The 56,791-nt window shown below is 66.9% G+C and carries 47 protein-coding genes and 1 riboswitch (1 of these 48 cut by a window edge); of the genes, 28 read left to right on the top strand and 19 right to left on the bottom strand.

The genetic code is table 11. The features are described from left to right. Positions 1–811: the 5' portion of a hypothetical protein gene (locus AC5P5R_RS16870; protein ID WP_060380704.1), read on the bottom strand. Its footprint begins 17 nt before the window's first position; the window shows 811 of its 828 coding nt (coding positions 1–811); the start codon lies at positions 809–811; the stop codon falls past the left edge of the window. Positions 812–851: 40 nt separating this feature from the next. On the opposite strand from AC5P5R_RS16870, the gene pdxH reads away from it, so the two are divergent. Beyond that, positions 852–1,451 carry a pyridoxamine 5'-phosphate oxidase gene (pdxH, locus tag AC5P5R_RS16865; RefSeq protein ID WP_076739160.1) on the top strand — a complete coding sequence of 200 codons (600 nt, stop codon included), beginning with the start codon at positions 852–854 and terminating at the stop codon, positions 1,449–1,451. A gap of 9 nt (positions 1,452–1,460) precedes the next feature. Next, the gene (locus AC5P5R_RS16860) at positions 1,461–1,820 is read left to right on the top strand and encodes a YqfO family protein (RefSeq protein WP_060380702.1); all 360 of its coding nucleotides are present in this window, start codon (positions 1,461–1,463) and stop codon (positions 1,818–1,820) included. Between the two features lie 55 nt (positions 1,821–1,875). Here AC5P5R_RS16860 and prpR read toward each other — a convergent pair whose 3' ends face one another. Continuing rightward, positions 1,876–3,459, bottom strand: a complete 1,584-nt coding sequence (prpR, locus tag AC5P5R_RS16855) for a propionate catabolism operon regulatory protein PrpR (protein ID WP_076739161.1) — start codon at positions 3,457–3,459, stop codon at positions 1,876–1,878. A 154-nt stretch (positions 3,460–3,613) separates the two neighbouring features. Here prpR and prpB point away from each other — a divergent pair, with 154 nt between their 5' ends. The 9 genes from prpB to pbpC all read left to right on the top strand — a co-directional run bounded on the left by prpB (position 3,614) and on the right by pbpC (position 19,403). Next, positions 3,614–4,507 (top strand): methylisocitrate lyase, encoded by an 894-nt coding sequence (gene prpB, locus AC5P5R_RS16850; protein WP_010482769.1) that lies wholly within the window; start codon positions 3,614–3,616, stop codon positions 4,505–4,507. A gap of 36 nt (positions 4,508–4,543) precedes the next feature. Next, positions 4,544–5,701: a bifunctional 2-methylcitrate synthase/citrate synthase gene (prpC, locus tag AC5P5R_RS16845; protein WP_005410655.1), complete on the top strand. Its 1,158-nt coding sequence runs from the start codon at positions 4,544–4,546 to the stop codon at positions 5,699–5,701. Positions 5,702–5,798: 97 nt separating this feature from the next. Beyond that, complete coding sequence (gene acnD, locus AC5P5R_RS16840) at positions 5,799–8,417, top strand: Fe/S-dependent 2-methylisocitrate dehydratase AcnD (protein ID WP_076739162.1); 2,619 nt, start codon at positions 5,799–5,801, stop codon at positions 8,415–8,417. A 100-nt stretch (positions 8,418–8,517) separates the two neighbouring features. Continuing rightward, on the top strand, positions 8,518–8,760 hold the full coding sequence (locus AC5P5R_RS16835) for a type II toxin-antitoxin system ParD family antitoxin (protein WP_005410653.1): 243 nt from the start codon (positions 8,518–8,520) through the stop codon (positions 8,758–8,760). After that, the gene (locus AC5P5R_RS16830) at positions 8,757–9,119 is read left to right on the top strand and encodes a type II toxin-antitoxin system RelE/ParE family toxin (protein WP_100438337.1); all 363 of its coding nucleotides are present in this window, start codon (positions 8,757–8,759) and stop codon (positions 9,117–9,119) included. The genes AC5P5R_RS16835 and AC5P5R_RS16830 overlap by 4 nt, the downstream gene beginning before the upstream one ends. A gap of 3 nt (positions 9,120–9,122) precedes the next feature. Beyond that, the gene (gene prpF, locus AC5P5R_RS16825; protein WP_076739164.1) at positions 9,123–10,301 is read left to right on the top strand and encodes a 2-methylaconitate cis-trans isomerase PrpF; all 1,179 of its coding nucleotides are present in this window, start codon (positions 9,123–9,125) and stop codon (positions 10,299–10,301) included. Positions 10,302–10,425: 124 nt separating this feature from the next. Beyond that, a complete protein-coding gene (locus tag AC5P5R_RS16820) occupies positions 10,426–11,886 on the top strand; it encodes a bifunctional 2-methylcitrate dehydratase/aconitate hydratase (protein WP_076739165.1) in 1,461 nt (486 codons plus the stop codon). A 163-nt stretch (positions 11,887–12,049) separates the two neighbouring features. Continuing rightward, positions 12,050–16,957: an alpha-2-macroglobulin family protein gene (locus tag AC5P5R_RS16815; protein ID WP_164281632.1), complete on the top strand. Its 4,908-nt coding sequence runs from the start codon at positions 12,050–12,052 to the stop codon at positions 16,955–16,957. 64 nt (positions 16,958–17,021) lie between these two features. Continuing rightward, positions 17,022–19,403, top strand: coding sequence for a penicillin-binding protein 1C (gene pbpC / locus AC5P5R_RS16810; protein WP_111723024.1), 2,382 nt, complete (start codon positions 17,022–17,024; stop codon positions 19,401–19,403). A gap of 72 nt (positions 19,404–19,475) precedes the next feature. On the opposite strand, the gene AC5P5R_RS16805 is transcribed toward pbpC, so the two are convergent. Further along, positions 19,476–20,051 (bottom strand): ferritin-like domain-containing protein, encoded by a 576-nt coding sequence (locus AC5P5R_RS16805; RefSeq protein WP_005410647.1) that lies wholly within the window; start codon positions 20,049–20,051, stop codon positions 19,476–19,478. Positions 20,052–20,080: 29 nt separating this feature from the next. Further along, positions 20,081–20,563, bottom strand: a complete 483-nt coding sequence (locus tag AC5P5R_RS16800; protein WP_005410646.1) for a peroxiredoxin — start codon at positions 20,561–20,563, stop codon at positions 20,081–20,083. 260 nt (positions 20,564–20,823) lie between these two features. Between AC5P5R_RS16800 and AC5P5R_RS16795 the strand changes: the two genes are divergently transcribed. Continuing rightward, positions 20,824–21,717, top strand: a complete 894-nt coding sequence (locus AC5P5R_RS16795) for a DnaJ C-terminal domain-containing protein (protein ID WP_005410645.1) — start codon at positions 20,824–20,826, stop codon at positions 21,715–21,717. Positions 21,718–21,805: 88 nt separating this feature from the next. On the opposite strand, the gene pilH is transcribed toward AC5P5R_RS16795, so the two are convergent. Both pilH and AC5P5R_RS16785 read right to left on the bottom strand, forming a co-directional pair. Next, complete coding sequence (pilH, locus tag AC5P5R_RS16790; protein WP_005410644.1) at positions 21,806–22,177, bottom strand: twitching motility response regulator PilH; 372 nt, start codon at positions 22,175–22,177, stop codon at positions 21,806–21,808. Positions 22,178–22,265: 88 nt separating this feature from the next. After that, positions 22,266–23,261 (bottom strand): YhdH/YhfP family quinone oxidoreductase, encoded by a 996-nt coding sequence (locus AC5P5R_RS16785; RefSeq protein WP_100438335.1) that lies wholly within the window; start codon positions 23,259–23,261, stop codon positions 22,266–22,268. 153 nt (positions 23,262–23,414) lie between these two features. On the opposite strand from AC5P5R_RS16785, the gene hflK reads away from it, so the two are divergent. From hflK to AC5P5R_RS16760, 5 genes are all read left to right on the top strand, one after another. Next, a complete protein-coding gene (hflK, locus tag AC5P5R_RS16780; RefSeq protein WP_005414168.1) occupies positions 23,415–24,548 on the top strand; it encodes an FtsH protease activity modulator HflK in 1,134 nt (377 codons plus the stop codon). Beyond that, positions 24,545–25,408, top strand: a complete 864-nt coding sequence (hflC, locus tag AC5P5R_RS16775; RefSeq protein ID WP_005414169.1) for a protease modulator HflC — start codon at positions 24,545–24,547, stop codon at positions 25,406–25,408. The genes hflK and hflC overlap by 4 nt, the downstream gene beginning before the upstream one ends. 67 nt (positions 25,409–25,475) lie before the next feature. Continuing rightward, positions 25,476–25,661 (top strand): DUF2065 domain-containing protein, encoded by a 186-nt coding sequence (locus AC5P5R_RS16770; RefSeq protein WP_005414170.1) that lies wholly within the window; start codon positions 25,476–25,478, stop codon positions 25,659–25,661. A gap of 321 nt (positions 25,662–25,982) precedes the next feature. Beyond that, the gene (locus AC5P5R_RS16765; protein ID WP_005410639.1) at positions 25,983–27,275 is read left to right on the top strand and encodes an adenylosuccinate synthase; all 1,293 of its coding nucleotides are present in this window, start codon (positions 25,983–25,985) and stop codon (positions 27,273–27,275) included. A gap of 117 nt (positions 27,276–27,392) precedes the next feature. After that, the gene (locus AC5P5R_RS16760) at positions 27,393–28,055 is read left to right on the top strand and encodes a hypothetical protein (protein ID WP_100438334.1); all 663 of its coding nucleotides are present in this window, start codon (positions 27,393–27,395) and stop codon (positions 28,053–28,055) included. On the opposite strand, the gene AC5P5R_RS16755 is transcribed toward AC5P5R_RS16760, so the two are convergent. Both AC5P5R_RS16755 and AC5P5R_RS16750 read right to left on the bottom strand, forming a co-directional pair. Further along, positions 27,991–28,668 carry a M23 family metallopeptidase gene (locus tag AC5P5R_RS16755; protein WP_099527727.1) on the bottom strand — a complete coding sequence of 226 codons (678 nt, stop codon included), beginning with the start codon at positions 28,666–28,668 and terminating at the stop codon, positions 27,991–27,993. The two genes, AC5P5R_RS16760 and AC5P5R_RS16755, sit on opposite strands and share 65 nt — an antisense overlap. Before the next feature lie 4 nt (positions 28,669–28,672). After that, positions 28,673–29,635, bottom strand: a complete 963-nt coding sequence (locus AC5P5R_RS16750; RefSeq protein ID WP_099527728.1) for a L,D-transpeptidase family protein — start codon at positions 29,633–29,635, stop codon at positions 28,673–28,675. Between the two features lie 232 nt (positions 29,636–29,867). Between AC5P5R_RS16750 and AC5P5R_RS16745 the strand changes: the two genes are divergently transcribed. Then, positions 29,868–31,994, top strand: a complete 2,127-nt coding sequence (locus tag AC5P5R_RS16745; RefSeq protein ID WP_005414173.1) for a methyl-accepting chemotaxis protein — start codon at positions 29,868–29,870, stop codon at positions 31,992–31,994. A gap of 89 nt (positions 31,995–32,083) precedes the next feature. Here AC5P5R_RS16745 and AC5P5R_RS16740 read toward each other — a convergent pair whose 3' ends face one another. Beyond that, positions 32,084–32,374 (bottom strand): hypothetical protein, encoded by a 291-nt coding sequence (locus tag AC5P5R_RS16740; protein WP_100438333.1) that lies wholly within the window; start codon positions 32,372–32,374, stop codon positions 32,084–32,086. A 14-nt stretch (positions 32,375–32,388) separates the two neighbouring features. Beyond that, the gene (locus AC5P5R_RS16735; RefSeq protein ID WP_100438332.1) at positions 32,389–32,928 is read right to left on the bottom strand and encodes a hypothetical protein; all 540 of its coding nucleotides are present in this window, start codon (positions 32,926–32,928) and stop codon (positions 32,389–32,391) included. A gap of 140 nt (positions 32,929–33,068) precedes the next feature. Here AC5P5R_RS16735 and AC5P5R_RS16730 point away from each other — a divergent pair, with 140 nt between their 5' ends. Then, complete coding sequence (locus AC5P5R_RS16730) at positions 33,069–33,809, top strand: alpha/beta fold hydrolase (protein WP_060380133.1); 741 nt, start codon at positions 33,069–33,071, stop codon at positions 33,807–33,809. A gap of 9 nt (positions 33,810–33,818) precedes the next feature. On the opposite strand, the gene AC5P5R_RS16725 is transcribed toward AC5P5R_RS16730, so the two are convergent. Next, positions 33,819–34,310, bottom strand: a complete 492-nt coding sequence (locus AC5P5R_RS16725) for a hypothetical protein (protein ID WP_012480990.1) — start codon at positions 34,308–34,310, stop codon at positions 33,819–33,821. Between the two features lie 22 nt (positions 34,311–34,332). After that, positions 34,333–36,423: a catalase gene (locus tag AC5P5R_RS16720; protein ID WP_005414177.1), complete on the bottom strand. Its 2,091-nt coding sequence runs from the start codon at positions 36,421–36,423 to the stop codon at positions 34,333–34,335. 114 nt (positions 36,424–36,537) lie between these two features. Here AC5P5R_RS16720 and AC5P5R_RS16715 point away from each other — a divergent pair, with 114 nt between their 5' ends. The 3 genes from AC5P5R_RS16715 (at position 36,538) to AC5P5R_RS16705 (ending at position 39,224) form a co-directional block, all read left to right on the top strand. After that, the gene (locus AC5P5R_RS16715; RefSeq protein WP_005410629.1) at positions 36,538–37,260 is read left to right on the top strand and encodes a helix-turn-helix transcriptional regulator; all 723 of its coding nucleotides are present in this window, start codon (positions 36,538–36,540) and stop codon (positions 37,258–37,260) included. An 82-nt stretch (positions 37,261–37,342) separates the two neighbouring features. Beyond that, a complete protein-coding gene (locus tag AC5P5R_RS16710) occupies positions 37,343–38,710 on the top strand; it encodes an amino acid permease (protein ID WP_005410628.1) in 1,368 nt (455 codons plus the stop codon). A 103-nt stretch (positions 38,711–38,813) separates the two neighbouring features. Continuing rightward, a complete protein-coding gene (locus tag AC5P5R_RS16705) occupies positions 38,814–39,224 on the top strand; it encodes a VOC family protein (protein WP_005410627.1) in 411 nt (136 codons plus the stop codon). Positions 39,225–39,317: 93 nt separating this feature from the next. Here AC5P5R_RS16705 and gcvP read toward each other — a convergent pair whose 3' ends face one another. After that, a complete protein-coding gene (gene gcvP / locus AC5P5R_RS16700; protein WP_024956945.1) occupies positions 39,318–42,185 on the bottom strand; it encodes an aminomethyl-transferring glycine dehydrogenase in 2,868 nt (955 codons plus the stop codon). Positions 42,186–42,247: 62 nt separating this feature from the next. Continuing rightward, positions 42,248–42,350, bottom strand: a riboswitch (glycine riboswitch). Between the two features lie 299 nt (positions 42,351–42,649). On the opposite strand from gcvP, the gene AC5P5R_RS16695 reads away from it, so the two are divergent. From AC5P5R_RS16695 to AC5P5R_RS16685, 3 genes are all read left to right on the top strand, one after another. Further along, complete coding sequence (locus tag AC5P5R_RS16695) at positions 42,650–43,876, top strand: multidrug effflux MFS transporter (protein WP_032966071.1); 1,227 nt, start codon at positions 42,650–42,652, stop codon at positions 43,874–43,876. Between the two features lie 140 nt (positions 43,877–44,016). Then, positions 44,017–44,913, top strand: a complete 897-nt coding sequence (locus AC5P5R_RS16690; RefSeq protein WP_099497724.1) for a siderophore-interacting protein — start codon at positions 44,017–44,019, stop codon at positions 44,911–44,913. Between the two features lie 68 nt (positions 44,914–44,981). After that, positions 44,982–45,374, top strand: a complete 393-nt coding sequence (locus AC5P5R_RS16685) for a hypothetical protein (RefSeq protein WP_005410623.1) — start codon at positions 44,982–44,984, stop codon at positions 45,372–45,374. A gap of 291 nt (positions 45,375–45,665) precedes the next feature. Here AC5P5R_RS16685 and AC5P5R_RS16680 read toward each other — a convergent pair whose 3' ends face one another. The 4 genes from AC5P5R_RS16680 to AC5P5R_RS16665 form a co-directional block, all read right to left on the bottom strand. After that, complete coding sequence (locus AC5P5R_RS16680) at positions 45,666–47,630, bottom strand: M2 family metallopeptidase (protein ID WP_005410621.1); 1,965 nt, start codon at positions 47,628–47,630, stop codon at positions 45,666–45,668. Between the two features lie 636 nt (positions 47,631–48,266). Continuing rightward, positions 48,267–49,916, bottom strand: coding sequence for a phosphoethanolamine transferase (locus tag AC5P5R_RS16675; RefSeq protein ID WP_049397846.1), 1,650 nt, complete (start codon positions 49,914–49,916; stop codon positions 48,267–48,269). Next, a complete protein-coding gene (locus AC5P5R_RS16670; protein WP_005410619.1) occupies positions 49,913–50,665 on the bottom strand; it encodes a phosphatase PAP2 family protein in 753 nt (250 codons plus the stop codon). The genes AC5P5R_RS16675 and AC5P5R_RS16670 overlap by 4 nt, the downstream gene beginning before the upstream one ends. 111 nt (positions 50,666–50,776) lie before the next feature. Continuing rightward, complete coding sequence (locus AC5P5R_RS16665; protein ID WP_164281779.1) at positions 50,777–52,480, bottom strand: ArnT family glycosyltransferase; 1,704 nt, start codon at positions 52,478–52,480, stop codon at positions 50,777–50,779. 131 nt (positions 52,481–52,611) lie between these two features. On the opposite strand from AC5P5R_RS16665, the gene AC5P5R_RS16660 reads away from it, so the two are divergent. Together AC5P5R_RS16660 and AC5P5R_RS16655 are read left to right on the top strand one after the other, a co-directional pair. Continuing rightward, positions 52,612–53,325, top strand: coding sequence for a response regulator transcription factor (locus tag AC5P5R_RS16660; protein WP_005410617.1), 714 nt, complete (start codon positions 52,612–52,614; stop codon positions 53,323–53,325). Beyond that, on the top strand, positions 53,312–54,598 hold the full coding sequence (locus tag AC5P5R_RS16655; RefSeq protein WP_012480983.1) for a sensor histidine kinase: 1,287 nt from the start codon (positions 53,312–53,314) through the stop codon (positions 54,596–54,598). The genes AC5P5R_RS16660 and AC5P5R_RS16655 overlap by 14 nt, the downstream gene beginning before the upstream one ends. 89 nt (positions 54,599–54,687) lie before the next feature. On the opposite strand, the gene AC5P5R_RS16650 is transcribed toward AC5P5R_RS16655, so the two are convergent. Beyond that, positions 54,688–55,074, bottom strand: coding sequence for a VOC family protein (locus tag AC5P5R_RS16650; RefSeq protein ID WP_099527806.1), 387 nt, complete (start codon positions 55,072–55,074; stop codon positions 54,688–54,690). A gap of 127 nt (positions 55,075–55,201) precedes the next feature. On the opposite strand from AC5P5R_RS16650, the gene AC5P5R_RS16645 reads away from it, so the two are divergent. Beyond that, positions 55,202–56,452, top strand: a complete 1,251-nt coding sequence (locus AC5P5R_RS16645; protein ID WP_012480981.1) for a DUF819 family protein — start codon at positions 55,202–55,204, stop codon at positions 56,450–56,452. 228 nt (positions 56,453–56,680) lie between these two features. Here AC5P5R_RS16645 and AC5P5R_RS16640 read toward each other — a convergent pair. Beyond that, a partial coding sequence (locus AC5P5R_RS16640; RefSeq protein WP_495201421.1) for an IS3 family transposase occupies positions 56,681–56,791 on the bottom strand: 111 nt, incomplete at its 5' end.

Here is a 56,791-nt window from a genome sequence, read left to right as displayed (position 1 = left end):
CCTGTCGCTGGCCGTCCAGCACCACCACGTGGTCGGCCAGGGCGGGCAGGGCATGCAGCGCCTGGCGGCTGACCCGCTCGTAGTACTGCACGAAGCGCTCCAGCTGTGGCCGGCTCATGCCGTGCCGGCCCGGCTGCGCGGCCTGCAGGTTCTGCTCCTGCTGCCAGCGCCAGCGCGGTACCACCGAGAAATCCGGCGGCTGCAGGAACCACAGGCGGTCGCAGCGCTGCCACAGCGCCGGGTAGTCGCGGGCCAGCGCCTGGTTGCACCAGCGCCGCCAGCGACCATCGGCGTCGGCTTCGCGCTCCAGTGCGTTCAACGGGCTGTCCAGCGCGTCGTCATCCTGCGCGGGGGTGCCCAGGAACCAGCCTTCGAAGACCAGCAGGTCCAGCGGTTGCTGCAGGCGCGGCCAGTGCGCTTCGGGCAGGCGTTCATCGGCCAGCTTGTCGAAGCGCGGCATCGCGAAGGGCTGGCGTGTGGCCACGGCGTCCAGCACTGCATGGGCCAACGGCAGGTCATGGGTGCCCGGCGGGCCTCGGGTGATCAGCAGCGGGTGCACCTGGCGGGCCAGCCGCTGCCGCTGTGCGCGGGTCAGGTAGACGTCATCGATGGACAGCGTGGCGGCGTTCAGGCCGCGCGACTGGGCGCGCGCCACCACCTGCGCGGCCAGCGTCGATTTGCCGCTCCCCTGCAGGCCGCTGATCGCCAATACTGGAACCGCTGCAGCGTTGCCCAGTGCATCGTCCAGCACCTGTTCGGCCAATGTTTCGGGGAATCCTTTCACCTGGGGCATATACGCAGCAGCGGCCATGCAGCCACAATAGCCCAATCCGTGTGAGAAGAACGCAATCATGAGCGACCTGTACGCCGAAGCCCTGTCCACGTTTGCCGGCCTGTTCGAAGAGGCCAAGCAGAGCCGCGAGGTCGAGCCGAACGCGATGACCGTGGCCACCGCCGATACGGACGGGCGTCCCTCGGCACGTACCGTGCTGCTGAAGGCGTTCGATGAGCGTGGTTTCGTGTTCTACACCCACCTGGACAGCCATAAGGGCCGGGAGCTGCAGGCCAATCCGCAGGCCGCGCTGTTGTTCCTGTGGCGCAGCCTGCGCGAGGCCGGTATCCAGGTGCGCATTGAAGGCCGTGTCGAGCAGGTCGCCGATGCCGAAGCCGATGCCTATTTCGCCAGCCGCCCGCGCATGAGCCAGATTGGCGCGTGGGCCTCGCAGCAGTCGAAGACGCTGGCGACGCGCGAGGAATTCGATGCACGCGTGGCCGAGATCGAAGCCCGCTTCGAAGGCAAGGACGTGCCGCGCCCGGAAGGCTGGAGCGGGCTGCGCGTGGTGCCGGACCGCATCGAGTTCTGGTACGGCGCGCAGTTCCGCCTGCACGAGCGCTGGTGCTATGAAGCCGGTGCAGAGGGGCGCTGGAGCAAGCGCCTGCTGTACCCGTAAGGCCGCCCGATGCAACGCCTGCCGCTGTACCGCGTGGTGGTGTTCGTGCCGACTGCGGCACTGGACGAGGTGAAGCAGGGCATCCTGGCAGTGGACGCGCTGGCGGCCGGCGACTACGAGCATGGCATGTGGTGGTCGGCGCCAGGATTCGAGCAGTTCCGGCCGCACGCGGGTGCGTCGCCCGTGCAGGGTGAGGCGGGCCACACCGAAGTGGTCGACAGCGTGCGCCTGGAATTCTGCCTGCCACGCGATCCGCAGCGGCTGCAGCGCATCTTTGAACAGGGCATCGCGCCGCATCACCCGTGGCAGGTGCCGGTGGTGCAGGTGGAGGAGATCGAGCTGCTGTTGGCGGACGGGCTGCCGTTGTAGAGTCGAGCCATGCTCGACTGATGTTTCCGCACAAGCAGTCGAGCAAGCTCGACTTCTACAGGCCTTCAGCGCGCAACCAGCGCCACAGGGTGGTGCGGGATACCCCCAGCGCCTGCGCCATGCCCTCGCGGTCATTGCGATGTTCCTGCAGCAGTGCTTCAAGCTGTGGACGCGGCGGCCGCTTGCCGTTGTTGTCCACCGGCAACGCCGCGACGCCCTCATTCACCAGCTCGGGTGCCAGCTGCAGCAGTCGCGTGGCATCAATCAGCCCTTCAGCCGGCTGCCAGTGGATGCGCAGGCGATCCACCAGATTGCGCAGTTCGCGCACGTTGCCTGGCCAACTTGCGGCGGTCAGCACCGCCCGTGCATCCTCACCCAGTGGCGCGTCGATGCCGCGCAGCTGGCGGAAGAAGTGCTGTGCCAGCAACGGGATGTCACCACGTCGCGCGCGCAGCGCGGGCAGGGTGATGCGCAGCGCCGCCAGCCGGTAGTAGAGATCGCGGCGGAAGCTGCCGGTCGCCGCGCGCTGCTCCAGCGATTGCAGGGTGGCGGCCACCACGCGCAGGTCGACCGGGGTCGGTTCGGTGGCGCCCACGCGCAGCACTTCGCGTTCTTCCAGCACGCGCAGCAGGCGGGTCTGCAGCGGCAGCGGCAACTCGCCGATTTCATCCAGGAACAGGGTGCCGCCGTCAGCGGCCTCAACCAGGCCGACGCGGCCGCCACGGCGTGCGCCGGTGAAGGCGCCATCGCTGTAGCCGAACAGCTCCGCTTCCAGCAGCGATTCGCTGATCGCGCCACAGTTCAGTGCCACGAAGCGGCCACGGCGTCCGCTGGCGGCGTGCAGCTGGCGCGCCACCAGTTCCTTGCCGGTGCCGGTTTCGCCGGTGACCAGTACGGTGCTGTCATGCGGGGCGTACAGCGCGATCTGTGCGCGCACCTGTGCCATGGCCTCGCTGTCGCCGAGCAGGTCGTGGGCATCGCTGCGCGGTGCGGCACGGCGGCGCGGCGCGGGCCGGCTGCCGCCGGAGCGGGCCAGGGTCTGGGTCAGTTCCAACGCGTGCTCGAACGCTTGCCGTACCGAATCTGCCGAGTACAGCAGCACGCCGGGCAGGCCGGCCTGTTCGGCGTGGTCGATGGCCATGCCGGTGCCGACGATCACCTCGATGCCGTTGGCGCGCAGGTCGGCGATGCAGTCGCGGGCGTCCTCGCGGGTGACGAAGCGGCGGTGTTCGATGTCCAGGCCGAAACTCTGCTGGAAGTTGCTGAACACCGGCACGTCGCTGGCGTGGGTGACCAGGCCGATACGGCCGGCGATCCGCCGTGCGCGCGCCAAGGCTTCCATCAGGTCGAAGCCGTTGGCCTGGATCGGCACCAGCGGCAGCTCCAGCCGGCTGCGCAGCCAGGCCGCGTTGGAGCCGCCGGCGATGACCACGTCGCAGTGCTCGCGACGCAGACGTTGGCCGATCACGTCCACCGCTTCCTCGAAGCCGAGGTTGATCTGCTCGATACGCGCGCGGCGATCGAACTCGGGAATGACGTCGCCGAGAAGACCGGTCAGCCGCGAGACGCTGACGGTCCAGATCACCGGCCGACTGGGGTCGGCATCGGCGTGGCGCAAGGGCGAGCGGGGCAGGTACATGGCGGCGCGCGTTGGACGGGATGTTTCATGATACATCTGTTTCAATGTTTCATATGTTTCACTGTTGCGTGGGCGTCATTCCCGTGAAATCAATGGCTTGCAGCTTGGCATGGTGTTTGCGCTCTCTATCCCGTACTTCAACCTGGATTGCCGCATGACCGCTTCCACTCCTTTCTCCGCCGGTGCCCGCTTCCGTGAGGCGCTGGCTGCCGAATCGCCGCTGCAGGTGATCGGCGCGATCAACGCCAACCACGCCCTGCTGGCCAAGCGCGCCGGCTTCCGCGCCATATACCTGTCCGGCGGCGGTGTTGCCGCGGGCTCGCTGGGCCTGCCGGACCTGGGCATCAACACTCTGGAAGACGTGCTGGTGGACGTGCGCCGCATCACTGATGTCTGCGACCTGCCGTTGATGGTCGACATCGACACCGGCTTCGGCCCGAGCGCGTTCAACATCGCGCGCACCGTGAAGTCGCTGATCAAGGCCGGCGCGGCCGCCTGCCACATCGAAGACCAGGTCGGCGCCAAGCGCTGCGGTCACCGCCCGGGCAAGGAAATCGTCTCGCAGGGTGAAATGGTCGACCGCGTGAAGGCGGCTGCCGATGCCAAGACCGATCCGGACTTCTTCCTGATCGCGCGTACCGACGCCATCCAGGTGGACGGCGTGGACAAGGCCATCGAGCGCGCCATCGCCTGTGTCGAGGCCGGTGCCGACGGCATCTTCGCCGAGGCGGCCTACGACCTGGACACCTATCGCCGCTTCGTCGACGCGGTGAAGGTGCCGGTGCTGGCGAACATCACCGAGTTCGGCGCCACCCCGCTGTTCAGCCGCGATGAACTGGCTTCTGCCGGCGTTGCGATCCAGCTGTTCCCGCTGTCGGCCTTCCGCGCCGCCAACAAGGCCGCCGAGAACGTCTACCAGGCGGTGCGCCGCGATGGCCACCAGCGCAATGTGGTGGAGACCATGCAGACCCGCGAAGAACTCTACGACCGCATCGGCTACCACGCCTTCGAGCAGCAGCTCGATGCACTGTTCGCCGCCAAGAAATAAGCAGTACCCTGCACCATCAAGTTTTCGGAGGGAAACATGAACGATACGACCGCAACCCCGACCTTCAAGCCGAAGAAGTCCGTCGCCCTGTCCGGCACCGCCGCCGGCAACACCGCGCTGTGCAGCGTGGGCCGCAGCGGCAACGACCTGCACTACCGCGGCTACGACATCCTGGACCTGGCCAACACCAGCGAGTTCGAGGAAATCGCCTACCTGCTGGTGCACGGCAAGCTGCCGACCCGCGCCGAGCTGGTTTCGTACAAGGCCAAACTGAAGTCGCTGCGTGGCATTCCTGCTGCGGTGAAGGCGGCGCTGGAAGAGCTTCCGCCGTCGGCACACCCGATGGACGTGATGCGTACCGGCGTGTCCGTGCTCGGCTGCGTGGCGCCGGAGAAGGACGACCACAACCATCCGGGCGCGCGTGACATCGCCGACAAGCTGATGGCCTGCCTCGGTTCGATGCTGCTGTACTGGTACCACTGGAGCCACAACGGCCGTGCCATCGACGTGGAAACCGACGATGACTCGATCGGCGGCCACTTCCTGCACCTGCTGCACGGCGAGAAGCCGCAGGAATCGTGGGTGAAGGCGATGCACACCTCGCTGATCCTGTACGCGGAGCACGAGTTCAACGCCTCGACGTTCACCTGCCGCGTCATCGCCGGCACCGGCAGCGACATGTACAGCGCGATCTGCGGTGGCATCGGCGCGCTGCGCGGTCCGAAGCACGGCGGCGCCAACGAAGTGGCGTTCGAAGTGCAGAAGCGCTACGACAGTCCCGATGAGGCCGAGGAAGACATCAAGGCCCGCGTCGAGCGCAAGGAAGTGGTGATCGGTTTCGGCCACCCGGTCTACACCGTCTCTGATCCGCGCAACAAGGTGATCAAGGACGTGGCCCGCGAGCTGTCCGAAGAGCAGTCGAGCATGAAGATGTACAACATCGCCGAGCGCCTGGAATCGGTGATGTGGGACATCAAGAAGATGTTCCCGAACCTGGACTGGTTCAGCGCTGTCAGCTACCACATGATGGGCGTGCCGACCGCGATGTTCACTCCCCTGTTCGTGATCGCCCGCACCGCCGGCTGGAGCGCGCACATCGTCGAGCAGCGTATCGACGGCAAGATCATCCGCCCGAGCGCCAACTACATCGGTCCGGAAGACCGCGACTTCGTCGCCATCGACAAGCGCGTCTGATCCACCTGCCGTACCCATCCGGCCGGCCGCGTGCCGGCCGGGTGCTTTCGCCGCCGCACCGCCGGCACCCGGCCCGCCCCAAGTACTCCGCCAGCCCATGAATACCGATTACCGCAAGAACCTCCCCGGCAGCGCGCTGGATTATTTCGACGCGCGTGCCGCTGTCGATGCGATCCAGCCCGGCGCCTACGCCACCCTGCCGTACACCTCGCGCGTGCTGGCCGAGAACCTGGTGCGTCGCTGCGATCCGGCCACGCTCGGCGATTCGCTGAAGCAGCTGATCGAGCGCCGTCGCGACCTCGATTTCCCGTGGTTCCCGGCGCGCGTGGTCTGCCACGACATCCTCGGCCAGACCGCGCTGGTGGACCTGGCCGGCCTGCGTGATGCGATCGCCGATAAGGGTGGCGACCCGGCCAAGGTCAACCCGGTTGTGCCGGTGCAGCTGATCGTCGATCACTCGCTGGCGGTGGAGTGCGGTGGTTTCGATCCGCAGGCGTTCGAGAAGAACCGCGCGATCGAAGATCGTCGCAATGAAGACCGTTTCCACTTCATCGACTGGACCAAGCAGGCATTCCAGAACGTGGATGTGATTCCGCCGGGCAACGGCATCATGCACCAGATCAACCTGGAGAAGATGTCTCCGGTGATCTACGTGCAGGACGGCGTGGCCTTCCCGGATACCTGCGTGGGCACCGACAGCCACACCCCGCACGTGGATGCGCTGGGTGTGATCGCCATTGGTGTGGGTGGTCTGGAAGCGGAGAACGTGATGCTGGGCCGCGCGTCGTGGATGCGCCTGCCCGATACCGTCGGTGTCGAACTGACTGGCCGCCCGCAGCCGGGCATCACCGCCACCGACGTGGTGCTGGCGCTGACCGAGTTCCTGCGCAAGGAACGCGTGGTCGGCGCGTGGCTTGAATTCTTCGGCGAGGGTGCCGCGGCACTGACCATCGGTGACCGTGCCACCATCTCCAACATGTGCCCCGAATACGGGGCCACCGCCGCGATGTTCTACATCGACGCACAGACCACCGATTACCTGCGCCTGACCGGGCGCGAGGAGTCGCAGGTAGCGCTGGTGGAAAACTACGCACGCACCACCGGTCTGTGGGCCGACGATCTGGCGACCGCGCAGTACGAGCGCGTGCTGCGCTTCGACCTGTCCAGCGTGGTGCGCAACATGGCTGGCCCGTCCAACCCGCACAAGCGCGTGGCCACTGCCGAGCTGGCCGAGCGCGGCATCGCCGACGAGGCCAAGCTGGAAGCGGGCAAGGCCGAGCAGGCGCAGGGCCTGATGCCCGATGGCGCGGTGATCATCGCGGCCATCACCAGCTGCACCAACACCTCCAATCCGCGCAACGTGATCGCCGCCGCACTGCTGGCGCGCAACGCCAACGCGCGTGGCCTGCAGCGCAAGCCGTGGGTGAAGTCGTCGCTGGCGCCGGGTTCCAAGGCCGTCCAGCTGTACCTGGAAGAATCCGGTCTGCTGCCGGACCTGGAACAGCTCGGCTTCGGCATCGTCGCCTTCGCCTGCACTACCTGCAATGGCATGAGTGGTGCGCTGGATCCGGAGATCCAGCAGGAAATCATCGACCGTGACCTGTATTCCACGGCTGTGCTGTCGGGTAACCGCAACTTCGATGGCCGCATCCATCCGTACGCCAAGCAGGCCTTCCTGGCGTCGCCGCCGCTGGTGATCGCCTATGCCATCGCCGGCACCGTCCGCTTCGATATCGAGAAGGACGTGCTTGGCGTGGATGCCGACGGCAACGAAGTGCGCCTGAAGGACATCTGGCCCAGCGATGCCGAGATCGACGCGGTGGTGAAGGCCTCGGTGAAGCCCGAGCAGTTCCGCAAGGTCTACAACCCGATGTTCAACGTGCGCGTGGAGCACGGCACCGCGGTCAGCCCGCTGTACGACTGGCGCCCGCAGAGCACCTACATCCGTCGTCCTCCGTACTGGGAGGGCGCACTGGCCGGCGAGCGCACGCTGGCAGGCATGCGCGCGCTGGCGGTGCTGCCGGACAACATCACCACCGACCACCTGTCGCCGTCCAACGCGATCCTGGCGTCCAGTGCCGCCGGCGAATACCTGGCGAAGATGGGCCTGCCGGAAGAGGACTTCAATTCCTACGCCACGCATCGCGGCGACCACCTGACCGCGCAGCGCGCCACCTTCGCCAATCCGAAGCTGTTCAACGAAATGGTGCGCAATGACGACGGCAGCGTGAAGCAGGGTTCGCTGGCGCGCGTGGAGCCGGAAGGCAAGGTGATGCGCATGTGGGAGGCGATCGAGACCTACATGCAGCGCAAGCAGCCGCTGATCATCATCGCCGGCGCCGACTACGGCCAGGGCAGCTCCCGTGACTGGGCCGCAAAGGGCGTGCGCCTGGCCGGCGTGGAGGCGATCGTGGCCGAGGGCTTCGAGCGCATCCACCGCACCAACCTGATCGGCATGGGCGTGCTGCCGCTGGAGTTCAAGCCGGGCACCACCCGCCTGACTCTGGGGATCGACGGTACCGAAACCTTTGACGTGGTCGGCGAGCGTACCCCGCGTGCCGAGCTGACCCTGGTCATCCACCGCCGCGACGGCCAGGACGTGGTGGTGCCGGTCACCTGCCGCCTGGACAGCGACGAGGAAGTAGCGATCTACGAAGCCGGCGGCGTGCTGCAGCGCTTCGCCCAGGACTTCCTGGAAGGCGCCAAGGTGGCGTGATAGCTGGCTGAATGCCCGCCCCCGGAGGCCGGGGGCGGGCTTGTCCGACCCCAGGGTAGGGCGCACATTGGCTTGGCAAAAACTGCCAAAGGAGAGTTTCATGGCCACCATGAACATTTCGCTGACCGACCCGCTCAAGCAGTTCGTGGACGAAGAAGTGCGCGAAGGGGGCTACTCCAGCACCTCGGACTATGTGCGTGACCTGATCCGCCAGCGCCAGCGCAGCAAGGCCGAAGAACTGCTCAAGCAGCTGATTGCCGAGGGGCTGGCCTCTGGTCCTTCGGCGCCTCTGGCGCCGGATCACTTTGACAAGCTGCGTGAGCGTGCACGGAACCGCAAGTGAAGTCCTCGCACTGGTCCCCCGCAGCGGTTCGAGATCTTGACCAGGCAGCAGGCTGGTATGCAGATCAGGGCGGAGAAGTGCTGGAAATCGGCTTCATCGATGCGGTGGAATCCGTTGTAAAGCTGATCGAGGCCCACCCGGGTGCTGGTTCCGCACTGCATGCGGGTCTGTTGCCCTCGCTGCCAGCGCCGTTGCGTTTTCATCCGGTTCGTCGCTTCAACGGCTACCTGATCTACTACGTGGAGCTACCTGCGCACGTTTCCATCGTGCGCATCTGGAATGCTTCGCGGGGCATGGAAGCACTGTTCGAAGACGAGAAGCTCAACCCCGATATTGGTTCGTCGCATCCAGGATACTGATCCATGACCTTCCTCCCGCAACTCCGTATTCCCGCCACCTACATGCGCGGTGGCACCAGCAAGGGCGTGTTCTTCCGCCTGCAGGACCTGCCCGAGGCCGCGCAGGTGCCGGGCGCCGCACGCGATGCGCTGCTGATGCGCGTGATCGGCTCGCCCGATCCGTATGGCAAGCAGACCGATGGCATGGGCGGTGCAACGTCCAGCACCAGCAAATGCGTGATCATCTCCACCGCTTCGGTGCCGGACCACGATGTGGACTACCTGTACGGCCAGGTCTCGATCGATACCGCCTTCGTCGACTGGAGCGGCAATTGCGGCAACCTCAGCACCGCGGTGGGTCCGTTTGCGATCGCCCATGGGCTGATCGATCCGGCCCGGGTGCCGCGCGATGGCCTGTGCACCGTACGCATCTGGCAGGCCAACATCGGCAGGACCATCATCGCCCACGTGCCGATGCGCGATGGCGAAGTGCAGGAGACCGGCGATTTCGAGCTGGATGGCGTGACCTTCCCGGCGGCCGAGATCCAGCTGGAATTCATCGATCCGTCCGATGACGGTGATGCGGGCGCGATGTTCCCGACCGGCAATCTGGTCGATACATTGGACGTGCCCGGCGTGGGCAGCTTCGAGGTGACCATGATCACCGCCGGCATCCCGACCATCTTCCTCAACGCCGCCGACCTCGGCTACACCGGTATCGAGCTGCAACCGGCGATCAACGAGGACAAGGGAGCGCTGGAGCGCTTCGAGAAGATCCGCGCCTACGGCGCCTTGCGCATGGGGCTGATCAAGAGCCTGGAAGACGCGGCGACCCGCCAGCACACGCCGAAGGTGGCCTTCGTGGCACCGGCACAGGACTACGTGTCGTCCAGTGGCAAGGCCATCCCGGCCTCGGCGATCGACCTGCATGCGCGCGCGTTGTCGATGGGCAAGCTGCACCACGCGATGATGGGTACCGCCGCCGTAGCGATCGGCACTGCGGCGGCGATCCCGGGCACGCTGGTCAATCGCGCCGCCGGTGGCGGCGAACGCGAAGCGGTGACGTTCGGTCATCCCTCGGGCACGTTGCGCGTGGGTGCGCAGGCAGGTCTCGTTGACGGCCAGTGGACGGTGACCAAGGCCATCATGAGCCGCAGCGCCCGCGTATTGATGGAAGGCAAGGTGCGGGTACCGGTCGAGTGATGCGTTGGTAAACGCCAACCAAGGTTGGCGACTACCGAGCCGCAGAGATCGATTGCTTTGGTAGATGCCAACCTTGGTTGGCATGGTGCACGAGCAACCGTGCACCGCAACAAGGAGATTGACGATGTCCGACAGCCACACCCCATCCAACGAGCGTGCAGCGTGGGATGCGCTGCTGGTGGACATCGTCGATTACGTGCGCGACGCACGCATCGACTCACCGCTGGCGTTCCAGACCGCGCACCACTGCCTGCTCGATACGCTTGGGTGCGGACTGGAGGCACTTTCTTTCCCGGCCTGCAGCAAGCTGCTCGGTCCACTGGTGCCGGGCATCAGCGTGGTCAACGGCGCGCGCGTGCCGGGCACGCACTACGTGCTGGACCCGGTGCAGGCCGCCTTCAACCTCGGCGCAATGGTGCGCTGGCTGGATTTCAACGACACTTGGCTGGCTGCCGAATGGGGCCATCCTTCCGACAATCTCGGCGGCATCTTGGCTGTTTGCGACTGGCTGGGGCGCAACGCGCAGGCCCTGCGCCGCCCGCCGCCGACCGTGCACGACGTGCTGCTGGCGATGATCAAGGCGCACGAGATCCAGGGCGTGCTGGCGCTGCAGAACTCCTTCAACCGGGTGGGGCTGGACCACGTGGTGCTGGTCAAGGTGGCCACCACGGCCGTGGTCGCCCAACTGCTCGGGCTGGACCGCGAGCGCATGCTCAATGCGCTGTCACTGGCCTGGGTCGATGGCCAAGTGCTGCGCACCTACCGACACGCTCCCAACACCGGCTCGCGCAAGAGCTGGGCGGCCGGCGATGCGACCAGCCGTGGCGTGCGCCTGGCCTTGATGGCGGCCAGTGGTGAGATGGGCTATCCCAGCGTGCTCAGCGCGCCAACCTGGGGCTTCGAGGCCGTGTCCATGCGCGGTCAGGCACTGACGCTGGGGCGACCGCTGGGCAGCTATGTGATGGAGAACGTGCTGTTCAAGATCAGCTACCCGGCCGAGTTCCACGGCCAGACCGCAGTGGAGGCCGCGGTCATGCTGCACCAGCAGTTGCGTGCGATGGGGCGGCGGGTCGAGGACATCGCGCACATCGCGATCCGGACCCAGGAAGCCTGCATCCGCATCATCGACAAGCAGGGCCCACTGCATAACCCGGCCGACCGCGACCACTGCGTGCAGTACATGGTCGCCATCGCATTGCTGCATGGGCGGCTGGTGGCAGAGGACTACGAGGACGATGTGGCGGCGGATCCGCGCATCGATGCGCTGCGCGCGAAGATGACCTGCCATGAAGACCCGCAGCTCAGCGCCGATTACCTGGACCCTGACAAGCGCAGCATCGCCAACGGCCTGAGCGTGCGCTTCACCGATGGCACCGAGCTGCCCGAGGTGCTGGTGGAGTACCCGCTCGGCCATGCCCGCCGTCGCGAGGAAGGCATTCCGCTGCTGATGGACAAGTTCCGCCGGCACTTGGCCCACCGCTTCCCGACCAGCCAGCAGCAGCGCATCCTGGCCGCATCGCTGGACCCGGTGGCCCTGGCGGCAATGCCGGTGACCGACTACGTGGACCTGTACCTGCCGGGCTAGGGCGATCGGTAGTGCCGGCCGCTGGCCGGCAATTCCATCCAACCTGCCATGCCGGTTGCCGGCCAGCGGCCGGCACTACCCGCACTTGGGGCAATTGCCGAAATCGCGTCAACACCTTGACGCGGCCTGCCTATAATGGCCGCCTCGATCAAGGAGTGACGACATGAGCGGTCCGGCACGGCGGAAGCGGTGGGGATGGGCGGCGGCGGTACTGGCAGGAGGCCTGTTGCTGGGCCTGGCCGGCTGCCGCAATGACAGCGGGCAGCTGCCCAAGGCCAGCGGTGAAGCCATCACCACCAAGGCCGAGCAGGTGAAGGAATTCACCCTGCTGCGTGCCTACCCGGACCAGAAGAATGACGGCCTGTCGCTGGCGCTGGAGTTCTCGCGCCCGCTGGTCGGTACCCAGGATTTCGACAAGCTGGTGCGCTTCGAAGAGAAGGTCGGCACCGACGACAGCAGCTGGACGCTGTCCGATGACGGCCTGACCCTGCGCTACCCGTTCGTCGAGGCCGGCAAGGAGTTCAGCCTGGTGGTCTCGCCGGACCTGCTGGCCGCCGATGGCAGCCGCCTGGGCAAGGAGCTGAAACAGAAGGTGTTCAGCGGCGAGCTGAAACCGGTGGTCGGCTTCGCCTCGCAGGGCAGCGTGCTGCCGGCCAAGGACAGCCGCGGCCTGCCGGTGGTCTCGGTGAACGTGCCGGAGGTCGATGTCGAGTTCCTGCGCGTGCGCGAGAAGGACCTGCCGACCTTCTTCAGCCAGTACCAGCGCGGCGGCCGCCGTGGCAGCTGGGAGCTGAGCAGCGACTACGAGCGCAGCCCGATCAACAAGCTGGCAGAGCCGGTCTACGTCAACCGCTTCATCCTGGGGGGCAAGAAGAACGAGCGGGTGCTGACCTACCTGCCGACCCAGGACATCAAGGAACTGCAGGAGCCGGGCCTGTACTTCGCCCTGCTCAAGCGCACCGGTGACTACGAAGGCGAGTTCGATACCGCGTTCTTCTCGGTCAGCGACATCGGCCTGCATACCCGCGCCTACAAGGACAAGCTGTTCGTCCATACCGCCGGCCTCAAGGACGGCGCGCCGCTGAAGGGCATCGACCTGCGCGTGCTCGATGCCAAGGGCGAGGTGGTGCTGAAGGGCAGCACCGATGGCAATGGCAACGCGCTGTTGAACTACACCCTGGATGCCACCCACGTGCTGGTCGCCAGCACCGGCAAGGACACCAGCTTCCTGCCGTTCAACCAGCCGGCGCTGGATCTGAGCGAATTCGCCGTGGCCGGCCGTGACAATGCCTGGTTCGACGTCTACGCCTGGTCCGGCCGCGACCTGTACCGCCCGGGCGAGACCGTGCGCCTGTCCGCCCTGCTGCGCGACAACGACGGCAAGCCGGTCAAGGCGCAGCCGGTATTCCTGCGCCTGAAGCAGCCCGACGGCAAGACTTTCCGCGAGACCCGCCTGCAGCCGGGCGACCAGGGCTACATCAACTTCGAGCAGGTCATTCCCGCCGAGGCGCCGACCGGGCGCTGGCAGGTCGAGTTCCGCACCGACCCGGCCAGCAAGGAAGCGATCCAGGGCATGACCCTGCGCATCGAGGAGTTCCTGCCGGAACGCATGAAGCTGGACCTGGACAGCGCGCAGAAGACGCTGAAGCCGGGTGAGGACCTGCGCCTGCAGGCCAATGGTGCCTATCTGTATGGCGCGCCGGCCGATGGCAACCGCTTCACCGCACGTATGGCGGTGGCCGCCGAGCAGAAGCCGGTGGACGGCCTGCCGGGCTATTTCTTCGGTGACCCGACCCTGCAGCTGCCGCGCGAGGCCAAGGACGTGATCGATACCACGCTGCCGGGCAACGGCCAGCTGCGTGAGGACGTCGCGTTGCCGGAAGAGGCAGCCAAGGCCAAGGCGCCGATTGCCGTAGTGCTGTCCGGCAGCCTGTATGAAACCGGTGGCCGCACAGTCACCCGTACCCTGAAGCGGGTGATGTGGCCGGCCAACGCCCTGGTCGGTGTACGCCCGCTGTTCAACCCGGAGGACGGTGCCGATTCCAACGGCAACGCGCGCTTCCAATTGATGCGCGTGGATGCTGCTGGTACGCCGCAGCCGGCCAAGGGCCTGAAGATCACTCTGGTGCGCGAGCTGCGCGACTACCACTGGACCTTCAACGACAACCGCTGGGACTACGATTTCACTCGCCGTTTCGAGAACAAGGAAACCCGCACCGTCGATGCCGGCAGCAGTGCGGTCGCCTTCGATTTCCCGGTGGAGTGGGGTGAGTACCGGGTGGACGTGTTCGACCCGTCCACCGGCCTGACCAGCCGTTACCCGTTCCGCGCCGGCTGGAGCTGGGGTGATGACAACCGCGGCCTGGACGCGCGCCCTGACAAGATCAAGCTGGGCCTGGACAAGACCGGCTACAAGGCAGGCGACACGCTTGAGGTGACGGTGACCCCGCCGCACGCCGGCAAGGGCATCCTGATGGTCGAGACCGACCGCATGCTGTACGTGCAGGACATCGACGCCAAGCCGGGTTCGACCTTCAAGATTCCGGTCACCGCTGACTGGGAGCGCCACGACGTCTACATCACCGCGCTGGTGTTCCGCGGCGGCAGTGCGCCGAGCAAGATCACCCCGGCCCGTGCGGTGGGCGTGGTGCACGTACCGATGGACCGCAAGGGGCGCACCGTGGCCGTCGGCCTGGCAGCGCCCAAGCAGATGCGACCGGAACAGGACCTGCCGGTGACGGTCAGCGCACCGCAGCTGGCCGGCAAAATGGCGCACGTCACGGTCTCGGCGGTGGACGTGGGCATCCTCAACATCACCCGCTTCCCGGTGCCCGATGCCGGTGCGCACTTCTTCGCCCAGCGTCGTCTCGGCATTGATGCCTACGACATCTACAGCCGGGTGATCGAGAGCTTTGACGGCGGTGCCGGCAAGCTGAAGTTCGGTGGCGACATGGCGCTGCAGGCGTTGCCGCAGGCCAAGCGCCCGACCGCGCGCGTGCAGACCGTGGACCTGTTCTCCGGCCCGGTGCAGCTGGATGCCAAGGGCAATGCCCGCATCCGCCTGAAGGTGCCGGACTTCAACGGTACCCTGCGGGTGTCGGCACTGGTCTACAGCGATGACCAGTACGGCAAGCGCGACGTGGAAACCGTTGTGCGTGCGCCGATCCTCGCCGAAGCCAGCATGCCGCGCGTGCTCGCTCCGGGCGACCGCAGCACCGTGACCCTGGATGTGCAGAACTTCACCGGCAAGCCGGGCCAGTTCAACGTGAAGGTGGAAAGCGAGGGCCCGCTGAACCTGGGCGAAGGCAGCCGCAGCGTGCAGTTGAATGCCGACGCCAAGACCACGTTGAGCTTCCCGCTTTCGGCACGCGAGGGCCACAGCGTGGCCAAGGTGCGGGTGCGGGTGGACGGCAACGGCTTCAAGGCCGATCGCCGTTACGACCTGCCGGTGCGTGCGGCGTGGCCGCAGGTGCTGCGTTCGCAGGTGCGCACGCTTGATCCGTTGGCCGCGGTCAGCCTCGACAACAGCCTGACCGATGGCCTGATGGCCGAGTCGGTGAATGCGCGCCTGCTGGTCAGCCCACTGCCACCGATCCCGTTCGCCAGTGCGCTGCAGGGTGCATTGAACTACCCGTATGGCTGTGCCGAGCAGACCACCAGCAAGGGCTACGCCGCGCTGATCCTGGACCAGGCAACATCGTCGATGCTCGGTGCCGACGGGCTGGATGCCAAGACCCGCCGCGAGCGCATGGAAGGTGCGTTTGGCCGCCTGGCGTCGATGCAGGTGGCCAATGGCAACTTCTCGATGTGGGGTGACGACGGCTACGTGAACCCGTGGCTGACCCCGTACATCACCGAGTTCCTGCTCGATGCCAAGGACGCCGGCTTCGCCGTGCCCGACAACGTGCTGCAGAAGGCACTCAACCGCCTCAGCGAGGATCTGTTGTCCGGTGGCAACCAGTTCTATGGCCAGGACGACCGCGAGAAGCTGAAGTTCGCCAACCAGGCGTACTCGGGCTACGTGCTGGCCAGGGTCAACCGTGCGCCGCTGGGTACCCTGCGCACGCTGTACGACAACGAGCGCAGCAAGGCGGTCGGCGGCCTGTCGCTGGTCCACCTGGGCGTGGCGCTGTCGTTGCAGGGCGATGCCAAGCGCGGCCAGGCCGCGCTGGCGGCGGCCTTCGCCAAGTCCAGCAGCGAACGCCCGTCGTACTTCGGCGACTACGGCAGTGCGATCCGTGATGACGCGCTGATGATCGCGCTGACCCACGAAAACAAGCTGGCCAAGCCGGCCTGGGATGCACGTGCGGTTGACCTCGGCCGCGGCCTGGATGCGCGCCGCAATGCCGGCTGGATGTGGCTGAGTACGCAGGAACAGGTGGCGATTGCCCGCCTTGGCAAGGCGCTTGCTGCCAACCAGAAGGCGCTGGTGGCCGGTGAACTGGTGATCGGTGGCAACACCGAAGCCATCGGCGAACGCAAGCTGTTCGGCCGCAACTTCAGTGCAAATGAACTCGCCAGCGGCGTGCGCTTCACCCCGCAGGGCCAGCCGCCGATGTTCGCCAGCATCGACGTGGCCGGTATCCCGCGCAGCGCGCCGGCACCGGATAACAGCGTGCTGGGCGTCGAGCGCAGCTACTACGGCACCGATGGCAAGCCGTGGTCGCCGCGGCCGCTGAAGGAAGGCGAAGCCCTGATCGTGCGCGTCACCGTCACCGCTGACACCACGATGCCCGATGCACTGCTGACCGACCTGCTGCCGGCCGGCCTGGAGATCGAGAACTTCAACCTGGGCGATGCCAAGCATTGGGCCGACGTGGTGGTCGATGGCATCACCATCAGCGACCGGGGTGAAGCCGCCGATACCAAGCACGAGGAATTCCGCGACGACCGCTACGTGGCCGCGCTGAAGCTCTCGCGTGGCAGCAAGGCCAACGTGTTCTACCTGGTGCGCGCGGTGACCCCGGGTACCTACTCGGTGCCGCCGCCGCTGGTGGAGGACATGTACCGGCCGCAGCTGCGCGGCGTCGGCCGCAGCAACCCGACCACGATCACGGTGGTACAGCCGTGACCGCGCGGACGGGCCGCGACGGCGCGGCCCGTCCAGCTGGCAAGCTCCAATGCGGCACGCTGCAATGACGAACACGATGACGACCCGGCGGGCGGCCCTGCGCCGCCGGCTGCAGCCGCTGTGGCCGTGGCTGCGCTGGGGTACGGCGGCCACGCTGGCACTGCTGCTGGTGCTGGATTTCGCCTTCCCGCCGCCGCTGCCGAAGCAACGCGATACCAGCACTCTGGTGGTGGCTGCCGATGGCACGCCGCTGCGTGCGTTCGCCGACGCCGAGGGCGTGTGGCGTTATCCGGCATCGACCGACAGCGTCTCGCCGCTGTACCTGCAGGCGCTGCTGACCTACGAAGACCGCTGGTTCTGGCGCCATCCGGGCATCAACCCGCTGGCGATCCTGCGTGCCAGTGGCCAGCTGTTGCGCGGTGGTCGGATCGTGTCCGGTGGCTCGACCCTGACCATGCAGGTCGCGCGCATCCTCGATCCGCATACGCGCACGCCCTGGGGCAAGCTCAAGCAGATGCTGCGTGCGGTGCAGCTGGAAGTGCACCTGAGCAAGCAGCAGATCCTGGCCCTGTACCTGGAGCGCGCACCCTACGGCGGCACCATCGAGGGCGTGGAAGCGGCCAGCTGGGCCTACCTGGGCAAGCCGGCGGCGCAGCTGTCGCATGCCGAGGCCGCGTTGCTGGCGGTGCTGCCGCAGGCGCCGAGCAGGCTGCGCCCGGACCGCCATCCGGAAGCGGCGCAGAAGGCACGCGACAAGGTGCTGTCACGCATGGCCGAGCTGGGCGCGTGGACAGGGGAAGAAGTGGAAGATGCGCGCATCGAGAACGTGGTCGCACGCTCGCTGCGGCCGCCGCTGCATGCCGCGTTGCTGGCACAGCGCCTGCACTCGGCGCATCCGGGCCAGGCACGCATCCAGAGCAGTATCGACATCGGCCTGCAGCGCACCCTGGAAGAACGCGTGGCCAGCTACTTCTCCACGCTGCCCGAGCGCACTTCGGCGGCCCTGCTGGTGGTCGACAACCAGACCCTGCAGGCGCGTGCCTATGTCGGCACGCTGGCGTTCGGTGACCGCCAGCGGCTCGGCCACGTGGACATGGTGCAGGCCTGGCGCTCGCCGGGTTCGACGCTCAAGCCGTTCCTGTATGCAATGGCGCTGGACGATGGCCTGATCCATTCGGAAAGCCTGCTGGTCGATGCGCCGCAGAGTTTCGGCAGCTACCGCCCCGGCAACTTCGACATGGCCTTCAATGGACCGATCGGCGCCTCCAGCGCGCTGCGGCTGTCACTCAACGTGCCCTCGGTGGACCTGCTGCAGCGGGTCGGTCCGGCGCGCTTCGCCGCGCGCCTGTCGCACTCCGGCATCCAGCTGCGCTTCCCGCCGGGCAGCACGCCCAACCTGTCGCTGATCCTGGGCGGCACCGGTGCGCGGCTGGAAGATCTGGTCGGTGCGTTCGCCGCGCTCAACCGCAACGGCATCGCCGGGCGCGTGCGCTACACCGATGACGAACCGATGATCGAGCGGCGCCTGGCCTCGCCGGGCGCCAGCTGGATCGTGCGCGAGATGCTGGAATCGAATCCGCGGCCGGGGTATAGCGTCGGGACGTTCGATGTCGGTGGCCGCCCGCGCGTGGCGTGGAAGACCGGCACCAGCTACGGGTACCGCGATGCGTGGGCGATTGGCAGCACCCGCCACTACACCGTGGGCGTGTGGGTGGGTCGGCCGGACGGCACACCCCTACCGGGCCAGTACGGCGCGGTGACCGCGCTGCCGCTGATGTTCGAGGTGGTGGACAGCCTGCCGCGCCAGCGCGGTGACTCGGCCGCTGCACCGATGCCGGCCAGCGTCAGCCAGGAAGACATCTGCTGGCCGACCGGTGAGCGTGCCGAAGGCCTGCCTGCTGCGCTCTGCCAGCGGCTGATGCCAGCCTATCTGCTGGAAGGCGCGGCACCACCGACCTTCCCCGAACGCGAGTCACGGCGCTGGCAACCGGGTCGGCAGCGCTACCTTGCCGATGCGCGTACCGGTCTGCGCGTGTCAGCCGATTGCCGCTTGCCGCACGAAGAAGTCGCGCGCGAGATCGCGCGCTGGCCAGCGTTGCTGTCGCCGTGGCTGTCCAAGGCCACGCGCGAAGCCTCGCAGCTGCCGGCGCTGTCGCCGGACTGCCGTGATGATGGCCGCGAGGCCAGCGTTGCGCTGCACATCGATGGGCTCAACGATGGCGCCACGCTGGCGCGCGCGCCGAATTCGGAACATGGCGTACGCCTGCAGCTGCGCGCGCTGGGCAGCGAGCAGGCGGTGGACTGGTTGCTCGATGGACGCTGGATCGCGCAGACGCGCGGTGCGCAGCTGATGCAGCGCGAGTTCGCCGAGCCGGGCGCGCACACCTTGACCGCGCTGGCGGCAGATGGCGCGTGGACACAGGTAAGGTTCAACGTCCTGCGGTAGGTGCCAACCCTGGTTGGCACGCGATGAATGCGCCCACCAGGGTGGGCATCTGCCAAGGCGTATGCGGGGCCGCTATTCCCCGATCCACCCATCCAGCAGGTCGGCGAACTCGTCGGCGTGCTCTTCCTCCTGCGCCAGGATCTCTTCAAGGATGCGCTTGGTGGTGGTATCGCGGTCGCCGATGAAGTTGATCATCTCGCGATAGCTGTCGATGGCGATGCGCTCGGCCACCAGGTTCTCGCGCACCATGTCGCGCAGGTCGCTGCCTTCCTTGTATTCGGCGTGCGAACGCGCGGTCAGCGTATCCGGGTTGAGATCCGGCTCGCCGCCCAGCTGGACGATGCGCTCGGCCAGCTTGCCGGCGTGCGCCTGTTCCTGCTGTGCATGTTCCAGGAACTCGGCCTTGACCGCGTCGGCCAGCATGCCCTTGGCCATGAAGTAGTGCCGGTAGTAGCGCAGAACGCAGACGTACTCGGTGGCCAGTGCGTCGTTGAGCAGCTTGATCACCACCTCGCGGTCAGCGCTGTAGCTGTCTGTGATCGCGCCGTCTTCGAGGTTGCGCCGGGCGCGCTCGCGCAGGGTTGCGCGATCGCTGATGCCAGGAACGTTCGCGGCGGGCTTGCTGGCTTTGGCTGGCTTGCTGGACATGGCTGGCCGTTTCCTTCTGCGGTGGGGAATCAGGTGGGGAGATGCTCCAGCACGTACTCGGCCGAAGACACTTCGAACTGGCCGGGCTGTTCAACCCAGGCCTCTCGAACTACGCCGTCGTCGACGTACAGGGCAAAACGACGCGAGCGGATTCCCATGCCCGACGCGCTCGCATCAAGCTCCAGACCCAGGGCGCGGGTCAGCTCGGCATTGCCATCGGACAGCATCAGAAGGCCGTCGGGCACGCTCTGGTCGGCGGCCCAGGCCTTCATCACGAACGGGTCGTTGACGGCCATGCAGTAGACGTCGATGCCGCGCTGGCGGAAGGCCTCGAACTTCTCGACGTAGCCGGGAAGGTGACGTGCCGAGCACGTCGGGGTGAACGCGCCGGGCACGGCGAACAGCACCACCTTGCGCGCATCGAACAACGAATGCGTATCAAGCGTTTCAATGCCCTCGCGGATGCGCTTGAGGGTCACTTCGGGAATGCGGTCGCCGACATGGATGGTCATGGGAACTCCTTGCTGGGGCAGGCTAGTGGGCCGGATGGGACAGGGGCGTCAAGACATTGGAAACCCGGTGTGCAGGCCCCATCTTCCGGCGTTGTGGCAGGGGCTTCCAGCCACAGCGTGGCGCACGGGGATGGCAGCCGCATTGCGCAGGATCAGTCGGCCTCACCGGGGCCGCACGAGGGGCGGCGTAGCCTCGCAGGCGCGTAGAATGAACCCGGGGCGGCGCCACCGGCGCGGCCGAAGCGAATCGAGGTAGCTGGATGGAATTCAAGGATTACTACGCCACCCTGGGGGTGGAACCGAGCGCGGGCGAGGCGGAGATCAAGACCGCCTACCGCCGGCTGGCACGCAAGTACCACCCGGACGTCAGCAAGGAGGCTGGGGCCGAAGACAAGTTCAAGGCGGTCAACGAGGCCTACGAGGCGCTGCGTGATCCGGAAAAGCGCGCGGCCTACGACCAGCTGCGCGCGCAGGGCTATCGCCCGGGCGAGGAGTTCAACGTGCCGCCGAACTACGGCGGCGCCGGTGGTTTCAATTTCGAGGAAGTGTTCGGTGGCGGCGGCCCCAACGGCGGCTTCAGCGACTTCTTCGAAAGCCTGTTCGCGCGCCAGCGCGGTGGAGCGGGCGCGGGGGCCGGTCCGGGCTTCAGCAGCCAGGGCCATGCGCCCAACCGCGATACCCGCGCCAAGCTGTCGGTGCCACTGGAAGCGGCCTACAGCGGCGACAGCCTGCGCATCACCGTCAACGGCAAGCAGCTGGACGTGCGCGTGCCCAAGGGTATCCGCCCGGGCCAGGTGATCCGCCTGGCAGGGCAGGGCAACCATGGCGGCAACCTGCTGCTGGAAGTGGAATACGCCGCCCACCCGCAGTTCGAGGTCGATGGCCGCAACATCCTCTATACGCTGCCGCTCACGCCGTGGCAGGCCGCGCTGGGCACCAGCATCAGCGTGCCGACCCTGGGTGGCGCGGTGGAGTTGAAGATTCCGGCCGATTCCGATGCCGGCCGCAAGCTGCGCCTGCGCGGGCGTGGCCTGCCGGGCAACCCGGATGGCGACCAGATCGTCGAGATCGAGATCGTGGCGCCGGCTGCGACCGATGAGGCGCAGAAGAAGGCGTACCGCAATCTGGCCAAGGCGTTCGGCGAGACCATTTGAAGGTAGTGCCGGCCGCTGGCCGGCAACTTCATTGCCCTGGACGGTGATGCGTGGTTGCCGGCCAGCGGCCGGCACTACCGCGCGCGTCTCAGCCCTGGCCCGCGAACACGCGCTCCAGCACCTCGGACAGCTCGTCCTCCGAGAACGGCTTGGTGATGTAGGCCTTGGCGCCCTGGCGCATGCCCCACATGCGGTCGGTGTCCTGGTCCTTGGTGGTCACCAGGATCACCGGGATATGCCGGGTCGCCTCGTCGCGGGCGAGGGTACGGGTGGCCTGGAAGCCGTTGAGGTTGGGCATCACCACGTCCATCAGGACCAGGTCGGGCAGCTCGGCCTTGGCGGTTTCGACCCCGGCGGCGCCATCGGTGGCGGTCAGGATCTGGTGCCCGAGCTTCTCGACGATGCGCTGTATCCCCAACAGCTGCGACGGTGAGTCGTCGACGATCAGAATGCGTGCCATGTTGTTCCCCATGTAATGCCCGCAGTGTAGTGCGGGCCCATTACCGGCGGGAGGGCCGCGTCTGCCGTCCGTCGCCTGCCTGCGACGTTCAGTCGATCCGCACCACGGTGCGACCCAGCGAACCGCCCGCCAGCATCCGTTCGAATACGGCAGGAAGGCCATCGAGGCCGACTTCGGCGGTGCAGATGCGGTCCAGGTGCTGCGGCTTCCAGTCACTCCCCAGCCGCGACCACACTTCCTCACGCAGTCCGCGTGGCGCATTGGCCGAGGACACGCCCAGCAGCGAGACACCGCGCAGGATGAACGGCATCACCGTCATGTCCAGCGTCGGACTGGCTGCCAGGCCGGCACTGACCACGCTGCCGTAGGGCACGGTCTGCGCCAGCAGGCTGGCCAGCATGTCGCCTCCGGCATTATCGAGGCCACCCCCGAAGCGGCCCGACTGCAGCGCGCCGGTGTCGGCCAGCGCGTCGCGCGGCAGTACCTCGGTGGCGCCGATGCTGCGCAGGAATCCTGCCTGGTCCGGCTTGCCGCTGACCGCGTGCACGCTGTAGCCGGCACGGCTGAAGATGGACAGCGCCAGCGCACCGACACCACCGCTGGCACCGGTGACCGCCAGCGGGCCGAGTTCCGGGGTCTGGCGGTTGTCCTGCATGCGCAGCAGGGCCAGCGCCGCAGTGAAGCCGGCGGTGCCCAGCACCATCGTCTCGCGTGGGGTCAGCCCGGCAGGCTGGGCGATCACCGCGCACGATTCCAGCCGCACGTACTGGCTGTAGCCGCCGTCGCGGGTCTCGCTGAGGCCGCAGCCGGTGGCCAGCACCGCGTCGCCTTCACGCCAGTCCGGGTCGGTGCTGGCGACCACGGTGCCGGCCACATCGATGCCGCCCACCAGCGGGAAGCGGCGCAGGATCTTCCCTTTTCCAGTACCGGCCAGCGCGTCCTTGTAGTTGACCGAGGACCAGTGGGCGCGGATCAGCACCTGGCCGGGGTTGAGGTCGTCGACCCCGAGCCGGACCAGGCCGCTGCGGTAGCCGGCGTCGTCGTTTTCGATGCGGAAGGCGGTGAACGGGGTGGTGGGGGCCATCGGCGTTGCCTGACTTCGAGGAAAACGCCACCTTACCCCGTTGCCCCCCTTTCGATCCTGCCGATCCGCCCCATCTTGTATGATCGGTGATGGTTTCACGGCTGGCGGTGCGGGAAGGGCCCGCGCCGCAGCCCAAATCTTGATGGAGCGTGCATGGCCTGGAATACACCCGGCGGCAACAAGGGCGGACAAGGCCCCGAGGACAATCGACGCGGGCCGTTCGGGTCACGCGGCGGTGGCAATGGTGGTGGCTGGGGCGGTTTGCCCGGGCCGCTGAAGGACCTGTTCGACGGCGGCATCGTGCGTTGGGTGGTGGCAGCCGTGGTGCTGCTGGTGCTGTTCTCCAGCTTCCAGCTGATCGGCGAACAGCAGCGTGGCGTGGTGCTGCGCTTCGGCCAGTTCTCGCGCATCCTGCAGCCCGGCCCGAACTTCAAGCTGCCGTGGCCGATCGAATCGGTCACCAAGGTCAACGCCACCGAGATCAAGACGTTCTCGATCCAGGTGCCGGTGCTGACCCGCGACGAGAACATCGTCAACGTCTCGCTGAACGTCCAGTACCGCATCGACGACCCGCAGCAGTACCTGTTCGGCACCGTCGATGCCAACCAGGTGCTGGAGCAGTCGGCGCAGAGCGCCGTACGCGAGGAAGTCGGCCGCGCTGATCTCAACGCCGTGCTGAACAACCGTGGCCCGCTGGCCGTGGCCGCCGAGGAGCGCCTGCAGGCGCTGCTGAAGGCGTTCAAGACCGGCCTGACCGTGACCGGCCTGACCCTGCAGGATGCCCGTCCGCCGGAAGAAGTGAAGCCGGCCTTCGACGAGGTCAACGGCGCCCAGCAGGTCAAGGAACGCCTGATCAACGAAGCCCAGGCCTACGCCGCCAAGGTCGTGCCGGAAGCCCGGGGCCAGGCCTCGCGTGCCCGTACCACTGCCGAAGGCTACAAGCAGGCCGTGGTGTCCAAGGCCGAGGGTGACGCGCAGCGCTTCAGCCTGTTGCAGGCCCAGTACAAGGACGCTCCGGAAGTGACCCGCAAGCGCCTGTGGCTGGAGACCGTGCAGCAGGTGCTGAGCGAGAACCGCAAGGTGATCGGTGGCGATGGCCGCCAGCTGATCTACGTGCCGATGACCGGCGATACCCGTCCGAGCACGTCGGCTCCGGCCGCAGTGGCCAACCCGGACGTGGTGATGCCGTCGCTGCCGGGTGCAGCGACGGAAGCTTCCCGTGATCCGGGCCGGCCGGTGGGCCGCCCGACCGGGCGACCGAGCGGCCGTGAGGAGGGCAGCCGATGAAGAGTCCTATCTGGATCGCCGTGATCGTGGCGGTGGTGCTGGGCCTGCTCGGCTCGGTGTACGTGGTCCGTGAGGACCAGACCGCCATGGTGCTGAACCTGGGCAAGGTGGTGCGTTCGGACATCAAGCCGGGCCTGCACTTCAAGGTGCCGGTGGTGGAAACGGTGAAGGTCTTCGACCGCCGCTTCCAGGTGCTCGACACCGCGCCGGCGCGCTACTTCACCGCCGAGCAGAAGGACGTCAGCGTCGACTTCTTCGCCATCGGCTACATTTCCAACGTGGGTGACTACTTCCGTGCCACCGGCGGCGATCCGCGCATCGCCAACGCCCGCCTGGCACCGATCATCACCGACTCGCTGCGCAACCAGATCAACTCGCGCACCCTGCAGCAGCTGGTCTCCGGCGACCGCAGCGAGCTGATCGCCGAGCAGCTGAAGGGGATCAACGAGGCGGTGGCCGGCCTGGGCATGCAGATGATCGACCTGCGCATCAAGCAGGTGGACCTGCCGACCGACAGCCAGGTGATCAACGATGTGTACGAGCGCATGCGTGCCCAGCGCAAGCAGGAAGCCGCAAAGCTGCGCGCGGAGGGCGAGGAGCAGTCGCTGACCATCCGCGCCCAGGCCGACCGTGACAGCACCGTGCTGATCGCCGAGGCCGAGCGTGATGCCCAGCGCCTGCGCGGTGAAGGCGATGCCGAGGCGGCCCGCATCTACGGCAAGGCCGGTTCGGCCGATCCGTCGTTCTATGCGTTCTACCGCAGCCTGGAGGCCTACCGTGGCTCCATGACCGACGGCAACGGCGTGATCGTGCTCGACAAGAACGACCCGTTCCTGCAGTACCTGAAGAACGACCGCTGAGGTCGCAGGGCAGTACCCCACGGGGCCCGGCCATATGCCGGGCCCCGTGCTTTTTCTGGAGTCCCCCATGAAAGATCTGTTTGCCGCTGTCTGCCTGGTCGCGGTGCTGGAAGGCCTGTTCCTGTTCGTCGCCCCGTTCGCCTGGAAGCGCATGGCCGAGCGCCTGCTGGACCTGCCCAGCCCGGCCCTGCGCAGCTTCGGTGGGCTGGTGCTGCTGGCCGGCCTGAGCCTGCTGTGGTGGGTGCGGCATTGAAAGGGTAGTGCCGGGCGCTGGCCGGCAACCCGGGATTGCCGGCCAGCGGCCGGCACTACCGGGCGGGGCCTGAGCGGCCGGCACGACCGGGCGGGGCGGCTGACCGGCCGGTAAAGCCACCCGTCGGAAAGGTGGCACCCGACCCCGGAAACCCGGATAATGCACAAAAGCCGGACGGGCCTCCCCGTTCGGCTTTTTCCGTGTCTGGGCCTTCCATCGCCGGCCGCTCCCCGTTTGGAGCCGCCTTGCAGGTGCTGGCCAGCCCCGCCACGGTTTACCCGTCCGCGGCCCCGATGGCCGCAACAAATCGAGGAGCCCGTCATGGGTCAGTCTGTCGTAGTGTTGGGTGCCCAGTGGGGCGATGAAGGCAAGGGCAAGATCGTCGATCTGCTCACTGAGGAAATCGGCGCCGTCGTGCGCTTCCAGGGCGGCCACAACGCCGGCCACACCCTGGTCATCAACGGCAAGAAGACCGTCCTGCACCTGATCCCGTCGGGCATCCTGCGTGACGACGCGCTGTGCCTGATCGGCAACGGCGTGGTGATCTCGCCGGCCGCGCTGCAGAAGGAAATCGCCGAGCTGGAAGCCTCCGGCGTGGAAGTGCGGTCGCGCCTGAAGATCTCCCCGGCCGCGCCGCTGATCATGCCGTACCACATCGCCCTGGACCAGGCGCGCGAGCGCGCTGCCGGTGGCAAGGCGATCGGCACCACCGGCCGTGGCATCGGCCCGGCCTACGAAGACAAGGTGGCGCGTCGCGGCATCCGCATCGCCGACCTGCATTACCCGAAGCAGCTGGAAGAACTGCTGCGCACCGCGCTGGATTACCACAACTTCGTGCTGACCAAGTATCTGAACACCGATGCGGTCGACTTCCAGAAGACCTTCGACGAAGCGCTGGCCTTCGGCGAATACGTGCAGCCGATGAAGTCCGACGTGGCCGGCATCCTGCACGACCTGCGCAAGCAGGGTAAGCGCGTGCTGTTCGAAGGCGCGCAGGGCGCGCTGCTGGACATCGACCACGGCACCTACCCGTACGTCACCAGCTCCAACACCACCGTCGGTGGCGCGCTGGCCGGTTCCGGCGTCGGCGCCGATTCGATCGACTACGTGCTGGGCATCGCCAAGGCCTACGCCACCCGCGTCGGCGGTGGACCGTTCCCGACCGAGCTGGACGACGAAGTCGGCCAGGGCATCCGTGACCGCGGCGCCGAGTACGGTGCGTCGACCGGCCGTCCGCGTCGTTGCGGCTGGATGGACATCGTCGCGCTGAAGCGTGCCGTGGCCATCAATGGCATCAGCGGCCTGTGCATCACCAAGCTGGACGTGCTGGACGGCATGGAAAAGCTGAAGGTCTGCATCGCCTACGAATACAACGGCAAGCGCACCGAGTACGCGCCGCTGGACGCGCAGGGCTGGGAAGAGTGCACGCCGGTGTACCTGGAGTTCCCGGGCTGGAGCGAGAACACCCACGGCATCACCAACTGGGACGACCTGCCGCCGGCTGCGCGCGCCTACCTGCGTTCGCTGGAAGAGCTGGCCGGCTGCCCGATCAGCATCGTCTCCACCGGCCCGGACCGCGACCACACCATGGTCCTGCAGGATCCGTTTGCCTGAGGTAACGCCGGGCGCTGCCCGGCGTAGGTGACAGGAAAAGCCCCGCGCAAGCGGGGCTTTTTCGTTACTGTGTCAGCGGGGTCGGCGAGGAAGCAAAGCGATGACCAGGATGTCAGCGTGAAGGGCGAAACGGTCGTGCGGATCACCCTGTGGGTGTTGTGGAGCCTGTGGGGCATCGCCTGCCTGGTACTGGTGCTGGGCGCGGCCGCCAATACCCTGGCTTCGCGCACGCAGACGGTGCCGTTGGTGCTGAGCCCTGGCGCAACCGCCCAGATCACCGTCTACCGCCTCATCGATGATCAACTGCGGCTGCGCCTGCGCTATGCCGCGGACGGTACGGAGGCTGACCCCGAGGTGCTGCTGCGCCTCGAAACTCCGACCGATCATGGAGACTTCCGCGCAGGGGAGCGTTCGGGAGTGGCCGGGCAGGGTATCAATCGTGGGCTGGCTTCGGTTGAGTCCAGCGGCCTCATGGCGTCCTACTTCGGCTATGGCCGTGGCGGCGCATTGCCACGCGGCCGCTCATGGGTGCGGGTAACCGTGCTGGAGGTGGACCCGGCGCTGGCCGATCGCGCGGCCACCGTCGAGCTGCAGCCGCCACTGGACCTGTTGAAGCTGACTGACCTGGATTATGTCTGGTTGTGGCCGTTCTTCTTCTGGAAAGTGGCGGCACTGCTCCTGCTGATTCCAGGAGCTGCCTTGGCGGTGTTCACGTTCACTTTGCGGCGCTGGCAGCACCGGGCTTCGAAGCAGGCGGATTCAGCAGTGGATACGGATTGATCGATTCCCCCTTCCACCACTGCTTCTCCGGTCCCAGCACGTGCACCTCGAAATGCAGGTGCGGGGCCTCAGCGCTGGCGTTGCCGGTACTGCCCACGTAACCGATCACCTCCCCGCGCCTGATCACCTGCTTCTCCGCCAGGCCATCGGCGTAGCGCTGCAGATGCGCGTAGTAGTAGCACCAGCGGCCACTGGGCTCGAACTGGTAGATCGTCAGGCCACCGCGCTCGCTGTTGAACAGTTTTTCCACCGTGCCATCGGCCACTGCCAGCACCGGCGTACCGGCGGTGGCCATGATGTCGATGGCATCGTGCACGCGGCCTTCGCTGCGCGCATCGGTGAACGTGTCGCGCAGCTGGGAGGCCAGGACGCCCTGTACCGGCAGCAGCAGACCGGACGGCGCATCCGCAGTCCGCGCGGCTGACGGCGCGCTGGGGGCGGGGGCAGGGGCCGTGCCGAGCGGCGCTACCGATCCCTTGGCCGGCGCCACAGCTGCTGCCGGTTGTGCTTCCGGCAGCGAGGCGGCTACCGGCTCGCCTGCATCGCGGCGCAGCCACCAGCCGGCCCCCAGTCCCAGCAGAACACCCAGCACGATCAGCTGCGAAAGACGCATCGGCTCACTCCTGCATCACCACGGGGACGGAGGTATCCACCGCATCGGCCACGCGCAGCGCATCCCAGTTGGTCATGCGCACGCAACCATGTGATTCGGTCTTGCCGACATGGCCGGGCTCGGGCGTGCCATGCAGGCCGTAGTGTGGCTTGGACAGGTCGATCCAGACCCGGCCGACTGGATTGTTCGGGCCCGGCGGCAGTGTCGCCTTCTTTTCGCCCTTGCGCGCATCCCAGAACAGCTTGGGGTTGTAGTGGAACGGCGGGTCGCGATACACGCCCAGGATCTTCCATTCGCCGATCGGCAGCGGATCATGCTGGCTGCCGGAGGAAACCGGCACCTGAGCGATCACCTTGCCCTGCGCATCCAGCAACTGCAGGCTGGAATCGGACTTGTCGACGACCACCTTGGCCGCCTTCGGTAGCGGCGATGGTGCGATATTGGGCACCTGGATGCGGTTGCCCGCCTTGCTCAGATCCACGCCCGGATTGAGCAGCTTCAACAGCTCAGGGGATGCGTGGAAGCGTTCGCCCAGCGACTCTTCGACGTTGTTGAAGCCCAGCGATTTCAGTTTGGCCTGTGCGGCGGGGCCCTTCGGCACCGCCTGGAACGGCCCGGCGACATCCTCGCTGGTCAGCGTGTAGCTGGCCAGGGGGGTGACCGTATCAGCCTGCAGGGCCTGCCAGGTCGCGTCGTCCAGTTCACCGGTGACGGCCATGCCGTGCGCCGCTTGGAAACCCGACACCGCGCGCCGTTGGTTGCTGCCTACTTCACCGTCGATCTGGCCGGGCGAGAAATTCGCGCGATCCAGCAGCACCTGGGCATGCAGGGCGGAACGTGCTGCGGTGTCCGGTCCGGCCTTCTCGGCAATGGGGGCGGGCAGTCCAGGCGGCGGTGCCTGCGCGAACGCCGGCGATGCCAGCAGCGAGAGAGCGAGCAGGGTGGATCGGTACACGGGTAATGGCATTGGGAACTCCAGCAGATGACGCCACCACCTTGCCTGCAGGCCGCGCCGAGCCGCCGTGAAAGAGATCTGACGTCTGCATGAGCAGTCGGGTCGTTGCGCCACCGTCCCCGCGCGGGTGCCGCCGGCCAAGGGCTCACCAAGGTGAATGGTGCCCCACGCCGTTGGCGGTCGGCGATCAAGATTGCCTGGCGGGCCGCCGATAACGCCACATCCCCCCGTTTTGGATGTACCGATGAACTACTTGAGGAATGTCAGGGTTGCCTGGCGTCTTGGGCTGGGCTTTGGCCTGTTGCTGCTGTTGGTTGCGGCCGTGGTGGCCACCGGCGCCACCGCCAGTGTCGTGCAGAAGCGCGCGATGCAGCAGGTGGTCGATGTCAGCGTGGCCAAGGTGCGCCTGCTCTCGCAGATGCTCGATGCCAACAACCAGATGATGGTCGTTCGCCGCGAGATGCTGATCCGCCAGGGCGATGACCGTGGCCATGATGAGCAGCGCATCGCCGATCTGGTCAAGCGCTATGAGGCCAGTTGGACGGCCTACCAGGCGCTGCCCAGCGACGCCGAGGGCAAGGCCATTGCCGAAACCATCGCCGCCAAGCGTGCCATCGCGCGTCCGCTCAACAAGCAGACCAGCGAACTGATGGAGCAGGGCGACTACCCGGGCGCCGTGGCGCTGACCCTGGGCCCGGTGCAGGAAGCCGCCAACGGCTGGAACAAGGCGCTGTCCGATGGCGTGGACTTCGAGGAGAAGGAAAGCCGTGAGGCGGCCGCCGAGGCAATCCGCCTGGGCGAGCGCAGCCTGCTGCAGTTGCTGGTGCTGGGCGGCGTTGCACTGCTGGTCGGCATCGCCGCCTCGGTGATGATCGGGCGCAGCCTGACCGGCCCGCTGGCCCGCGCGGTGAACCTGGCCGAGCGCCTGTCCAAGGGCCAGCTGGATCAGGAGTTCCGCCTCGGCGGCCGTGACGAACTGACCCAGTTGGGCGAGGCGATGGCCAGCGTGCGCCAGAGCGTGCAGGCAGCGATCGGCGCGCAGCTGCAGATGGCCGAACAGCACGAGGCCGGTGCGATCCGTTACCGCATGGACGCCAGCGCCTTCCCCGGTGATTTCGGCCGCATGGTGCAGGCCACCAACAGCCTGGTCGAATCGCACGTGCAGGTGGAACTGTTGATGGCCGAAGTGATGCAGCGTTACGCCATCGGTGACCTCAGCCGCGACCTGCCGGACTACCCGGGCGAGAAGGGCACGCTGACCCGCACCCTGGCCGCAGTGAAGCAGAGCCTGATGGCGATCAACGCGCAGATCGATGAACTGGCCCGGGCCGCGCGCGCCGGTGATTTCAGCATGCGTGGCGATGCCGCTGCGTTCCAGTTCCAGTTCAAGGCGATGGTCGAGCACCTCAACGGCATGATGGCCAGTTCGCAGGCCAGCATCGCCGACGTTTCCGACGTGCTACGCGCGATCTCGCACGGCGACCTGACTGCACGCATGGACGGCGAGTACGACGGTGTATTCGCCCGCATGCGTGACGACGCCAACACCACCACCGCGCAGCTGACCGGCATCGTGCGTGGCATCCAGGTGGCCGCCGACAGCATCAACAACGCGGCGCAGGAACTGGCCGCCGGCAACAACGACCTGTCGCGCCGCACCGAGCAGCAGGCCGCCAACCTGGAAGAAGCCGCCGCATCGATGGAGGAACTGACCTCGACTGTGCGCCAGAATGCCGAGCTCGCTCGTCAGGCCGACAGTGAAGCGCACGCCGCCGGTGCCGCCGTACGCGAAACCGAGCAGGCGATGGCGCAGATGGCGTCGGTGATGGGTGAGATCGATCAGTCCTCGGCACGCATCTCGGAAATCTCCACCGTGATCGACGGCATCGCGTTCCAGACCAACATCCTGGCGCTGAACGCTGCGGTTGAAGCCGCGCGTGCAGGTGAGCAGGGCCGTGGTTTTGCCGTGGTCGCCAGCGAGGTACGCACGCTCGCACAGCGTGCCGGTGTCGCCGCCAAGGAGATCAAGGAGCTGATCGAAGACGCCGCTGCCAAGGTGAAGAGTGGCCTGGCGGTGACCGTTGAATCGGAAGCCGCGATCGCCCGCGTGGCCCAGGCCAGTTCGCGCACCACGCAGCTGATGAGCGACATCGCAGCGGCCAGCAAGGAACAGGCCGCCGGTATCGAGCAGGTCAACCAGGTGGTGGTGCAGATGGACCAGGTGACCCAGCAGAACGCTGCGCTGGTGGAAGAAGCCACTGCCGCCAGCCGCGCGCTGGAGGAACAGGCGCATGCGCTGACCACGTCGGTGGCGGTGTTCAAGGTGGAGCAGGGCGCGCGCATGCCCATCGTGCCTGCGCAGGCGGCGTAAGCAACCTGCGATTGGATGTTGGATGACGCCCTGCATGCGATGCCCCGCATGCAGGGCACCGCATGTACGCAACCGGTCGGTGCCGCTGGCTAGCGGCCGCCCGCGGCGCGTTCGATCAGCCAGCCGGCTGCGTACAGCAACAGCAGTGTTGGCGGAACCAGTACTGCATACGCGGTCGACCAGGGTTTGCCGTACAGCAGGCTGCCTGCGCCGATGGCATCGAGTGCAGCAGACTGCAGGGTGATGGAGAGCGACATCAGGATATAGGCCCCCTTCGGGTCCGCATCCGACTGCGCGCCGTGAACCAGCCATGCGGTCAACAGCAGGTAGACCACGCAAAGCGCAAGACCGGTCCAGCTCAGTAATCGCCGCATCTTCATCCGCACGCCTCCGTTCAACGGACGTCGAAGTGAGCCTGCAGAGGCAGGCTCACATTCCGCAGCAGATCCCTGACCACCACCTGCGCAGTCCACGTGCCTTTCGGATCACTGGCCTCGGCCACGAACTTCAGGTGCAGGTTGGTCATGTACAACAGGGTTGGCGGGCCGGGCAGGGCAGCGGTGCAACAGGGAACATCGCGTTCGTCGATGCTGGTACTGCCGTCCGGGCGCAGCATGCGCAGATCGCAGTGCACCTTGGGTACGCGGTTCTCATCCAGTTGCGGGTTGGACAGGAATGTCAGCAGGAACAATTCACCGCCCGGGTGGACTTCGTCGGCCTGGGTAAAACCGGGAGTGGTCTCTGGTGGGGTTTCCCACTTGGCCTGCCAGTCGGCATCGGAGGTGACCAGCAGCGATGCCGCAAAGCCACCGCTGGATTTCATGGCATCGGTCTCCGGCATCGCCTTGCCTGCCCCGTTTATCCAGCCATCGTTGGCGGAACTGTTCAGTGGCAGCATCATGGCCATCATGGCCAGCGCGTAGGTCCATCGCATCAGAGGCTCTCCTTGGCAGCCGCGTCCCGCGGCAGAGCGGGGAGTATCGCTCAACCTTGACCGGCAAAGCAGCAGGAGAGCCGGAGCGGAGGTTCCGCTGCCTGCCGATGTGGGCGATGCTTGCCAGCAAAGGAGGTGACATGGGAATCGGGAGCGAGGAAAAGCCGGGCTGTGATTCAGCATCACCCACGCCGCAGCACGTGCTGATGCTGCCCGGGCTGGATGGCTCCGGCAGGCTGTCGATCCCGTTTCTGTCAGCACTCCAGGCTCATGGGCTGACGACGCAGGCGATTACGCTGCCTGCGCAGGGAGGGCAGGATCACGCCACGCTGGCCCAACGGCTGTGGTCGCAGCTGCCCGGCCATCCCTTCATCCTGCTTGCCGAGTCCTTCTCGGGCCCGTTGGCGGTTGAACTGGCCACGCGACAGCCCGCTGGGCTGCGCGGACTGGTGCTTGCCGCGACCTTTGCGTGTCGGCCGGTGCCATTGCCGGCAGCCAGCGCAGCCCTGCTGACGTCGGCCTGGCCTCTGCCTCCCGTGGCGTTGCTGGCGCGCCTTCTGCTGGGGCGGTGGCGCACCCGCGAGCACCTGTCGATGCTGCGCGATGCGCTGGCCCGGATTCCGGCGGCCACACTGCGGCAACGCGCCGCAGCGACCCTGCGCGTCGACGTACGCGCATTGCTGCCGGCAATCGACGTGCCGACGCTGTGCCTGCACGCGTGCCATGACCGCCTGCTGTGGCCGCCCAGCGTGGCAGAACTGCAGGCCCTTTTGCCGGATGCCCGGCATGTTTCGCTGGAAGGGCCGCATCTGCTGCTGCAGGCACGCGCTGACGCAGCCGCAGCCGAAGTTGCCGCGTGGATGAGGACGCTGTCGCCCTGATCGAAGGACTCAGCCGCGCGCGCGGGTACGCGCGGCCTTCTTCGCCGCCACCTTGCGCACGGTCTTCTTCGCCGCACGTGTCTTCGCCGCCTTCTTCGCTGCAGCACTGCGCGAGGCGGCTGTACCGGCCTTCTTGGCCGCTGTCTTCTTTGCGGTTTTCTTTGTGGCTGTCTTGCGAGCCGGTGCCTTCTTTGCCGCCGCCTTCCTGGCTGTCGTCTTCTTCGCAGGTGCCTTCTTCGCCGCCGTCGTCTTGGTCGTGGCCTTCTTTGTGCCCGACTTCCTGGCAGGCGCCTTCTTGGCAGCCTTCTTGCTGGTCGCCTTCTTCGTACCCTTGCGCGCGCTGCCGCTACGCTTGCCACCACCATCCTGCTTGTTCACGGTCGCCCAGGCAATGCGCTCGGCCGTGCCTTCGCTGGCACCGCGCTCGCGCTCGCTTTCCTCGATGTGCTCGGCCTGGCGCTTCTGTTTATCGGAGTATGCGGATTTGTCACCACGGGGCATGACAGTTCTCCTGTTGTTGTAGTCAGGCCAGCAGGCGCAGCTTGGGTTCGCGCGCCCACTGGCGGGTGGCGGCCGCCGCCAGGAATGCCTTGGCGTCTTCCGCTTCGACGATGCCGGCGTCGTTGCCGACCCTTGCCGCCTTCAGCAGCGTCTGGCCGCCCGCATCGCTGGCGATGGCCTTCAGGTGCGCCCACGCCTGGCTGACGAATTCGATGGCTGCACTCTCTTTCGACAAGGCCTTCGCCGCTTCCGGGCTGAGCACCACGGCTACTGCATCGAACACGGCCGACGGGGTGCCCGCCAGTTGCCCATCCGCCGCCTGCAGCGCGCCATCGCTGAGCGTGGCGCCACCCACTCTGGGGGCGACCAGCTTCACATCCGCACCTGCTTTCCTGGCTGCCTTGCTCAGGCTGGCAATGATCCGGGCATCAGAACCCTCATCGAACAGGATGCCGATGCAGCGACCCTGCAGGGTAGGCTTGTTGCGCCCAATCACGCGCACCTCGGGGGCGGGGGGCATGTCCCGCACTGGAGTAGCGGTCGGCGCCGGGTCGGGCAATGCAGGCAACGCCAGACCATCGGCCACGCGCTGCGCCAGTGAGTCATCGATGTTGCGCAGGTGACTGACGGTGCGTACCCGCACCTTCAGCGTTTCCACCTTGGACAACTCGAACACCAGCGCCGATGCCAGGTGGGCCTGCTCCGGCTTTTCGAGGCTGCGGAAGAACATTCGGGCCTGGCTGTAGTGGTCGGCGAAACTCTCCGCGCGGGTGCGACCCTTGCGGCCATCGTCGGCGCTGGCATGGCTGCGGAATCCGGCAGGCGTCTCGCGCGGGGTGTCCTCCTGCAGCGAACTGGGATCGTAGGCCACCCGGCCCTTGGGAACCTGCATCTGCATGTGGCCGTCGCGCTGATGATTGGCAAACGGGCACTTGGGCGCATTCACCGGGATCTGGTGGAAGTTCGGGCCGCCCAGGCGCAGCAGCTGGGTGTCCAGGTAGGAGAACAGGCGCCCCTGCAGCAGCGGGTCGTTGCTGAAGTCGATGCCCGGCGGCACGTTGGCCGGGCAGAAAGCCACCTGCTCGGTCTCGGCGAAGAAGTTGTCCGGCCAGCGGTCCAGCACCATGCGCCCGATGACCTGCAACGGTACCAGCGATTCGGGAATGATCTTGGTCGGGTCCAGGTGGTCGAACGGGAATGCGTCGGCGTCTTCTTCGGTGAACAACTGCACCGCCAGTTCCCATTCCGGGAAGTCGCCGCGCTGGATGGCCTCGAACAGGTCGCGGCGATGGAAGTCATTGTCGGCCGACTGCAGCTTCAGCGCTTCGTCCCAGACCGTTGACTGGATGCCCAGCTTGGGCCGCCAGTGGAACTTGACGAACGTTGACTCGCCGGCCTCGTTCAGCAGGCGGAAGCTGTGCACACCGAAGCCTTCGATCATCCGCAGCGAACGCGGTATGGCGCGGTCGCTCATCGCCCACATGATCATGTGCATCGATTCGGGCATCAGCGAAATGAAGTCCCAGAATGTGTCATGGGCCGACGCGGCCTGCGGGAAGGCACGGTCCGGTTCCATCTTCACCGCGTGCACCAGGTCCGGGAATTTCATGGCGTCCTGGATGAAGAACACCGGGATGTTGTTGCCGACCAGGTCCCAGTTGCCCTCCCTGGTATAGAACTTCACCGCGAAGCCGCGCACGTCGCGCGGGGTGTCCACCGAACCTGCGCCACCGGCCACGGTCGAGAAGCGGGTGAACACGGGTGTCTTCACGCCAACCTCGGTCAGGATGCGCGCGCGGGTATGCGCCTTCAGTGATCGGGTCAACTCGAAGTAGCCATGCGCAGCGCTGCCGCGGGCGTGCACGATGCGCTCGGGAATGCGCTCATGGTCGAAGTGGGTGATCTTCTCGCGCAGGATGAAGTCCTCCAGCAGCGTAGGCCCCCGAGGTCCCTGGCGCAGGGAGTTCTGGTTGTCTGCCACCGGGATGCCCTGATCGGTGGTCATCGCCGGATGACTGCCCCCGGCCTGCTGGTGCAGTTCATCGCCGTTGCCGCGGTGGTGGTTCTCGGCGTGGGTGGTTGCGCGCTTGCCGGTCGGCTTGCTGGCGGCCATTGACGTTGGCTCCGGATGCTCAAAGAGAACCACGACACTGGAACCGGGCCCGTTAAACCGAGGTCCGGCAAAGGTGAACGTACAGGCAAAAGCAGGCTCGGGTATGCTTGTTCCATGCGAGTCGAGCCCGCCGACATCGAAGCCCTGTTCGACGCCATCCCGGATGTGCTGTTCTTCATCAAGGACCTTCAGGGGCGTTACACCCACGTCAACCAGACCATGCTGCGGCGGCTGGGCCTGCGCGCCCGCAAGGACGTGATCGGGCGTACCGCGGCGGAGATCTACCCGACCGGGCTGAGCGCCGACTACGTGGACCAGGACGCCCGCGTGCTGGCCGGTGAGGTGATCGAGAACCTGATGGAGCTGCACCTGTTCGCCAACCGCGAACCGGGCTGGTGCCTGACCTGCAAGCGTCCGCTGGTGGTCGATGGGGCCATCGAGGGCCTGATCGGCATTTCCCGCGACCTTGGCCAGAAGGACAGCCTGGGTACTCAGTACGAGCAGCTGCGGCTGGCGCTGGCCCACCTCAACGCGCACTACGCCGAGAACGTGCGCATGCAGACCCTGCTGGACATCACCGGCTTCTCGCTGTCCAAGCTGGAGCGCAGCTTCCGCAAGGTGTTCCAGATGACCCCGCAGCAGGTGCTGACCCGGCTGCGGATCCAGATGGCCATGCACCTGCTGCACGGTGACGAGAGCATCGCCAGCATCGGCCAGGCCTGCGGTTTCAGCGACCAGAGCGCCTTTACCCGCAAGTTCAAGGCTGAAACCGGTTTCTCGCCGCGTGCCTACCGCGCCCGTATTGGTGGCAGTGTCGGAGAGCCGGCACTGGCCTGAGCCGCCTGCTGCGCTGTGCCTATCCCCGCGGGCATGGGACAGGGTAAGGTGTCGCCCCTGTAGCCCGCCGCCAGCCCTGCCGATGCCCAACTCGATTCCGACCGCTTCGCCGTCCCGCCTCGGACATTCGCTCAAGCCCCGCCAGCTGATCATGATGGGCCTGGGCAGCGCCATCGGCGCCGGCCTGTTCCTCGGCTCGGGCGTGGGTGTGCAGGCGGCCGGTCCGGCGGTCCTGGTGTCGTATCTGGTCGCCGGCGCGCTGGTGATCATCGTGATGAACGCTCTGGGCGAAATGGCGGCGGCCAAACCGACCAGTGGCGCGTTCTCGGTCTATGCCGCCGATGCCATGGGCGCCACCGCCGGTGCCACCGTCGGCTGGTTGTGGTGGGTGCAGCTGGTGATCGTGATCGCCGCCGAGGCGGTGGGAGCGGCCGGGCTGCTGGCCACCGTCTGGCCAGCAGTACCTGTACCGATGGCGGCGCTGGCCTTCATGCTGTTCTTCACCGCGATCAACCTGCTCGGGGTGAAGAACTTCGGCGAGTTCGAATTCTGGTTCGCCATCCTCAAAGTGGCGGCGATCCTGGCCTTCATCGCCATCGGCGTGGCGCTGCTGATGGGCTGGCTGCCGCAGGTGACCTCGCCGGGCCTGAGCAACTTCACCGAGCATGGTGGCTTCGCGCCGAAGGGCCTGGCGGGTATTGGCGCTGCACTGCTGGTTGTCGTTTTTGCCTTCGGTGGCACCGAGATCGTGGCCGTTGCGGCGGCGGAGACCGAAGATCCGGAGCGCAGCATCGCCCGTGCCATCCGCACCGTGGCGTGGCGCATCCTGGTGTTTTACATCGGCTCGCTGAGCGTGATCATCGCCGTCGTGCCGTGGACCAGCGAAGCGTTGAAGTCGCCGTTCGCCGCCGTGCTGGACATTGCCCGTATTCCGGGCGCCGGCACCGCCATCACCCTGATCGCGGTGATCGCGCTGCTGTCGGCACTCAATGCCAACCTCTACGGCGCCTCGCGCATGATGTATTCACTGGCGCAGCGCCGCGAAGCGCCGGCGGTGCTGGGCTGGACCGATCCGCGCCAGGTGCCGGTGATTGCCGTGCTGGCCAGCGTGCTGTTCGGTTTCGCCGCCACGGTGATGGAACTGCTGTTCCCGGACCGGGTGCTGCCGGTGCTGCTGAACATCGTCGGTTCCACCTGCCTGCTGGTGTGGACGCTGTCGCTGGTCTCGCAACTGGTGTTGCGCCGCCGCGCGGATCGCCTGGGTACCCGGCTGCCGTTCCGCATGGCGGGCTTCCCGTGGCTGACCTGCTGCGCGCTGGCGATCCTGGCGCTGATCTTCGGCCTGCTGCTGAGCGAGTCGCACACCCGCCTGCAGTTCCTGTCGATGGTGGCGCTGACCGCCACGATCGCCGCCGGCAGCGCCATCGCGCGGCGCATGCGCGAGGCGTGACTGAAGCTGCCGGCCAGCGGCCGGCACTACCACGGGAGCTGCACATCCGCCGTGCCATCCTGATCGTGTGGGCCGTCATCGGCCCGTCGACCGGGAGTACCGCATGCTGCGCAGTCGCCCCTTCCTGATGTTTACCGGCCAGGCCGAGGCCGCCCTGGCCCTGTACGCCGAGGCCTTCGCCGATTTCCGCCTGCTGGCAATGCAGCGCCATCCGGACGGCGCCGGTGCCGGCGTGCCCGGGCAGGTCCGACAGGCCATCTTCCTGCTCGGTGGCACCCACTACCTGTGCTTTGACAGCCTGGACGTGCACGATTTCACCTTCAGCCCGTCGATCTCGCTGTTCGTCGAGTGCTCCGGCGCCGAGCAGTTCGAGCGCGCCGCGCGCGTGCTGGGCGAGGGCGGCCACTGGCTGATGCCGGTGGGCGACTATGACTTCAGCAACCGCTACGGCTGGGTGCAGGATCGCTTCGGCGTGTCGTGGCAGTTGAGCCTGGGGCAGATGCCGGACCCGTGATCGGGATTACCGTGGGTGTGGACCCTGGTCCACCCGCCCTCATGAAAACGGCCCGCTTGCGCGGGCCGTTCTCTTTACCGATGCCGCGAGGAATCAAGCCTCGACTTCATCATCCTTGTAGGCATCGACCGGGATGCAGGCGCACATCACGTTCTTGTCGCCGTACACGTTGTCGACGCGCGCCACCGGCGGCCAGTACTTGCTCTGCTTCAGGCTGGCCAGCGGGAAGGCAGCCAGTTCGCGCGGGTAGGCGTGGGTCCACTCGCTGGCGGTCACCGCGGTGGCGGTGTGCGGCGCGTTCTTCAGCGGGTTGTCCTCGCGGTCCAGGCGGCCGTCTTCGATCGCGGTGATCTCCTCGCGGATCTGGATCATCGCGTCGATGAAGCGGTCCAGCTCGTGCAGCGATTCGCTCTCGGTCGGTTCGACCATCAGCGTGCCGGCCACCGGGAAGCTCAGGGTCGGGGCGTGGAAGCCGAAGTCGATCAGGCGCTTGGCGACGTCCTCGGCGCCGATGCCGCTGGTCTTCTCCAGCGGGCGTACGTCGAGGATGCACTCGTGTGCCACCAGGCCGTTGCGGCCGGTGTACAGGGTCTTGAAGTGCGGGGCCAGGCGCTTGGCGATGTAGTTGGCGTTGAGCTGCGCGACCTGGGTGGCCTTGCGCAGGCCTTCGCGGCCCATCATCGCGATGTACATCCAGCTGATCGGCAGGATCGAGGCGCTGCCGAAGCTGGCGGCGCTGACCATGCCGACCGGGCCGTTGTCACCCAGCTTGCCCGGCAGGAACGGGGCCAGGTGCTCCTTGACCGCGCACGGGCCGACGCCCGGGCCGCCGCCGCCGTGCGGGATGCAGAAGGTCTTGTGCAGGTTCAGGTGCGAAACGTCCGAACCCCACTTGCCGGGCTTGGCCACGCCGACCAGGGCGTTCATGTTGGCGCCGTCGGTGTACACCTGGCCGCCGTGCTGGTGGATGATCTCGCAGATCTCGACCACCTCTTCCTCGAACACGCCGTGCGTGGACGGGTAGGTCATCATGATCGCGGCCAGGCGGTCGCTGTACTTCTCGGCGTTGAGGCGGATGTCTTCCACATCGACGTTGCCGTTGGCATCGGTCTTGGTGACCACCACCTTCATGCCGCACATCTGCGCCGAGGCCGGGTTGGTGCCGTGCGCCGAATCCGGGATCAGGCAGATGTCGCGGTGGCCTTCGCCGCGCGAGCGGTGGTAGGCGCGGATCGCCAGCAGGCCGGCGTACTCGCCCTGTGCGCCGGAGTTCGGCTGCAGGCTGACCGCGTCGTAGCCGGTGCATTCGACCAGCATCGCTTCCAGCGTGTCGATCAGTTCCTTGTAGCCCAGCGCCTGGTCGGCCGGCACCAGCGGGTGGATCTGCGAGAACTCCGGCCAGGTCACCGGGATCATCTCGGCGGTGGCGTTGAGCTTCATGGTGCACGAACCCAGCGGGATCATCGTGCGGTCCATCGCCAGGTCCTTGTCGGCCAGCGAACGCAGGTAACGCAGCAGTTCGTGCTCGCTGTGGTGGGTGTTGAACACCGGGTGGGTCAGGAACGCGGACTGGCGCAGCAGGCCGGCCGGCAGCGCGTCGGCGGTGCTGGCATCCAGCGCGTCGACGTCCAGCGAGGCACCGAACACCGCAGCCACGGCGACGATGTCGGCGCGGGTGGTGGTCTCGTCCAGGCTGATGCCGACCGAGTCGCTGTCGATCGCGCGCAGGTTGTAACCGGCGGCGCGTGCCTTGGCATGGATTTCATCGGCATGCACGCCGGTGACGTGCAGGGTGTCGAAGAAGTCGCCACCGACCTGCACGCCGGCATTGCGCAGCGCTGCGGCCAGGATCGAGGCCAGGCGGTGCGTGCGGCGGGCAATGCGGGTCAGGCCTTCCGGGCCGTGGTAAACGGCGTACATCGAGGCCATCACCGCCAGCAGCACCTGCGCGGTACAGATGTTGGAGGTGGCCTTCTCGCGGCGGATGTGCTGTTCGCGGGTCTGCAGGGTCAGGCGGTAGGCCGGGTTGCCCTGGGCATCGATCGAAACGCCGATCAGGCGGCCCGGCATCGAGCGCTTGTAGGCGTCACGGCAGGCCATGAAGGCGGCGTGCGGGCCACCGAAGCCGAACGGCACGCCGAAACGCTGGCTGTTGCCGACCACGATGTCCGCGCCCCATTCGCCCGGGGCAGCCAGCAGGGTCAGGGCCAGCAGGTCGGTGGCCACGGCCACCAGGCCGCCGCGTGCGTGCACGGCATCGACCAGCGCCTTGTAGTCGCCGACCTGGCCGAAGGTGTCCGGATACTGCAGCAGCAGGCCGAACGCTTCTGCTTCCAGTGCTTCGGCCGGGGTGCCGACGCGCAGCACGATGCCCATGGGCTCGGCGCGGGTACGCAGCAGTTCCAGGGTCTGCGGGTGCACGGCGTCGTGCACGAAGAAGGTGTCCGACTTCGACTTGGCCGAACGCTTGGCCAGAGTCATCGCTTCGGCGGCGGCGGTGGCTTCGTCCAGCAGCGAGGCGTTGGCGATTTCCATGCCGGTCAGGTCGGCGCACAGGGTCTGGAAGTTGATCAGCGCTTCCATGCGGCCCTGCGAGATTTCCGCCTGGTACGGGGTATAGGCGGTGTACCACGCCGGGTTTTCCAGGATGTTGCGCAGGATCACGTTCGGCGTGTGGGTACCGTAGTAACCCTGGCCGATGAAGCTGCGCAGCACGGTGTTCTTGTCGGCGATCGCACGGATCTTCGCCAGTGCCTGCACTTCGGTCATCGACTCCGGCAGTGCCAGCGGTGCCGGCGACTTGATCTTGGCCGGCACGATGGCGTCGGTCATCGCATCCAGCGACGCGTGGCCGACGACGTCGAGCATCTGCGCGATCTCGGCGTCGTTGGGGCCGATGTGGCGCTCGACGAACGCGTTGTGGTGCTCGAGCTCACGCAGGGAAGGGGTGTTCTGGGACATGGCGAAGGATCCGTCAGGAAAGGGCACACGCACGGGCACAAGCCGCCGGTCGGCGGTCTGCGGGGCGCCCCTCTGTCCTTTTGCCTGAGAGTTTAAAAGCTCGGCGGACCGCAGCTTCGTGCCCCTTCGGCGCCGGATCGAACCGGTCTCTCCAGAGTTGTGTTACGGGTGGTATCGGGCCTGAGCGATTACGGGCGTTGCGCCTTCGGCAGCGGTGTTCCGCTTCTCCCACCGTGTTGCCCGCCGATTATAGCCCGTTGCGGGCGCGGCGGCCGCTTTCGGACCTGGAGGCCGCGCCTGAATGGCCGATGGCCCGTCCGTGCATTTCGTGCACTGCTGCATGGCATCAGGCGCAATCCCCACCTATGATGGGCGGATACCCGAATTCATCTGGCGCCGTCCCTGCTGCAGGGGACCGGCGCCCGCCGTGCGTGCCGCGCATGGCCCTGCCGGACGCCTTTCCCATGACCGCCGCTGTTGCTCCCTCCACCCGCCGCATGGCCCTGCTGCTCGCCGGCTTGGCCATGTTCGGTCCGTTCTCGATCGACACCATCTTCCCGGCGTTCCCGCAGCTGGCCCAGCGCCTGGCGGTGGACGAGGTGGCGGTGCAGCAGACCATCAGCGTGTACCTGCTGTTCTACGGCCTGATGAGCCTTGCGCACGGCCCGCTGTCCGACGCCTGGGGCCGCAAGCGGGTGATCCTCGGTGGCCTGGTGGTGTTCGTCGGCGCTTCGGTCGGCTGCGCGCTGTCCACCGACCTGACCACGCTGCTGGCGTTCCGTGCGCTGCAGGGCCTGTCAGCAGGCGTCGGCATGATCGTCGGCCGCGCGGTGATCCGCGACCTGTACCACGGACACGACGCGCAGCGCCTGATGAGCCAGGTATCGATGCTGTTCGGCATCGCTCCGGCCATCGCACCGATCATCGGCGGCTGGATCCTGCTCAGCGGCGCCGGCTGGCCACTGATTTTCTGGTTCCTGGTGGTGTTTGCGCTGCTCCTGCTGGCGGCCACTGCACGCTACCTGCCGGAAACCCATCCGGTGGAGGCACGGGTGCCGTTGTCGCCGCGCGTGCTGCTGCGTGATTACGTGCGCATCGGTTTCAACCCGCGGTTCCTGCGCCTGGCGCTGGCCGGCAGCATCGGTTTCGGCGGCATTTTCCTGTACATCTCCTCGGCGCCGGTGTTCGTGATGCAGCACCTGCATCTGGGCGAGGGTGGTTTTGCCTGGCTGTTCATCCCCACCATCGGCGGCATGACCACCGGCTCGTTCCTGTCCGGGCGCATGGCCGGGCACACCACGCCCACCCGCCAGGTGTCCATTGGTTTCGGCCTGTGTGCGCTGTCGGTGCTGCTGAATGTCGGCTACGTGGCGCTGTCGCCGCAGTTCGTGCTGCCGTGGGCGGTGCTGCCGATCTTCCTGGGCGGCATGGGCATGGCATTGATCTTCCCGATCCTGGCGCTGGCGGTGCTGGACATGTACCCGCACCAGCGCGGCCTGGCTTCGTCGCTGCAGGCCTTCGTGCAGCTGATGATCAGCACGGTGGTGGCCGGCGTGGTGTCGCCGCTGCTCAGCGCCAGCCCGCTGCACCTGGCGCTGGGGCAGGCCGCGTTCTTCGCCGCCGGCTTCGTGTTCTGGTACTGGGAACACCAGCGTGAACGCGCGGCACAGGCGGCCTGCACGGGCCATTGAGCAGCGCGCAGGGGTAGGGCCGGCCGCTTTGCCCGCAACGCTTGCGAAGAGGAACGACCGGACTAGGCTGGGCACTCCAGCCAGCCGGTGCGTGGATGCACGACAGCCAGCCAATCCGATGTCGTTGCATGAGGTTCCCCATGGCTGCGCAGCAGACCTACCGCCTGTTCGAGGTGGCGCTGAAGGAGCGCCGCGTTCTTTCCCCTTCCCTGGACCGCATGGTGTTCACCGGTGCCGACGTGGCGCGGATGAAGACCGAAGGCCCTGACCAGCGCATCAAGGTGTTCTTCCCCTTGCCCGGCCAGGAGGTGCCGCAGGTCCCCAGCGGTGAAGACTGGTACCCACGCTACCGGGCCCTGCCGGACGACAAGCGCCCGCCGATGCGTACCTACACCATCCGCCAGTTGCGCGCCGAGCAGGGCGAGGTCGACGTCGATTTCGTCATCCATGGCGAAACCGGTCCCGCCTCGCGCTGGGCCATGCACGCCCGCCCTGGCGACCGCGTGGTGCTGCTGGCCCCGGACGCCGACTGTGCCGGGAGCAGCGAGGGCTGGGAGTGGAAGCCACCGGCCGGTGTCGGCCAGGTGCTGCTGGTGGCCGATGAAACCGCGTTGCCTGCGGTGGCCGGCATCCTCGAGGAGCTGGCGGCCATGGTCGACCCACCGCGCACGCTGGCGCTGCTGGAGGTGGCGCAGGCCGGTGATGCGGTGCACCTGAAGGCGCCCTCCAGCGCCGAGCTGGTCTGGCTGCCGCGCGGGCAGGCCGCCTACGGACAGCGGTTGCTGCAGGCGGTCCAGGCGCGGTTGGCAGGGACCTCGGGCGTGGCTGCCGGCGATGCGCTGGAGGAGATCGACGTCGATACGCAGATCCTCTGGGAGCAGGCCGATACCCGGGTGGCCGGGCCGCTGTACGCCTGGGTGGCGGGCGAGGCGGGGGCCGTGATGGCGATCCGTCGCCATCTGGTGCGCGATTGCGGGCTGGACCGCCGCGCGATCACCTTCATGGGCTACTGGCGGCACGGCAAAGTGCTGGACTGAGGGGTGTGAAGCGGTGCTGCGGGCGGGGTGCGCTATCCTTGCGCCCCCCTTCGCAGCGGTACCGCACCATGTCCACCAGCTCCAAGACCCGCCGCGACCAGCGCCGTCGCCAGGAAAAGCAGGCCGCCAACAAGGCCGCCGCGCAGGCCTCGCCGGTGGAGCCGCATGCGGAACTGCGCGATGCACAGCGCACCCTGCTGGCCGGTGTCGTGCGCCGCGACGGCGAATGGGTGCTGGGCATGGATGGCCGCATCGCGGGCCACAGCGAGAGCGCTGCGCAGGTGCTGGCGCTGATCATGCAGGCCGGTGAACTGCACGAGCGCAACGGCACGCCGGTGCGCCTGATGTACTCCGATGCACTGCGCGATGCCGCACAGGCCGAAGCCAGGGAGAAGGGCCAGACCTTCGAGGAATTCAAGGCCGAGCTGGCCGCAGCGATGGCCGCGAAGAAGAACAGCTGACCGTTGTTGCGGTAGAGCCGGCCGCTGGCTGGCTGCCAGACGGATTTCCACCGTGCAGTTGCCGGCCGGCGGCCGGCACTATCGGAAAGGTGCGGATCCTTTCGGACCCGCCCCTTTTTTCATTTCGCCGCCGGGGCCGCGCTGGCCTGCCAGCCGCACATCTGGCCTTTGACTGCTGTTTCGGTAGAGCCGGCCGCTGGCCGGCTGCCCGTTGGGTCTTCATCGCGTAGTTGCCGGCCAGCGGCCGGCACTACCGGAAAGGGGCGGATCCTCGCGGACCCGCCCCTTTTTTCATTTTGCCGCCGGGGCCGCGTTGGCCTGCCAGCCGCACATCTGGCCTTCGTTCTGCTGCTTCAGCCACTCGTTGACCGGGGTGAAGTACTCGATCATCGGGCCGGCATCGAGCTTGTCGGTACCGGTCAGCTCCTTCAGCGTGGCCTGCCACGGCTGGCTGGCACCCTTGCTCAGCATCGCCCAGTACTTCTGGCCGGCTTCCTTGTTGCCGTAGAAGGTGCACTCATGCAGCGGGCCCTTGTAGCCGGACGCGTCGCACAGGCCCTTGTAGAACTGGAACTGCAGGATGCGCGCCAGGAAGTAGCGGGTGTACGGAGTGTTGCCCGGCACGTGGTACTTCGCGCCCGGATCGAAGAACTCTTCGCCACGGGTGCTGGCCGGCGCCACGCCCTGGTACTTGGCCTTCAGGTCCCACCACGCCTTGTTGTAGTTGTCGGCAGTGATCGAGCCATCGAACACGCCCCAGCGCCAGCGGTCGATCATCAGCCCGAACGGCAGGAACGACACGCCTGACAGCGCCATGCGCATCTGGTTGTTGATGACCGCCTCGCGGCTTTCGGTCGGCGCATCGACCAGGCCGATCGAGCTGAGGTACTTGGGCGTCATCGCCAGCACGATGGTGTCGCCGATCGCTTCATGGAAGCCATCGTTGGCACCGCCCTGGAACAGCGGCGGCAGCGGGTTGTAGGCCAGGTCGTAATAGATGTGGCCCAGCTCGTGGTAGATGGTGGTGAAGTTCTCTTCGTTCGGCTTGATGCACATCTTGGTGCGCACGTCGCCTTCCATGTTCATGTCCCAGGCGCTGGCGTGGCAGACCACGTCGCGGTCGTCAGGCTTGATGAACTGGGTTTTTTCCCAGTAGGACTGCGGCAGCGACGGCATGCCCAGCGACACGTAGAAGTCCTGCGCGCGCTCGGTCATCTGCTTGGCGGTACGCAGTTCGGCCTCGCGCTGCGCCTTGTACTGCGCGGCCACGTTGGCATCCTTGCCGGCCTTGGCCAGCGCCGCGCTCAGGTTGGTCTGGTACTGCTTTTCCAGCGCCGCGGTGATGTCCAGGCTGCCGGCGCCCGGGTACGGTTCCAGCTGGTCCCACAGGTTCGACCAGTCCTGCTGCCACATGTTGCCCAGCAGGTGCGCGGCGATCAGGCCATTGCCAACTTCGGCCTTGTCCTTGCCATAGGTCTTGTCCAGCTTGCCGCGCGCGTAGCAGTGCAGCTGCTCGTACATCGGCTTGACCTGTTCCCACAGGCGGTCGGTTTCCGGGCCGATCTGCTCCGGCGGCATGTCGTAGCCGCTGCGCCACATCTGGCCGGCATCGGTGAAGCCCATGCCCTTGGCGCCTTCGTTCACCAGGCCGACGAACTTCTGGTAGTCGCCGCGCATGCTCTTGGTGGTGCTGTGCCAGCCCTGCCAGGCGTCAAGCTGCTTGTCGTAGTCGCGGCTGCGCGCCAGTACCTGTTCCAGCTCGCCCAGCTGGCGGCAGGAGTTCGGATCGTTGGCGTCGGTGCAGTACTTGCCGGCACCGTAGCTGCCTTCCATGCGGGTGGCGATCTGGGTCAGCTCGGCCAGCTTGGCCGGATCGCGCGGCGCCGGCATCGAGGACATCAGTTTCAGCAGGTGGATCGCACGCTTGCTGTCCTCGCTCATCGGCTTGCCGTCGAACTTGGCGGCCTGCTCGATCCAGCTGTTGAGCTGGGTCAGCGAGCGCTCGTTGGCCTTGGCCGCGATGCGTTCGGAATCACTGTTGATGTAGGTGGAAGACAGCCACTGCGCCGAGGTCATCTCCGGGTAGGCGGCCTTGAATTCGGCATTGATGCGGGCCACGAACTGGTCGGCGGTTTCGCCGGCCGGGGCGCTGCTGCTGGCGGTATCGGTGCCTGGGGCAGCTTCCTTTTTGCAGGCGGCCAGGGCCAGCGTGGCGGCGGCGATTGCCGAGGCCAGCAGGAGATGACGGTGTTTCACGGGCGGTCCTTGGGTGGTGAACGACGGCCGAAGGCTAGTGGGCAGTGGCTGCGACCGCAAGTGGCGGAAGTCGGCCGGGTTCGGCAGGGCTGCGCCCTGCACCCGCAGAAGCAACGGCAACGGCCAAAGCAACAGCAGAAGCGGGCTATCCGTGGGATGGCGGGGCGGTGTGGGCTTGCAGGACACGCCGTAAACCCATCCATGGGGGCTCGATGGCGCCATCCATGGCGCCAACGGTCCTGCAAGCCCACACCGCCCCACCTCTGACAGATCGCGGCGGCCGTTGGTGGGTGTCGACCTTGGTCGACACATCTGTCAGGTATCGAAAATCAAAATGGGGTCGGATCCGTTTTCCTCAGGAAAACGGATCCGACCCCAAGGTCGTTCCAACAGATCGCGGAAATCTGTCGAAGGCGGGGTGGGTCCGGTTGCGGGGGCGTGAGCCGCATGGATGCGGCGACCGAGCTTACATGGACGTACTTGCAGCGTCCCCCGCAACCGGACCCACCCCGCCAATCCACGGAATGCCAGCTTTTGCTTTTGCTTTTGCTTTTGCTGTTGCTGTTGCTGTCGAGGCTGCCGGCCAGCGGCCGGCACTACCGCAGGTGCAGGGCTGCAAGCCCTGCCGAACAACCCTCAACCTTCGCAGTTGGCGAACAGGTCGCGATCGCGCTCGTACAGCGAGGTCTTGACCTGCATCAGGCCCAGCACCGACGGGAACAGGTTGTCGTGGTCGGTATAGGCCGCCGAACGCTTGCGCACGCACTGCAGGTCCAACCCACGGCTGCTGGCGAAGCCCGGCGAGAACCACATCGTCATCGGTACGCGGGTCTGCTCGGCCGGAGCGATCGCATACGGCACGCCATGCAGGAACAGGCCCTTCTCGCCCAGCGATTCACCATGATCGGACAGGTAGATCATCGCCGTGTCGTAATCCTGCATGCCCTGCAGGGTGCCGATGGTCTTGCTCAGGAAATGATCGGTGTACAACACCGCGTTGTCATAGCTGTTGGTGATCTCTTCGCGAGAGCAACGGCCGATGTCACGGGTGTCGCAGGTTGGCTTGAAGCGCGCGAAGGCTGCCGGGTAACGCTCGAAGTAGGCCGGGCCGTGGTTGCCCAGCTGGTGCAGCACCACGACGCGGTCGCCGGGCTTGGCACGCACCTGGGTGGCCAGGTCCTGCAGCAGGATCTCGTCCATGCAGCGGCCATCGGCGCACAGCCCCGGGGTGGTCGCATCGGACAGCGACTGGAACTCCAGCCCTTCGCAGACGCCCTTGCAGCCGGACTGGTTGTCACGCCACAACGGTGCGATGCCGGCGCGGTTCAGTACGTGCAGCAGCGACTGGTGTGCACGGATCTTCTTTTCATCGTAGTCGTGGCGTCCCCACGGCGAGAACAGGCACGGCAGCGACACTTCGGTGCTGGTGCCGCAGGAGTGCATGTCGGGGAAGTTGATCACCGGTGCCTGGGCCAACTCCGGGGTGGTGTTGCGGCCGCCGTTGAGTCCCCAGTTCTGCGCGCGCACGGTCTCGCCCATGACGATCACCAGCAGGCGCGGCTTGCTGGCCAGGGCGCGTGGCGTGGCCTTGGCGTCGGTGCCGATCGGCAGCTTCGGCGCGCGCTGCACCGGATTGTCGCCACGCAGCGCGCGCGGCATACCGAGCAGCACGTTGGCCGGTGTGGCGAGATAGCGTACTTCGCGCTGGTTGCGCATCAGCGCCGAGACATCCTGGAACGAGATCAGCGCACCGCCAACTGCGGTCGCCGCCGCCACGACCAGGAAGCCGAGTCGCCACAGCAGGCTGCGGCCCCAACTGCGTCGGCGCAGCTGCACGCGCCACAGCACCACCATCGGCAGCACGGCCAGCAGCAGCAGCGGCCACAGCAGCGATACGGTCATCAGCTCGCGGCTCTCCTTCGGGTCGGTCGCCAGCACGTTGCGCAGCATGTCCGCATCCAGATAGATGTGGTAGCGGCTCATGTAGTGCGCAGCGAACGCCGTCACCAGCAGCAACAGGCTGATTGCCACTTTGGCATTCCAGCGCCAGACCAGGATGCCCAGCAGCACGCCGTGCGCGCCCAGCAGCAACAGCAGCAGCGAAAGCGCGTAACGCAGGCTGCCCGGATGGCTCGCCATCGCGCTGTGCCAGAACAGGCCGTTGCCGGCCACCGCGAAGAACAGGCTGGTCAGCGCGATCAGTGCTTCCGTGGAGAGCTGCGGCCGCCAGTTGCGAAGACCCGCAAGGGTGGGGAGGCGGGCGGAGCGTTGGACCGATGCACTCATGCGTTTGCCTCCTGGCGGTGGGGACGGTCCAGCTGACGGTGGATCAGAACATACAGGCCCAACGAAAGCAGCCAACATATCAACGCGGTGGCGATGTCATGCGAAAGGAAATGGGCGCCCCGCAACTGCTGGCTGATCCCGAACACCAGGCCGGTGCCGAGGCCGATCCAGAGCCCGGTCCAGCGCCAGGACGGCCGCCACAGCAACGCGAAGAAATACAGGCAGAGCCACGCATAGCCTGCGCTGGCGTGGCCTGCCGGGAAGCAGGCCTGTGCCGGCATGCCTTCCGGGCGCAGGGTGAACAGACCGATGAAAGGCTGGTGGCCACCGTAGCGCAGCAGGTCCCAGGGGCATTCCATCGGCACCAGCGACTTCAGCAGGGAGATCACGCCGGTGCCCAGTGCCATGGCAATCACGACATAAAGCAGCGCCCATTGCAGGGTGCGATCGCGACCCCTACGCCAGTGGTGGAAGCACAGCAGGGTCACGACCAGCGCTGCCGCCGTGCTCAACCATTTGCCGGCCTTGTGCACGACGCTGCGGGTGATCCAGGCGTCCTGCAGCGCCCAGTGGCTGCCTTCAAGACGGAACAGGTGATCGGCCACCCATTGATCACCGCCGAAGTCCATCAGCAGCGTAAACAATGGCAGGCCGATTGCGACAGGCAGCCAGAGGTGAGTTACCGCAAATCGAGACGCCAGTGGTGATGTCGCAAGCGGCGCTACCGAATCAAGGGGACGGACGGGCATGCTGGGAAGGGGCGGTTCGGGAATCCGCGCTCATGCTCGTCACCTTGATGTCGGAGAAGGGTCGGACGCCCGTTCGCGCCGGGTTAATGAGTCCCCGGCGCATGTCAACGTTCAGTCTTCTTCGGCAGTCGATCCTGTCCGCTCGGCGTGACACTCCGGGTTCCATGCGGTACCGGGAAGCAGTTGCCAACGATTCCTGTTGGCAACACCGATGTCGATCACTTTGGCCGGATCCACGCAGGGGCTCATCGCATCGTCCAGCACCAGCAGCCAGCGCTTGTCCGGCGCCTCAGCGAGCCAAGGGCCGGCGTCATGCCATTGCTCTGCCCAGGGCCGCTTGAAGCCGAATTCGCGTACCGGGCGGTCGGCCTGCAGCAGGTTCTGCTCGCGCCAGGCTACCAGCGCCAGTTCGGCATCCGGTCCGATCCGCGCGCCGACCCGGCGCATCAGCGCTGACGCCGATGCATAGGGATCCAGCGCCGGGATCAGTACCAGGCCGTAGAGCATCCACAGCATGCCGTGGGTCAGCAGCACCAGCGTCGCCGCGCGGCGCACCCGCAACCACACGATCAGCGTGGCCAGCGCGATGGCGAAGGTCAGCAGGCCATCGCCCAGCACCGGCAGCAGGGTATCGGGCATGGCGCGGCGTTCCAGCTGGGCCACCGCCCAAGCGTGTTCGGTCAGCAGCATCACGCCCAGCGTGCCAGTGGCCAGCATCAGCACCACGCTGTAGCCGAACAGGTAGCGGCGCACGCACAGGCGGCGCAGCAGGCCGGGCAGCAGCGGCGCCACCGCCAGTGCCATCGCCGGCAGCATCGGCAACAGATACACCTCGCGCTTGCCCGGGCTGGCGCTGAAGAACACCAGTACCAGCACGGCCCAGCCCAGCAGCAGCCACTGGCGGCGGTCGCCACGGCGGATACGGCGCCACCAGGGCTTGAACAGCATCGGCAGCAGCAGGCTGCCCGGCAGCCACAGGGTAAGGATCACCTGCAGGTAATACCAGGCGGGCTGCCGGTGGTGCCACGCATTGGCATAACGGGTGCCGGTCTGCTTGAACAGCAGCTCGTGCGCATAAGCCTGCAGTTCGGCACTGGGCGTGTGCAGCAGGGCCCAGCCCAGCGGCGCCAGCCACACCCCGACACCCAGCAGGAAGGCCGAGATCAGCCAGAGCAGGGTTGCCGGATGCGGACCTTCCACCGTGCGTCCGCGGCGGCGCTGGTACAGCCACCAGCCGAACCAGGGCAGCACCATCAGCAGCGGCAGGAACCCCACGCCCTTGGTCACCGTGCCGACGCCTGCGGCGAAGCCGGCCAGCCACAGGGCGGGCAGGTTGCGGCGTTCACACAGATGACGCATCAGGCCCCAGAGGGCCACGGTGGTCATGCCCACCAGCACCATGTCGATCTGCGCACGCTTGGCCATCAGCCCGAACTGCAGGGTGCAGAACAGCGCAGCGAGGGCGTAGATGGAATGTCGTGGCGACCACAGCCGCCGCGCCAGGTCCGACACCAGCCACAGGCTGAGCAGGGCGCCCAGCAACGACGGCAGCAGGAAGGACCACTGCCAGCTGCCGACGATCTCGTAGGCGGCGGCCTGCAGCCACATGAAGACGGGTGGCTTCTCCGCATACAGTTCCACGCCACGGTGCGGCAGCAGCCATTGCCCGCTCTCGACCATGGTCCGGGCCGCCAGCACGAAGCGCGGCTCGTCCGGCGGCTGCGGCTGCCGAAGGCCGATCCCCGCTGCCAGCGCAGCAATGATCAGCAGCCACAACAGGGGCAGGCGCCAACGGCGGGGCAGGGCTACGGGCACGGCAGGCTCCGGGAGCAAAACGGCCATTCTGAGGTGGCGGGGGTGGGAAAAGCGTCAGAGCGGCGCCGGGGCGACCGCATTCCGACATGTGCGGCGCTACCATGGTACGAACTTCCGTGGGTGTTTCGTGCATGCGTCTGTTGGTGATCGAGGACAACCGCCAGCTGGTGGCCAACCTGTTCGACTATTTCGAGTCGCGCGGGCACGTGCTCGACGTGGCGCCGGATGGCATCACCGGACTGCACCTGGCCGGGAGCCATCCGTATGACGCCGTCATCCTGGACTGGATGCTGCCGCGCATGGAGGGCCCGGAGGTGCTGCGCCGGCTGCGCGCCGAGCATGCATCGGAAGTGCCGGTGATCATGCTGACCGCGCGTGACGAGCTGCCGGACAAGATTGCCGGCTTCCGCGCCGGTGCCGACGACTACCTGACCAAGCCGTTCGCACTCCCGGAGCTGGAGGTGCGGCTGGAAGCGCTGCTGCTGCGTGCGCAGGGCCGCAACCCGCGCAAGCGCCTGCAGGTGGGCGATCTGGTGCTGGATCTGGCCACCCTGGAAGCCCAGCGCGGCACCCAGGTGCTGCACCTGTACCCGGCCTGCCGCAAGCTGCTGGAAGTGCTCATGCGCGCCAGCCCCGGCGCGGTGACCCGCCAGCAGCTGGAATTCGCTCTGTGGGGCGACGAACCGCCGGATGGCGACCTGCTGCGTTCGCATGTCTACGAGCTGCGCCGCAGTGTGGACGGACCGTTCGCCGAGAAACTGATCCATACCCTGCCGCGGGTGGGTTACCGCTTGGCCGTGACCACGCCCAGCGATGCCGGCAAGGATGATGATGAAGGCGAGTAAGCCGGGGCCGTTGTACCGGCGCGTGGTGTGGTGGTTGCTGGGCTATCTGGCGCTGCTGTCGATCGCGGTGTTCAGCGTCGGCAACTACGTGCATGAACATGCGGAGCACGCTGCCTGGCGCGCGCTGCTCAATTCCGAACTGGACAGCATCGTCGAGCACACCGAGCACGAGCCGCACTATCGCTGGCAGGACTCGGACACGCTCAGCCTGTTCCGCTTCGATGAAGGCAACATGCCGGAAAGCGTGCGCCTGCTGCACCCGGGGCTGCATGACGGGGTGCCGATCAAGGGGCGGCAGACTGCGGTGATGGTGCGTGACACCGGCTCGATGGGGCGGGTGGCGCTGGCGCTGGACATTTCCGACTTCCATGACCTGGAACAGTTCGCCACGCGCTGGGTGATGCTGGCCGGGGTGATCATGATCTTCGTCACCGTGCTGATGGCGTCGTTCGGCATGGAACGCATGGTGCGCCCGTTGAGCCTGCTGGCGCAGCACATCGCGGCGCTGCGGCCGGGTGTCCAGGGCCAGCGCATCGAGGTCGACCCGCGTGGCAGCTCCGAGCTGCATACCATTGCCGATGCACTGAACGACTATCTGGACCGCAACGAGCAGTTTGTCGAACGCGAGCGGGTGTTCATCAGCACCGCCAGCCACGAGCTGCGTACGCCGATTGCGGTGATGACCGGTGCCGCAGAGCTGGCACTGGAACAGCCGGGCCTGCCCGAGCGCGCGCGCCAGCAGATGCAACGCGTGCTGCGCACCGCGCAGAGCGTGGAGCAGCTGATCGAACTGCTGCTGGTGCTGGCGCGTGACCCGGCGCGCCTGGCCGCACGCGCCGAGCGCATCGCCCTGGACCAGCTGCTGCCGGAAATCGTCGACGACCATCGTCACCTGCTCGGTGACAAGGACCTGAGCATCGGCATCCAGGCGGCCCCGGTGGATATTGTCGCGCCGCTGGCCGTCGTGCAGGCCGCGATCGGCAACCTGCTGCGCAATGCCATCGAGAACAGCGGGCGTGGCCACATTGAGTTGCGCCTGAGCTCGTCGGCGGTGCTGACCCTGCAGGATCCGGGACATGGCATGAGCCCGGAGGAGATTGCGGCGATCCACGCGCGGATGGCCCGTGGCGAGCGCGCCGACCGTGGCGGCGGCATCGGCCTGGACCTGATCGCCAGGCTCTGCGAGCACCTTGGCTGGACCCTGCAGCTGCAGCCCTGCGAGCCGCGTGGCACGCGCGCCACGCTCGATTTCAGCGCTTCACGTCCGGCCTGAACCGGCCGTCCTGGTAGATGCCAACCTTGGTTGGCATGCTGCCCGTCGACCAAGGTCGACGCCTGCCCACGCAATGTCCGTTCGCATTATCAGCCGTTCGGCCGCGCCACATGCTGGTCGATCAGGATCACATTGCCGTCGGGATCGGCCAACTGCAGGTAGCCGGTGCCCCGCCCATGAGGGTCGGTACGCACCGCCAGTTCAATGCCCTTCGCATCCAGTTCCGCCTGCAGTTCACGTACATCCTGGAAGTGGGGCAGTTCCTGCTTGTGCTGGTCCCAGCCCGGGTTGAAGGTGAGCAGGTTGCCCTCGAACATGCCCTGGAACAGGCCGATGACAATGCCGTTGTTGCGCATCACCAGCCAGTTCTGCGCCGGCTCGCCACCGGTCACCGAGAAGCCCAGTGCTTCGTAGAAGCTGCGGGAGGCCGCCAGGTCCCTGACCGAGAGGCTGACGGAGAAGGCGCCGAGCTGCATGGGAGTGGCTCCGGGAAAGGGCAGCCGGCACTGCAGCATGACCCGGCGTGAAGACAATGTTAATCTCGGGGTGCGCCGCTTCATGCGGCGCTTTTTTTTCCCGCTCTTTCGATCGACAGAGGATCCCATGCCGACCGAACCCGCTACTGCCCTGATCAGCAACGACATCGTTGGCCTGGGCCTGATTGCCGCCACCCTGGCCCTGATCTTCTGGGCTGCCAGTGGCCCGACCCCGTTATTGAAGAAGATCTTCGCCTGGGTGCCGGCGCTGCTGCTGTGCTACTTCGTCCCCGCCATCTACAACACCGCCGGTGTCATCGACGGCCACAACACCTCGCTGTACAACCCGGTCGCGCGTGACGTGCTGCTGCCGGCCGCGCTGGTCCTGCTGACCCTGTCGATCGACCTCAAGGGTATTGCCAAGCTCGGCCCGAAACTGCTGATCGTGTTCTGCGCCGGTACCGCCGGCATCATGCTCGGCGCCATCGTCTCGTTCCAGCTGATGAAGTTGATCCACCCCGAAACCGTGGCCGGTGATACCTGGGCCGGCATGGCGGCGCTGGCCGGCAGCTGGATCGGCGGCGGCGCCAACATGGTGGCCATGCGTGAAGTGTTCGGCACCGATGCCACCACCTTCGGCCAGTTCGCGGTGGTCGACGTGGCCTGCGCCAGCCTGTGGATGGCCATCCTGCTGTTTCTGGCCAACCGCGCGCAGCAGATCGATACCCGCAACGGTGCCGATACCCGTGCCATCGACGAGATGAAGGCGCGTATCAGCGCCTACGAGGCGCAGAACGCGCGCATTCCCAGCATGACCGACCTGATGGTGATCGTCGGCGTGGCACTGGGCGGCGTCGGCCTGGCCCATGCCATCGCCGCGCCGCTGGCGGGCTGGTTCAAGACCAATGTCAGCTGGGCCAGCCAGTTCAGCCTGGACAGCCAGTTCGTGTGGGTGATCCTGCTGTCCACAGCGATGGGCCTGGGCCTGAGCTTCACCCGTGCGCGCCGGCTGGAAGCTGCGGGCGCTTCGCGGCTGGGCACGGTGTTCCTGTACTTCCTGATCGCCTGCATCGGCATGCAGATGAACCTGCTGTCGCTGCTGGACCGGCCGTGGCTGTTCCTGCTCGGCGCGATCTGGATGGCCACGCATGTGCTGGTGCTGTGGGTGGTGGCCAAGCTGCTGCGCGCGCCGCTGTTCTTCTTCGCGATCGGTTCGCAGGGCAACATCGGCGCAGCCGCTTCGGCCCCCGTGGTGGCTGCGGCGTTCCATCCGACGCTGGCTCCGGTGGGCGTGCTGCTGGGCACGGTGGGCTACGCCACCGGCACCGGGCTGGCGTATGTCACTGGCCTGATCCTGAAGTGGATGGCCAACGGCTGAGTCCGGGCCGCCCCGGCGTCATGCTTGCGTAGATCCACGCCATGCGTGGATGCATTTCGAAGAAGGGGTCAGAGCCGTTTCCCGGAGGAACCGGATCTGGCCCCTGATGCATCTCGCCGTCACCGGAAATCTGTCGAAGGTGGGGTGGTGTCGGATGGCGGGGTGTCCGCGGCATGGATGCCGCGGCCAAGCCCCCAGGGTGAAGTGACCCCCGAGACTTGGACGGGGTCAGGCGGCCGATTGGGCCCGCTCCCGGTACTCTACCGGGCTCAGACCTTTCAGTTTCAGTTTGATGCGCTCCTGGTTGTAGTACTGGATGTATTCCACCAGCCCAGCCTC

It is taken from the genome of Stenotrophomonas sp. YJH_SMC_19 (genome assembly GCF_059367915.1).
Note: the sequence above shows the minus strand (reverse complement) of the source record. Positions and strands in the feature narration are given on the sequence as shown.

Coding starts and splice junctions, on each gene's coding strand:
- pdxH (WP_076739160.1), top strand. CDS start 852: ATGAGCGACCTGTACGCCGAAGCCCTGTCCACGTTTGCCGGCCTGTTC.
- AC5P5R_RS16860 (WP_060380702.1), top strand. CDS start 1,461: ATGCAACGCCTGCCGCTGTACCGCGTGGTGGTGTTCGTGCCGACTGCG.
- prpR (WP_076739161.1), bottom strand. CDS start 3,459: ATGTACCTGCCCCGCTCGCCCTTGCGCCACGCCGATGCCGACCCCAGT.
- prpB (WP_010482769.1), top strand. CDS start 3,614: ATGACCGCTTCCACTCCTTTCTCCGCCGGTGCCCGCTTCCGTGAGGCG.
- prpC (WP_005410655.1), top strand. CDS start 4,544: ATGAACGATACGACCGCAACCCCGACCTTCAAGCCGAAGAAGTCCGTC.
- acnD (WP_076739162.1), top strand. CDS start 5,799: ATGAATACCGATTACCGCAAGAACCTCCCCGGCAGCGCGCTGGATTAT.
- AC5P5R_RS16835 (WP_005410653.1), top strand. CDS start 8,518: ATGGCCACCATGAACATTTCGCTGACCGACCCGCTCAAGCAGTTCGTG.
- prpF (WP_076739164.1), top strand. CDS start 9,123: ATGACCTTCCTCCCGCAACTCCGTATTCCCGCCACCTACATGCGCGGT.
- AC5P5R_RS16820 (WP_076739165.1), top strand. CDS start 10,426: ATGTCCGACAGCCACACCCCATCCAACGAGCGTGCAGCGTGGGATGCG.
- AC5P5R_RS16815 (WP_164281632.1), top strand. CDS start 12,050: ATGAGCGGTCCGGCACGGCGGAAGCGGTGGGGATGGGCGGCGGCGGTA.
- pbpC (WP_111723024.1), top strand. CDS start 17,022: ATGACGAACACGATGACGACCCGGCGGGCGGCCCTGCGCCGCCGGCTG.
- AC5P5R_RS16805 (WP_005410647.1), bottom strand. CDS start 20,051: ATGTCCAGCAAGCCAGCCAAAGCCAGCAAGCCCGCCGCGAACGTTCCT.
- AC5P5R_RS16800 (WP_005410646.1), bottom strand. CDS start 20,563: ATGACCATCCATGTCGGCGACCGCATTCCCGAAGTGACCCTCAAGCGC.
- AC5P5R_RS16795 (WP_005410645.1), top strand. CDS start 20,824: ATGGAATTCAAGGATTACTACGCCACCCTGGGGGTGGAACCGAGCGCG.
- pilH (WP_005410644.1), bottom strand. CDS start 22,177: ATGGCACGCATTCTGATCGTCGACGACTCACCGTCGCAGCTGTTGGGG.
- AC5P5R_RS16785 (WP_100438335.1), bottom strand. CDS start 23,261: ATGGCCCCCACCACCCCGTTCACCGCCTTCCGCATCGAAAACGACGAC.
- hflK (WP_005414168.1), top strand. CDS start 23,415: ATGGCCTGGAATACACCCGGCGGCAACAAGGGCGGACAAGGCCCCGAG.
- hflC (WP_005414169.1), top strand. CDS start 24,545: ATGAAGAGTCCTATCTGGATCGCCGTGATCGTGGCGGTGGTGCTGGGC.
- AC5P5R_RS16770 (WP_005414170.1), top strand. CDS start 25,476: ATGAAAGATCTGTTTGCCGCTGTCTGCCTGGTCGCGGTGCTGGAAGGC.
- AC5P5R_RS16765 (WP_005410639.1), top strand. CDS start 25,983: ATGGGTCAGTCTGTCGTAGTGTTGGGTGCCCAGTGGGGCGATGAAGGC.
- AC5P5R_RS16755 (WP_099527727.1), bottom strand. CDS start 28,668: ATGCGTCTTTCGCAGCTGATCGTGCTGGGTGTTCTGCTGGGACTGGGG.
- AC5P5R_RS16750 (WP_099527728.1), bottom strand. CDS start 29,635: ATGCCATTACCCGTGTACCGATCCACCCTGCTCGCTCTCTCGCTGCTG.
- AC5P5R_RS16745 (WP_005414173.1), top strand. CDS start 29,868: ATGAACTACTTGAGGAATGTCAGGGTTGCCTGGCGTCTTGGGCTGGGC.
- AC5P5R_RS16740 (WP_100438333.1), bottom strand. CDS start 32,374: ATGAAGATGCGGCGATTACTGAGCTGGACCGGTCTTGCGCTTTGCGTG.
- AC5P5R_RS16735 (WP_100438332.1), bottom strand. CDS start 32,928: ATGCGATGGACCTACGCGCTGGCCATGATGGCCATGATGCTGCCACTG.
- AC5P5R_RS16730 (WP_060380133.1), top strand. CDS start 33,069: ATGGGAATCGGGAGCGAGGAAAAGCCGGGCTGTGATTCAGCATCACCC.
- AC5P5R_RS16725 (WP_012480990.1), bottom strand. CDS start 34,310: ATGCCCCGTGGTGACAAATCCGCATACTCCGATAAACAGAAGCGCCAG.
- AC5P5R_RS16720 (WP_005414177.1), bottom strand. CDS start 36,423: ATGGCCGCCAGCAAGCCGACCGGCAAGCGCGCAACCACCCACGCCGAG.
- AC5P5R_RS16715 (WP_005410629.1), top strand. CDS start 36,538: ATGCGAGTCGAGCCCGCCGACATCGAAGCCCTGTTCGACGCCATCCCG.
- AC5P5R_RS16710 (WP_005410628.1), top strand. CDS start 37,343: ATGCCCAACTCGATTCCGACCGCTTCGCCGTCCCGCCTCGGACATTCG.
- AC5P5R_RS16705 (WP_005410627.1), top strand. CDS start 38,814: ATGCTGCGCAGTCGCCCCTTCCTGATGTTTACCGGCCAGGCCGAGGCC.
- gcvP (WP_024956945.1), bottom strand. CDS start 42,185: ATGTCCCAGAACACCCCTTCCCTGCGTGAGCTCGAGCACCACAACGCG.
- AC5P5R_RS16695 (WP_032966071.1), top strand. CDS start 42,650: ATGACCGCCGCTGTTGCTCCCTCCACCCGCCGCATGGCCCTGCTGCTC.
- AC5P5R_RS16690 (WP_099497724.1), top strand. CDS start 44,017: ATGGCTGCGCAGCAGACCTACCGCCTGTTCGAGGTGGCGCTGAAGGAG.
- AC5P5R_RS16685 (WP_005410623.1), top strand. CDS start 44,982: ATGTCCACCAGCTCCAAGACCCGCCGCGACCAGCGCCGTCGCCAGGAA.
- AC5P5R_RS16675 (WP_049397846.1), bottom strand. CDS start 49,916: ATGAGTGCATCGGTCCAACGCTCCGCCCGCCTCCCCACCCTTGCGGGT.
- AC5P5R_RS16670 (WP_005410619.1), bottom strand. CDS start 50,665: ATGCCCGTCCGTCCCCTTGATTCGGTAGCGCCGCTTGCGACATCACCA.
- AC5P5R_RS16660 (WP_005410617.1), top strand. CDS start 52,612: ATGCGTCTGTTGGTGATCGAGGACAACCGCCAGCTGGTGGCCAACCTG.
- AC5P5R_RS16655 (WP_012480983.1), top strand. CDS start 53,312: ATGAAGGCGAGTAAGCCGGGGCCGTTGTACCGGCGCGTGGTGTGGTGG.
- AC5P5R_RS16650 (WP_099527806.1), bottom strand. CDS start 55,074: ATGCAGCTCGGCGCCTTCTCCGTCAGCCTCTCGGTCAGGGACCTGGCG.
- AC5P5R_RS16645 (WP_012480981.1), top strand. CDS start 55,202: ATGCCGACCGAACCCGCTACTGCCCTGATCAGCAACGACATCGTTGGC.